The organism is Acinetobacter sp. Ac_3412 (assembly GCF_013072675.1).
GTDB lineage: Bacteria > Pseudomonadota > Gammaproteobacteria > Pseudomonadales > Moraxellaceae > Acinetobacter > Acinetobacter higginsii.
Genome location: NZ_LXUJ01000009.1, coordinates 173,015 through 230,685 on the forward strand (window position 1 = coordinate 173,015; position 57,671 = coordinate 230,685).

Annotated in this window: 52 protein-coding genes (2 of these 52 running past the window's edge); 27 read left to right on the top strand and 25 right to left on the bottom strand. The window is 41.9% G+C overall.

The genetic code is table 11. The annotated features are described in order from the left end of the window. Both A7P54_RS09270 and A7P54_RS09275 read left to right on the top strand, forming a co-directional pair. Window positions 1-585, top strand: partial view of a DUF6160 family protein gene (locus A7P54_RS09270; protein WP_171549399.1) — the 3' end only. It extends 2,019 nt beyond the left edge of the window; 585 of the gene's 2,604 nt are visible here — the last part of the coding sequence; its start codon lies beyond the left edge, outside the window; it ends in the stop codon at window positions 583-585. A gap of 8 nt (window positions 586-593) precedes the next feature. Beyond that, window positions 594-1,625 (top strand): DUF6160 family protein, encoded by a 1,032-nt coding sequence (locus tag A7P54_RS09275; RefSeq protein WP_171549400.1) that lies wholly within the window; start codon window positions 594-596, stop codon window positions 1,623-1,625. An 82-nt stretch (window positions 1,626-1,707) separates the two neighbouring features. Here A7P54_RS09275 and A7P54_RS09280 read toward each other — a convergent pair whose 3' ends face one another. Both A7P54_RS09280 and ccsA read right to left on the bottom strand, forming a co-directional pair. Continuing rightward, the gene (locus tag A7P54_RS09280) at window positions 1,708-2,637 is read right to left on the bottom strand and encodes a tRNA-dihydrouridine synthase (RefSeq protein ID WP_354667335.1); all 930 of its coding nucleotides are present in this window, start codon (window positions 2,635-2,637) and stop codon (window positions 1,708-1,710) included. A 78-nt stretch (window positions 2,638-2,715) separates the two neighbouring features. Continuing rightward, the gene (gene ccsA / locus A7P54_RS09285; protein ID WP_005205568.1) at window positions 2,716-3,525 is read right to left on the bottom strand and encodes a cytochrome c biogenesis protein CcsA; all 810 of its coding nucleotides are present in this window, start codon (window positions 3,523-3,525) and stop codon (window positions 2,716-2,718) included. A gap of 147 nt (window positions 3,526-3,672) precedes the next feature. Between ccsA and ffh the strand changes: the two genes are divergently transcribed. Both ffh and A7P54_RS09295 read left to right on the top strand, forming a co-directional pair. Beyond that, window positions 3,673-5,085 (top strand): signal recognition particle protein, encoded by a 1,413-nt coding sequence (gene ffh, locus A7P54_RS09290; protein WP_005205566.1) that lies wholly within the window; start codon window positions 3,673-3,675, stop codon window positions 5,083-5,085. A gap of 150 nt (window positions 5,086-5,235) precedes the next feature. Beyond that, entirely contained in the window at window positions 5,236-5,823 is a 588-nt protein-coding gene (locus A7P54_RS09295) for an alpha/beta hydrolase (RefSeq protein ID WP_171549401.1), read from the top strand. Here A7P54_RS09295 and A7P54_RS09300 read toward each other — a convergent pair. Next, window positions 5,793-6,536, bottom strand: coding sequence for a pantothenate kinase (locus A7P54_RS09300; RefSeq protein WP_171549402.1), 744 nt, complete (start codon window positions 6,534-6,536; stop codon window positions 5,793-5,795). The genes A7P54_RS09295 and A7P54_RS09300 overlap by 31 nt on opposite strands. Before the next feature lie 15 nt (window positions 6,537-6,551). After that, window positions 6,552-7,328, bottom strand: a complete 777-nt coding sequence (locus A7P54_RS09305; protein ID WP_171549403.1) for a biotin--[acetyl-CoA-carboxylase] ligase — start codon at window positions 7,326-7,328, stop codon at window positions 6,552-6,554. Between the two features lie 6 nt (window positions 7,329-7,334). Between A7P54_RS09305 and A7P54_RS09310 the strand changes: the two genes are divergently transcribed. Beyond that, window positions 7,335-8,135, top strand: a complete 801-nt coding sequence (locus A7P54_RS09310; RefSeq protein ID WP_004804875.1) for a sulfite exporter TauE/SafE family protein — start codon at window positions 7,335-7,337, stop codon at window positions 8,133-8,135. Between the two features lie 6 nt (window positions 8,136-8,141). Here the strand turns inward: A7P54_RS09310 and A7P54_RS09315 are convergent, their stop codons facing one another. Both A7P54_RS09315 and A7P54_RS09320 read right to left on the bottom strand, forming a co-directional pair. Continuing rightward, window positions 8,142-8,684, bottom strand: coding sequence for an ATP/GTP-binding protein (locus A7P54_RS09315; RefSeq protein WP_171549404.1), 543 nt, complete (start codon window positions 8,682-8,684; stop codon window positions 8,142-8,144). Between the two features lie 14 nt (window positions 8,685-8,698). Then, a complete protein-coding gene (locus A7P54_RS09320) occupies window positions 8,699-9,664 on the bottom strand; it encodes a hypothetical protein (RefSeq protein WP_171549405.1) in 966 nt (321 codons plus the stop codon). 352 nt (window positions 9,665-10,016) lie between these two features. On the opposite strand from A7P54_RS09320, the gene A7P54_RS09325 reads away from it, so the two are divergent. From A7P54_RS09325 to ligA, 4 genes are all read left to right on the top strand, one after another. Next, window positions 10,017-10,712: a GntR family transcriptional regulator gene (locus A7P54_RS09325; RefSeq protein WP_004804879.1), complete on the top strand. Its 696-nt coding sequence runs from the start codon at window positions 10,017-10,019 to the stop codon at window positions 10,710-10,712. 10 nt (window positions 10,713-10,722) lie between these two features. Then, on the top strand, window positions 10,723-14,241 hold the full coding sequence (gene smc, locus A7P54_RS09330; protein ID WP_171549406.1) for a chromosome segregation protein SMC: 3,519 nt from the start codon (window positions 10,723-10,725) through the stop codon (window positions 14,239-14,241). A gap of 1 nt (window position 14,242) precedes the next feature. Continuing rightward, on the top strand, window positions 14,243-15,247 hold the full coding sequence (locus A7P54_RS09335) for a cell division protein ZipA C-terminal FtsZ-binding domain-containing protein (RefSeq protein ID WP_171549407.1): 1,005 nt from the start codon (window positions 14,243-14,245) through the stop codon (window positions 15,245-15,247). 335 nt (window positions 15,248-15,582) lie between these two features. Further along, a complete protein-coding gene (ligA, locus tag A7P54_RS09340; RefSeq protein ID WP_171549408.1) occupies window positions 15,583-17,610 on the top strand; it encodes an NAD-dependent DNA ligase LigA in 2,028 nt (675 codons plus the stop codon). 71 nt (window positions 17,611-17,681) lie between these two features. Here the strand turns inward: ligA and A7P54_RS09345 are convergent, their stop codons facing one another. Continuing rightward, window positions 17,682-18,737 carry an aldehyde reductase gene (locus A7P54_RS09345; protein ID WP_171549409.1) on the bottom strand — a complete coding sequence of 352 codons (1,056 nt, stop codon included), beginning with the start codon at window positions 18,735-18,737 and terminating at the stop codon, window positions 17,682-17,684. A gap of 353 nt (window positions 18,738-19,090) precedes the next feature. Between A7P54_RS09345 and bfr the strand changes: the two genes are divergently transcribed. Further along, complete coding sequence (bfr, locus tag A7P54_RS09350; RefSeq protein ID WP_005191131.1) at window positions 19,091-19,555, top strand: bacterioferritin; 465 nt, start codon at window positions 19,091-19,093, stop codon at window positions 19,553-19,555. A gap of 101 nt (window positions 19,556-19,656) precedes the next feature. On the opposite strand, the gene A7P54_RS09355 is transcribed toward bfr, so the two are convergent. The 7 genes from A7P54_RS09355 to benA all read right to left on the bottom strand — a co-directional run bounded on the left by A7P54_RS09355 (window position 19,657) and on the right by benA (window position 27,839). Further along, on the bottom strand, window positions 19,657-20,928 hold the full coding sequence (locus A7P54_RS09355; RefSeq protein ID WP_171549410.1) for an OprD family outer membrane porin: 1,272 nt from the start codon (window positions 20,926-20,928) through the stop codon (window positions 19,657-19,659). Between the two features lie 45 nt (window positions 20,929-20,973). Next, entirely contained in the window at window positions 20,974-22,332 is a 1,359-nt protein-coding gene (locus A7P54_RS09360) for an aromatic acid/H+ symport family MFS transporter (protein ID WP_171549411.1), read from the bottom strand. 480 nt (window positions 22,333-22,812) lie between these two features. After that, window positions 22,813-24,006 carry a benzoate/H(+) symporter BenE gene (benE, locus tag A7P54_RS09365; protein ID WP_171549412.1) on the bottom strand — a complete coding sequence of 398 codons (1,194 nt, stop codon included), beginning with the start codon at window positions 24,004-24,006 and terminating at the stop codon, window positions 22,813-22,815. A gap of 57 nt (window positions 24,007-24,063) precedes the next feature. Beyond that, the gene (gene benD / locus A7P54_RS09370) at window positions 24,064-24,849 is read right to left on the bottom strand and encodes a benzoate diol dehydrogenase BenD (protein WP_171549413.1); all 786 of its coding nucleotides are present in this window, start codon (window positions 24,847-24,849) and stop codon (window positions 24,064-24,066) included. 21 nt (window positions 24,850-24,870) lie between these two features. After that, a complete protein-coding gene (benC, locus tag A7P54_RS09375) occupies window positions 24,871-25,887 on the bottom strand; it encodes a benzoate 1,2-dioxygenase electron transfer component BenC (protein ID WP_171549414.1) in 1,017 nt (338 codons plus the stop codon). Window positions 25,888-25,959: 72 nt separating this feature from the next. Continuing rightward, complete coding sequence (benB, locus tag A7P54_RS09380; protein ID WP_005312593.1) at window positions 25,960-26,460, bottom strand: benzoate 1,2-dioxygenase small subunit; 501 nt, start codon at window positions 26,458-26,460, stop codon at window positions 25,960-25,962. Further along, window positions 26,457-27,839 carry a benzoate 1,2-dioxygenase large subunit gene (gene benA / locus A7P54_RS09385; RefSeq protein ID WP_005191113.1) on the bottom strand — a complete coding sequence of 461 codons (1,383 nt, stop codon included), beginning with the start codon at window positions 27,837-27,839 and terminating at the stop codon, window positions 26,457-26,459. Before benA ends, benB begins: the two co-directional genes overlap by 4 nt. Window positions 27,840-28,088: 249 nt before the next feature. Here benA and A7P54_RS09390 point away from each other — a divergent pair, with 249 nt between their 5' ends. Continuing rightward, window positions 28,089-29,048, top strand: a complete 960-nt coding sequence (locus A7P54_RS09390) for a LysR family transcriptional regulator (RefSeq protein WP_005205529.1) — start codon at window positions 28,089-28,091, stop codon at window positions 29,046-29,048. Between the two features lie 78 nt (window positions 29,049-29,126). Here the strand turns inward: A7P54_RS09390 and A7P54_RS09395 are convergent, their stop codons facing one another. Then, window positions 29,127-29,702, bottom strand: a complete 576-nt coding sequence (locus A7P54_RS09395) for a peroxiredoxin (protein ID WP_005191107.1) — start codon at window positions 29,700-29,702, stop codon at window positions 29,127-29,129. 134 nt (window positions 29,703-29,836) lie between these two features. Between A7P54_RS09395 and A7P54_RS09400 the strand changes: the two genes are divergently transcribed. The 7 genes from A7P54_RS09400 to A7P54_RS09430 all read left to right on the top strand — a co-directional run bounded on the left by A7P54_RS09400 (window position 29,837) and on the right by A7P54_RS09430 (window position 35,971). Beyond that, window positions 29,837-30,166 (top strand): DUF6176 family protein, encoded by a 330-nt coding sequence (locus A7P54_RS09400; protein ID WP_171549415.1) that lies wholly within the window; start codon window positions 29,837-29,839, stop codon window positions 30,164-30,166. 42 nt (window positions 30,167-30,208) lie between these two features. After that, on the top strand, window positions 30,209-30,919 hold the full coding sequence (locus A7P54_RS09405) for a hydrolase (protein WP_171549416.1): 711 nt from the start codon (window positions 30,209-30,211) through the stop codon (window positions 30,917-30,919). 340 nt (window positions 30,920-31,259) lie between these two features. Further along, window positions 31,260-32,555 (top strand): adenosylmethionine--8-amino-7-oxononanoate transaminase, encoded by a 1,296-nt coding sequence (bioA, locus tag A7P54_RS09410; protein WP_171549417.1) that lies wholly within the window; start codon window positions 31,260-31,262, stop codon window positions 32,553-32,555. Continuing rightward, window positions 32,542-33,696: an 8-amino-7-oxononanoate synthase gene (locus A7P54_RS09415; protein ID WP_171549418.1), complete on the top strand. Its 1,155-nt coding sequence runs from the start codon at window positions 32,542-32,544 to the stop codon at window positions 33,694-33,696. The genes bioA and A7P54_RS09415 overlap by 14 nt, the downstream gene beginning before the upstream one ends. Beyond that, window positions 33,693-34,445, top strand: a complete 753-nt coding sequence (gene bioC / locus A7P54_RS09420; RefSeq protein ID WP_171549419.1) for a malonyl-ACP O-methyltransferase BioC — start codon at window positions 33,693-33,695, stop codon at window positions 34,443-34,445. The genes A7P54_RS09415 and bioC overlap by 4 nt, the downstream gene beginning before the upstream one ends. Beyond that, window positions 34,442-35,086 carry a dethiobiotin synthase gene (bioD, locus tag A7P54_RS09425; protein ID WP_171549420.1) on the top strand — a complete coding sequence of 215 codons (645 nt, stop codon included), beginning with the start codon at window positions 34,442-34,444 and terminating at the stop codon, window positions 35,084-35,086. The genes bioC and bioD overlap by 4 nt, the downstream gene beginning before the upstream one ends. A 219-nt stretch (window positions 35,087-35,305) precedes the next feature. Further along, window positions 35,306-35,971 carry a hypothetical protein gene (locus A7P54_RS09430; RefSeq protein ID WP_171549421.1) on the top strand — a complete coding sequence of 222 codons (666 nt, stop codon included), beginning with the start codon at window positions 35,306-35,308 and terminating at the stop codon, window positions 35,969-35,971. Window positions 35,972-36,044: 73 nt separating this feature from the next. On the opposite strand, the gene A7P54_RS09435 is transcribed toward A7P54_RS09430, so the two are convergent. The 5 genes from A7P54_RS09435 to A7P54_RS09455 form a co-directional block, all read right to left on the bottom strand. Next, a complete protein-coding gene (locus tag A7P54_RS09435; RefSeq protein WP_171549422.1) occupies window positions 36,045-36,464 on the bottom strand; it encodes a biopolymer transporter ExbD in 420 nt (139 codons plus the stop codon). Window positions 36,465-36,478: 14 nt separating this feature from the next. Continuing rightward, window positions 36,479-36,907, bottom strand: a complete 429-nt coding sequence (locus tag A7P54_RS09440; RefSeq protein WP_004804911.1) for a biopolymer transporter ExbD — start codon at window positions 36,905-36,907, stop codon at window positions 36,479-36,481. A gap of 11 nt (window positions 36,908-36,918) precedes the next feature. Continuing rightward, on the bottom strand, window positions 36,919-37,794 hold the full coding sequence (locus A7P54_RS09445; RefSeq protein ID WP_171549423.1) for a MotA/TolQ/ExbB proton channel family protein: 876 nt from the start codon (window positions 37,792-37,794) through the stop codon (window positions 36,919-36,921). Window positions 37,795-37,834: 40 nt separating this feature from the next. After that, complete coding sequence (locus A7P54_RS09450) at window positions 37,835-38,548, bottom strand: TonB family protein (RefSeq protein ID WP_171549424.1); 714 nt, start codon at window positions 38,546-38,548, stop codon at window positions 37,835-37,837. Between the two features lie 152 nt (window positions 38,549-38,700). Beyond that, window positions 38,701-41,385, bottom strand: coding sequence for a TonB-dependent receptor (locus tag A7P54_RS09455; RefSeq protein WP_017402065.1), 2,685 nt, complete (start codon window positions 41,383-41,385; stop codon window positions 38,701-38,703). 658 nt (window positions 41,386-42,043) lie between these two features. On the opposite strand from A7P54_RS09455, the gene A7P54_RS09460 reads away from it, so the two are divergent. The 6 genes from A7P54_RS09460 to A7P54_RS09485 are packed head-to-tail and all read left to right on the top strand — an operon-like array spanning window position 42,044 to window position 51,552. Then, window positions 42,044-43,828 (top strand): ABC transporter substrate-binding protein, encoded by a 1,785-nt coding sequence (locus A7P54_RS09460; protein WP_171549425.1) that lies wholly within the window; start codon window positions 42,044-42,046, stop codon window positions 43,826-43,828. A 14-nt stretch (window positions 43,829-43,842) separates the two neighbouring features. After that, window positions 43,843-45,657 (top strand): ABC transporter substrate-binding protein, encoded by a 1,815-nt coding sequence (locus A7P54_RS09465; protein WP_171549682.1) that lies wholly within the window; start codon window positions 43,843-43,845, stop codon window positions 45,655-45,657. A gap of 26 nt (window positions 45,658-45,683) precedes the next feature. Beyond that, the gene (locus A7P54_RS09470; protein ID WP_171549426.1) at window positions 45,684-47,702 is read left to right on the top strand and encodes a M3 family metallopeptidase; all 2,019 of its coding nucleotides are present in this window, start codon (window positions 45,684-45,686) and stop codon (window positions 47,700-47,702) included. A gap of 12 nt (window positions 47,703-47,714) precedes the next feature. After that, a complete protein-coding gene (locus tag A7P54_RS09475) occupies window positions 47,715-48,653 on the top strand; it encodes an ABC transporter permease (RefSeq protein WP_171549427.1) in 939 nt (312 codons plus the stop codon). 10 nt (window positions 48,654-48,663) lie between these two features. Beyond that, entirely contained in the window at window positions 48,664-49,806 is a 1,143-nt protein-coding gene (locus A7P54_RS09480; RefSeq protein ID WP_005205504.1) for an ABC transporter permease, read from the top strand. A gap of 12 nt (window positions 49,807-49,818) precedes the next feature. Continuing rightward, window positions 49,819-51,552 carry an ABC transporter ATP-binding protein gene (locus A7P54_RS09485; protein WP_171549428.1) on the top strand — a complete coding sequence of 578 codons (1,734 nt, stop codon included), beginning with the start codon at window positions 49,819-49,821 and terminating at the stop codon, window positions 51,550-51,552. A 51-nt stretch (window positions 51,553-51,603) separates the two neighbouring features. Here the strand turns inward: A7P54_RS09485 and rluB are convergent, their stop codons facing one another. The 3 genes from rluB to A7P54_RS09500 are packed head-to-tail and all read right to left on the bottom strand — an operon-like array spanning window position 51,604 to window position 53,984. Further along, on the bottom strand, window positions 51,604-52,551 hold the full coding sequence (gene rluB, locus A7P54_RS09490) for a 23S rRNA pseudouridine(2605) synthase RluB (protein WP_004804930.1): 948 nt from the start codon (window positions 52,549-52,551) through the stop codon (window positions 51,604-51,606). 42 nt (window positions 52,552-52,593) lie between these two features. Next, the gene (scpB, locus tag A7P54_RS09495; protein ID WP_005205502.1) at window positions 52,594-53,193 is read right to left on the bottom strand and encodes an SMC-Scp complex subunit ScpB; all 600 of its coding nucleotides are present in this window, start codon (window positions 53,191-53,193) and stop codon (window positions 52,594-52,596) included. Then, window positions 53,190-53,984: a segregation/condensation protein A gene (locus A7P54_RS09500; protein ID WP_004804932.1), complete on the bottom strand. Its 795-nt coding sequence runs from the start codon at window positions 53,982-53,984 to the stop codon at window positions 53,190-53,192. Before A7P54_RS09500 ends, scpB begins: the two co-directional genes overlap by 4 nt. A gap of 246 nt (window positions 53,985-54,230) precedes the next feature. Here A7P54_RS09500 and A7P54_RS09505 point away from each other — a divergent pair, with 246 nt between their 5' ends. Both A7P54_RS09505 and A7P54_RS09510 read left to right on the top strand, forming a co-directional pair. Beyond that, window positions 54,231-54,947 (top strand): GNAT family protein, encoded by a 717-nt coding sequence (locus A7P54_RS09505; protein ID WP_005205501.1) that lies wholly within the window; start codon window positions 54,231-54,233, stop codon window positions 54,945-54,947. A gap of 191 nt (window positions 54,948-55,138) precedes the next feature. Next, complete coding sequence (locus A7P54_RS09510) at window positions 55,139-55,645, top strand: hypothetical protein (protein ID WP_005205500.1); 507 nt, start codon at window positions 55,139-55,141, stop codon at window positions 55,643-55,645. 105 nt (window positions 55,646-55,750) lie between these two features. Here A7P54_RS09510 and A7P54_RS09515 read toward each other — a convergent pair whose 3' ends face one another. Both A7P54_RS09515 and A7P54_RS09520 read right to left on the bottom strand, forming a co-directional pair. After that, entirely contained in the window at window positions 55,751-56,368 is a 618-nt protein-coding gene (locus tag A7P54_RS09515; RefSeq protein WP_004804938.1) for an L-threonylcarbamoyladenylate synthase, read from the bottom strand. Between the two features lie 88 nt (window positions 56,369-56,456). Beyond that, window positions 56,457-57,119: an elongation factor P hydroxylase gene (locus A7P54_RS09520; protein ID WP_005205499.1), complete on the bottom strand. Its 663-nt coding sequence runs from the start codon at window positions 57,117-57,119 to the stop codon at window positions 56,457-56,459. Between the two features lie 95 nt (window positions 57,120-57,214). On the opposite strand from A7P54_RS09520, the gene A7P54_RS09525 reads away from it, so the two are divergent. Next, window positions 57,215-57,671, top strand: the 5' portion of a protein-coding gene (locus A7P54_RS09525; protein ID WP_004804944.1) for a YceD family protein. 104 nt of this gene lie beyond the right edge of the window; only the first 457 of its 561 coding nucleotides appear in the window; it begins with the start codon at window positions 57,215-57,217; the stop codon falls past the right edge of the window.

Sequence of the window (57,671 nt, forward strand, 5' to 3'; positions counted from 1 at the left end):
GCACAAATTGCTGGTGGATATTTACCTGGAGCAAGATATGCAGGGACATCGACAGCTGCACTAGCATCATCTGCTGACTTTTCAAATAATAATGACGTATTACTTTCAACCAAGCTTCGCCTAGATGGTAAAAAAATTGATCTTTCTCTGATCCCAAATAGTGAGTATACCAGCACAGATGGTAGTCGTTTAAGTGTTGTTGGTGAGTTAGAGTTAAAAGCGGTAAAAGATGGTGGTAAAAGCGCCATTCAATTGAGTGATCCGCTGGATGGTTCAACCATTGGTTTCGATAATATTGATGGTAAGGTTGCATTTAATAATGCGATTATTATCGCACCTGATACAAGAGGTACGTGTCCTACAGCTGGATGCGATGGTATGGTGTCATTTAAAGCAGGTTTAACTTTTAACCCCGCTGGAACCACTGGAACGGGAACAGCCCAAGATAAAATTGACGGTGTATTACGAATTCGGGATATTAATTTTTACCCACCATCTGCAACAAGTGCACCTCAACGTTTAGGTGAAGCTGTTCTCACTGGTGGGCGCATAACAGGGCAGCTTGGAATTATTCCTCGAAACTAAGGATAGGCATGATGAATAAAATAATTGGATGTTTGTCTCTGCTGTTGTCACCATTTGCAATGGCGATGCAACCACTTGATGACCAAAGCCTATCTACTGCAACGGGGCAAGATGGTTTGAATATTGGTGTTAACGTTTCAAAAATTGAATTTAAACAAATTTCAGTGGTAGATAGTGATGGTTGGGGGACTAAAAATGCAGCGGCTACCGAATATGGTGGTCGTGCTGGTTTAGTATTTGCACAAAGTCCAAATGCTACAGTATCTAATCCAAACATAATATTCAAAGCAGGTGGAGTTGCAACTGACTTGGGGTTAAAAGCAGTTATTGATACCGATAAGGGCAGTGGGACTACTGGAGCATTTGCAAATATTGCTTTGTCATTTGGGAATGTAGATGAATTTGTAATTTCGCCATTATCTGTTTATGCGGCAAGTGATAGTACTGGTGTTTTATCCAGTTTAGTTGGGTCAAATTATATCAGAGGTTCTATTTTTGACACTAATCCAAGTACACTAAAAAGCGGTGTAAAAGAGATATTACGACTTCAAAATGGTTTGAATGTTAAATTTTTATCGACTAATAAACCGAAGATGAATATTCAACTAGGATCGGCACCACAGGGTAAGATGGTTCGTTTTGGTGGTGCTGTTGACTCAATTTGTGGAACTGGATCAGGTTGTAATATGATGCTTGTTTCTGGTTATGATGCAAGTAATAATCCAATCGGTGCGAGTTTTAATTTTCAGCTAAAAGCATCAAATTCGACTACTGGATTTAATTTAGATAAATTCTATGCTGGGATTATTGGTGAGTCTAATGCAGGTCAAGCTGACGGGGCTTTGGTTTTTGGAAATGAAGGAAAGTCAGATAATGTTGATTTAAAATTGAATAACATTCAATTCGGTAATACGGCTACTATTCCTGCTACATCTGATGCTGCATATCGCTTTAATGGCTTACAAAATAGCTCAATTGGGAATATTGGTTTTACCAATGCGTCCGTGACAGATTTAAAAATCCGAGTTAATGGGATGTAAAATAAAAAACTCACCATCTATTAATTTAAGTATTCCAAAGCGGCTTTTGCCGCTTTTTTATTGCATAAGAATAATTCTAAATTTAGCTTTGTTTTAAATATTGAATGATTTCTTCGAGCTGTTTGATTTTTTTCACCTGTCCCCACAAGGCTTGTGCTTCAGGATAAGCTTTGGTCATCATGCCTAGCCATTGTTTATACCGTCCTACCATGCCAATTTCCGTTTTATATTGGCCGCTTAAAAAACGCTGTTGAAGTATAACAAGGTCCTGCCAAGACAATAGTGCATGATCCATATCTTGACGAATACATAGGGTTAAATCTGGTGTGGTCACAGCACCACGACCAATCATCAAATCTTGGCAATGCGATTGCTCTAAACAGGCCTTAGCATCGGCATTGTTCCAGATCTCGCCGTTGGCAATCACATTAATATTTAATGCTTCTGTAATGGGCTGAATTTTTTCCCAATAGGCAGGTGGGGTATAGCCATCAGCTTTGGTTCGTGCATGTACCGTCAGCCAGCTTGCGCCTGCATCTTCAATCGCATGAGCATTATCTAGCGTATGATTCTCATCCAGATAGCCCAAACGCATTTTGGCTGAAACAGGAATATGTGCAGGCACAGCATCGCGTACTGCTTTTACCAGCAGATGTACTGTTTCAGGCTCATCTAACAAAACAGAACCGCCGCGATGGCGATTCACTGTTTTGGCTGGACAACCGAAATTCAGATCAATAGCGGGTGCGCCGAGTTCCACGACTTTGGCGGCATTGGCGGCCAGCATATCCGGGTTATTTCCCAGAAATTGTACATGTACAGGTGTACCTGCTGCGGTTTTGCCTCCATTTTTTAATTCAGGGCAAAAACTATCGTAGATATGATCTGGCAGGATGCTATCGGTAATGCGGATAAACTCAGTCACGCACCAATCAAAACTGCCAACATGGGTGAGCACGTCACGCATGATCGGATCAGTCAGACCTTCCATTGGAGCGAGTACAAGTTTCACGATTTTTTACCTAGATAAGCGAAAACAGCGTTATACGCATTTTCAGATAGGCTGTCTAGTTTTTATTAAAATGTAAAACTAGCGCCCTAAAATCATTTCTAAAACAAATTTACTGCCCATAAAACCAATGGCAAGCAGGACAAAACCAGTAATGGTAAAGCGGATAGCTTTACGGCCGCGCCAGCCAAATTTGTAATGTCCAATCAGCAAGGCACCATATAGGAACCATGAAATGATACTAAAGGCGGTCTTATGTGCCAGATGCTGCGCAAAGAAGTTATCAATGGTAAAGAAACCAAATAACAATGCTGCGGTCAATAAACCGAAACCAGTAATAATCAGGTCAAATAACAGGGATTCCATGACTTGGAAAGGGGGTAATAAATTGACCCAGATCCGTCGTTTCTGTTTCTTTTTTAGTTCCCGATCTTGGAACCAGAGCAACACAGCATGAATGGTTGCCATGAGCAAAACTGCATAGGCCGATAATGACAGAATAATATGTAAATCTAAGCCTAAGCTATGTTGTTCAATAATTTGATTCGGTTGGCTAAAGGCAAAACCTAAGATTAAACCAAAAGCGGCAACAGGTGTACCGATCAGGTTGAGTGGCAGAATTGGGCGGATCAGGCTCAAAATCAAACTCAGCGCTAACATCAGTCCTGAAGTAAATGACATCAGGTTAAAGACATCATAATTCACCCCAATCGGTGTCATCATGTCTTGGTAGAGCACAGTACTATGCAGTACTAACCCTAGTCCAACCATAAGACCATAACACCAAAGATTTGGACTACGTTTTGACATCAATCGAATAAACAAATACCAAAATGAACTGGTATAGGCGATGAGTGCCAAAATTGTGTAAACCAAGGGGAGACTGATCATGTCAAACCTTTTGCAGGAGGATGAATAATATTCACCATATAAGATATAAATTCGCTTCGAACTACAGTATCCTATAGCATCTTACGCATAAATTTTCTATTTTAAGAAAGATTTTTTTGCAACTAGCCATTTTAAGCGGATTTCGCAATGTTTGATACCTTAACAGAACGACTCACACAGAGTTTAAGAAATGTTACTGGCTCAGGGCAGCTGACCGAAGACAATATTAAAGATACCTTACGTGAAGTACGTATGGCACTTCTTGAAGCCGATGTGGCGTTACCTGTAACTCGTGAATTTATCGCGAAGGTTAAGGAAGAAGCGCTCGGTCAAGAGGTGATGACTCAGCTTTCCCCTGGTCAGGCATTTGTAAAGATTGTCTATGATGAACTCACCAAGATGATGGGTGAGGCCAATGAAACACTAGATTTAAGTGCAAAACCACCTGTTGTTGTTCTGCTTGCAGGTTTGCAAGGTGCGGGTAAAACCACAACGGCTGCAAAATTAGCGCGCTTCCTAAAAGAACGCCAAAAGAAAAAAGTCATGACCGTTTCTGCCGACGTGTATCGTCCAGCAGCGATCAAGCAGTTAGAAACTGTTTCCAATGAAGTGGGTGTGGGTTTCATTGCTTCAGAAGCAACTGAAAAGCCAATTGATATTGTGAATCGTGCCATTGAGCAAGCAAAAATCCAGTTTGCTGATGTCTTGATTGTCGATACTGCAGGCCGTCTGCATGTCGATGAAGACATGATGGACGAGATCAAAGAATTACATGCTGCGGTCAAACCAACCGAGACCTTATTCGTTGTCGATGCGATGACGGGTCAGGATGCTGCCAATACAGCGAAGGCTTTTAATGATGCTTTGGCTTTAACCGGCGTGATCCTGACTAAAACGGATGGTGATGCACGCGGTGGTGCAGCACTTTCTGTTCGCGCCATCACAGGCAAGCCAATCAAGTTCTTGGGGATTGGTGAAAAACTAGATGCACTTGAGCCATTCCATCCAGATCGTGTAGCACAACGTATCTTGGGCATGGGTGACGTCCTTTCTTTGGTCGAAGAAGTTGAACGCAAAATCGACAAAGAAAAAGCCGAAAAAATGGCGAAAAAATTGCAGAAAGGCGGTACCTTCAACTTTGAAGATATGCTGATGCAATTTGAGCAAATGAGCAAAATGGGCGGCATGATGGGCTTCTTGGACAAGTTGCCTGGTATGAGCAATGCAGGTATTCAGGATGCGATTGAAAAAGCCAATCCTGAAAAGCAAGTTAAGCGTATGGAAGCCATTATTCAGTCGATGACGATCAAAGAACGTCGTAACCCTGACTTAATGAATCCAAGCCGTAAAAAACGTATTGCTGCGGGTTGTGGTATGGATGTGGCTGAGGTCAATAAGTTAATCAAGCAACAGGCGCAAATGGCGAAAATGATGAAGAAATTTGCCAATCCATCGGGTATGAGCAAAATGCTGAAATCATTGGGCAATATGCAAAAGCAATTTGGTGGTGGTGGCGGTAATATGGGGCCTTTGTTTGGCAGTAATGACCAGAAAAAGTAAGCTCTATACATCCTAAAAAGGCGCTTGATGCGCCTTTTTTAATGCGAGCGTGCTGTATAAATTTAATACAAAACATCAACATTCAAGCTGCTTTAAAAGGAAGAAAATTAAAAATAAGTCTATGTTTTACATTGAAAAGTAGTGTTAAGTATGTCACATAATTCAAAGAATAGCGTATTTATTCTGCATTGTGAAAATGCTGATCCAGAACAGCATTGGTATGCATGGTTAGAACAACAGCTGAAAAGCGAAGAAGTTAGGGTTGAGCGTGTTTTTCTTGCTGATGCCAATCATCCAGAAGCTGAGATTTGGCAAACTTGCTTAGAAGCGCAGCTCAAGGGATTGAATGAGCAGAGTATTGTGGTAGCGCATGGTTTATCTTGTGTTGCCGTAGCCCGATTTCTAGCAAAGAAACTGAAGCAAATGACATTGAAAGCAGGGGTGTTTATCGCAGCTTTTAATGATCCGATTTCACGAGATTCTGAGTTCAATACCTTTATTGAACATTCAACTTTTGAGAGTGGTGTATTGCGTGCCAATATTCAAAGACGTTTGGTTTTCTTTTCCAGTAATGATCCTGTTATCCCTGTGCCACTGACTTTTAAATTTTCTAATTTACTCAATGCCCAACTGATTGAGGTGGCTCAAGCTGGGCATTTTCGGGCAGAAGATGGTTTTAGTGAGTTTCCACAATTATTGCAGGTGCTTCAAACTTTGCTTAAAGCTGAGTTCAGTTGAACATAGTGACGTAAGCCCTTGAGCAATAAATCGGATTCAACTTGGGGTTGATAATGGCTGAGGAATTTGGCGAATAAAGCAGCATCACCGCCAGTCAAAATCAGCTTTTTAGGGGATTGCTGCATAATTTGATCAATAGTACTGATCAAGCCCAGCAAAATACCGTGGTGTACCGCATCCACAGTATTATGCCCCGGTTTTAAATTATCAAAGGCAGAGTCCGGAATCTTAATGCCTTTGGTATTTTGAATTAGGGAGTCTCGTTGCAGGTACAAGTTGGGCAGAATATAACCACCCAGATGTTGCAATCCTTCGACTAGATCAATGGTCAGGGCAGTGCCACAGCCAATCACACAAAAGTTTGCATCTGGCTTTGCCATGGCCAAGACTTGTAACCAGCGGTCAATCCCCAGTTGACTTGGAACATCATAGCCACACTTTAAACCTGCATATTCAGCATGGACTTTGGCAAAAATAATCGGAATATCCAAAATATCCAGAATCATGTGAATACGTTGGTTATTTTCCGAATCCAGAACCGAAGAAATCCCGACACGACTTAAATTTTGATGGCGGAAGTGCTGAATCAAGCCGAGCAATAAATCTGCAGGGGATTGCAGGTGTAATTCAGCGGCATGTTCAATGACTTGATCATGTGCAGTGATCCAATATTTTAAGCGGGTATTGCCGATATCCAGCCATAAACTTTTCATAGAATCATCATTTCCTCAAATCGAAGCGAGACGTAAACGACCTTGATAGAATTGTTGGGTTTGATCCGTTTTGATCAGTACCGCACCATCATTGGAAATTCCTTGAAAAAGTCCCTGAACTTTACCTTGGGTATATTCAAATTCAACTTGTTGATTCAGCCAAATCGCATGATGATTAAAACGTTCAGCTAAATTATAACTACCGTGTTCAAACCACTGTGCTGCCTGCTGGATTGCGGTATACAGTTCAGCAATCAGGGTTAAACGATCAATGTTGGCTAAACCGAGCATCTCCAAAGAGCTAATCGGTTGATCTGCATTTTCCACAGGGGGCGTGTTTAGGTTAATGCCGACACCGACAATTGCTTGATGAGGGGAAAGCGGTTCAACCAGAATTCCGCCCCATTTTCCTTGTGGGCTATATAAATCATTTGGCCATTTGACTTGTAATGTTAAGCCATGCAAGCTTGGCATCTGTAAAATATTCAGAGCAACTTCAAGGGCAAGGCGACCATCCAGTGTAGTTTTGCTTTGAATCAGTGTGCTTAAATAAATATTGCCTTCAGGAGAGGCCCATTGTCGTTGGTGTTGACCTCGACCTTGTGTTTGTAGTGCACTGCAGACCAATCCTGTCGTTATGCCTTTTTGCGCAATTTCACGCATATCATCATTGGTCGAGGTTGTGGTTGTTTTGAGTAGCACCACTTCTGGATATTGATTTTTTGCGTTCAATAATTGCTGAAGCTGGCGGGTTGCGAAATCATCCATCATTTTTACAAGTAGAGTGGTCATGTGTTTATGGAGTTAATCATATATTTGCTGATTGGCGCAATTGCTGGATTTGCTGCGGGGCTATTCGGTGTGGGTGGTGGCTTAATTATTGTGCCAATTTTATATATTGTCTTTACCCAAATGAATTATGACCCGAATGTGATTATGCATATTGCAGTTGGAACTTCATTGGCAACCATTATTGTGACCTCGATCAGTTCGGTGATGGCACATCATAAAAAAGGGGCAGTGTTATGGCCTGTGTTCCGCAATTTAGCACCAGGCTTGGTGCTCGGTTCGTTTCTGGGGGCGGGTGTGGCTGATCTGATGTCTGGGCAGCATTTACAGTTGGTGATTGGTGTCTTCGCCGTCTGGATGGCTTACAAGATGTTTAGAGGTGCAAATGCAGTGGTTGATCCAAATCGTCATTTACCGTCAGCGCCTTTACAACTTGCTGCGGGTGGTGGCATTGGGGTGGCATCCGCGATTTTTGGCATTGGTGGTGGCAGTCTCACCGTACCTTATCTCAATCGTCATGGCGTGGTGATGCAAAAGGCAGTGGCGACTTCAGCAGCCTGTGGCTTACCCATCGCAGTTGCGGGAGCAATTGGCTTTATGTGGTTTGGTGCCAAAGAGCAGATTGAAGTGCCGAACACGATTGGTTATGTGCATATCTATGCTTTCTTGGGGATCAGTGTGATGAGTTTTATCACCGCAAAATTTGGCGCCAAAGTTGCACATCGCTTGTCACCAGCCATGCTGAAAAAATGTTTTGCAGGTCTATTGGTGGTGGTTGGCAGCTATTTTATTTATAAAGGATTGATCTGATTTGTTTTAGTTACTAAGACCATAATGTACTTCAATGGTGGCAATCAAGGTTTCGACCAGAAGAAGTACATCATCTTGCTGACGTGCGTCGATAAAGAACATTGGGTAATTCAGTTCTTTGGCTTTCAGCCAGTCACGATAAATCGATAAAGTTCGTTCTGGCATACGGTCGATATGGGTAATTGCAATCACAATATTATGACCAAAGGGCTGAAATGCTTGAAGATATTGCTCTAAATCCAGCAAAGGATTTTCAGCTGAATGGTCAATCATCACAATAGTACCAATTGCACCTTTGCAAATCACTGCCCAAATAAAATCAAAGCGGTCTTGTCCAGGCGTGCCGTATAAACCGACTTTAACTCCATCATCCAAAGTCAATTCACCATAATCTATTCCAACGGTGGTAAGTAACTTTTCATGTGACTCGGTATCGGTATTGAGTGCTTCAGTACTCAGCACTTCAATTTCAGACAAGGCTTTGATCGCCGTGGATTTACCTGAACCCATGGTGCCACCGAAGACAATTTTATATTGATGTAAAATCATAGAAGCATCCTCGATTAAAAGCCTAAACGATGTCGTAAGCGACCAAATAGTTTTTTCATAAAATGCTGTTCTGTTTCACTTTGCTGAGTTTGCGGTCGATATTTTGCCTGTTGATCTTTAATCAGCGTTCCACACTGTGCACCCAAGCATGCTGCAACAAAGTGTCTGACTTTCTGTTCGGGGAGGTTAAGTTGTTGGGCAACCAGACTGATCTGTGCACCTTGTGCAAAACAGGCTGCCATCCGCAAGATATCTTGGCGATCATGTTTGTTTTTGGGTTGTGGCCAGAATTGCAGATAAAAACTTGAGGCAGAAGCTGGACAGAGTTCCTCAAAATCCATAGAGGTCCAAAGTAAATGCCAAAGCCATTGTTTTAAGTCTTGCTGAGCTGCATCTGCAATCCAATGCAAATCATTCTGTGTGGCATAGGTATAGTTCAGGCTTGGGTCGGTTTGAAAAGAATAAAATTCAGGATGTTGCCACAGCCATTGATTGCGTGGGTCGGCAATGGCGAGCAGTCCTTGGTTATCAAACAGCTGAATCTTACCATTCTTAGGATTTTGAATTTCTTGCAACACGTCTTTAATTTGTTTGCGATGAAAGATTGGCACATCTTCAGTTTCGATATTCTCTGATGCTTGATTTAAGTGTTCATCCAAATGAAGGCTCAGCCAGTGATGCAAGGAATGAAGATGGTTCAAGGGCAGGAATAAGGTGTCATCTTCGATGGCGCTATTTTTATCAGCATCATTGGCAATTTTCAGTACATTGATTTTATTGTTTTGCAGTAGGCTCTTGATATTGGGTGAGTCAAAAAATACTTGGTTAATCATGAGGATATCGAGCTGTGGCTCGGCAATATTGCTCCAATTGATTTGGACATGCTGTGGCACAGCCGTTTGAACCTGTTGTTTTAACTCATTCAAGGTTCTGAGACTGAGTCCAAAAATGGCAATATTGACGGCTTGATGAACACCCATGTTATGACTCATCTATGTATGTACTGAGCAATTCAGTAGGAGATTTAAAATGCGATACCATTAATGAAAATATTATTTTTTGTGACATGTATCAATTAAAAAGCGATAAGAGAATGTCTTTTCAGATGTGTGGTTAAATATCAGGCGCAAGCATAAATATTTGATATTCAATATAGAAAAACTGAGTGTTTAGTACATATTGAGAATCATATTGCGATTTTTTAGCGCAATTGGCTTAAAAAGCAATAAAATTGTCAGACAATGATATAGAATTTATGGGGCGAGATCAGTTAAAACAAAAAAGCGCAAACAGCATTGAATCAATGCGTATAACAAAGATAGCGAGGGGCTCATGAATCTCGAAGAGGCTGATAGTCTTTCTGAACAGATTGCAAAGTATATTAGTGAACAAATTATTAGTGGTGAGCTAGTTGAAGGCGAACGCATTCAAGAGTTGCGCATTGCCAAAGAATTAGATGTCAGTCGAGGCTCGGTTCGTGAAGCACTGTTGTTACTGGAACGGACTTATTTAATTGAAATTTTTCCGCGTCGTGGCGCGATCGTCTCTGAAATGTCAGCGCAACAGGTCAAAGCGCTATTTGATACCAATGTGATGGTACTCGGGCATATTGTGCAGCGGATTAGTGAAACCTGGCGAGTCAATGAAGCAGAGCAACTGCAAGCGTTATTGGATCAACTGGTCGAGTTTGTTCGTGCGGGCGATATCGAAAAATTTTATGATGCAATCTTTAAATATCTGGCGGACCAGCATGAAATGGTGGCGAATCCCTATTTGATGCAATTCTATAAAGAACTACTGCCGTCGTTACGCCGTAGCTATTTTTTGACCTTGAATACCTCACGTCGAGAGCTACAAGAATCGTTTACCCTGTTTAAGTTGGTGATTGATGCTATTTTGATCCGAAAATCACAACAAGCTGCTTTATTTATGGAAGATTTTTGTCGACACTTGCGCAACCTTGTGTTGGAATCTCTGACACGTATGAAACAGATTGAATTGGCTTGGGCTAGACGCTCACGCCGCTAGTTAGGGCAGTATGCGTTTAAGCAGTTTAAAACTTTCAGGCTTTAAATCTTTCGCCGATAGTACAACATTACATTTTAAGGCCAACCGTACTGCAGTGGTTGGGCCGAACGGTTGTGGTAAATCAAATGTCATCGATGCAATTCGCTGGGTTATGGGCGAGTCCAACGCACGTCAATTGCGTGGCGGCAGTATGCAGGATGTCATTTTTACCGGGACAGCCAAACGCAAACCTGTCGGGGTTGCCAGTGTTGAACTTCGTTTTGACAATACCTATGGCAAATTAGGTGGCGCTTATAATGCCTATAGCGAGCTGGCTGTCCGTCGCCAAGTCACGCGTGAAGGTAAATCTGAATATTTCTTAAATGGCACACGTTGCCGTCGTCGTGATATCACTGATATTTTCTTGGGTACAGGTTTAGGGCCGCGTTCTTATGCCGTGATTGAACAGGGCATGATTAACCGTCTGGTCGATGCCAAGCCTGAAGAAATGCGTGTGTTTATTGAAGAAGCCGCAGGAGTGTCTCGTTATCAGGCGCGTCGTCGTGAAACCTTGCAGCACTTAGAGCATACTGAGCAAAATCTGGCGCGTTTAGATGATATTGCCGCTGAACTAAAATCCCAACTTAGAAGTTTAAAACGCCAGTCTGAAGCCGCAATTCAATATAAGACCTTAGAAGGGCAGATTCGAACTTTAAAAATTGAAATCCTTTCGTTTCAAGCCAATCAAAGTCAAAAGCTACAACAAGAATATACGGTTGAAATGACCGCGTTGGGTGAAAACTTTAAGTTGGTTCGTTCAGAATCGCAGACCATTGAACATGACCTTGAAGCTACTAGTGCTTTATTCCAACGCTTAATTCAGCAATCTTCACCTTTGCAGCATGAATGGCAACAGGCCGAGAAAAAGCTGTCTGAATTAAAAATGACCTTGGAACAAAAACAGAGTTTATACCAGCAAAACAGTACCAGCTTGCTACAACTTGAGCAGCAGAAAGTACAAACCAAAGAGCGTCTGCAACTCTCTGAATTACAGGTTGAAACCTTAAGCACTCAATTTGATGAGCAAAATGAAAGCTTGCTTGCCTTAGAGCAGCAGACACAAACGGCTGAACAAAATTTTACTGATGTTCAGGCACAGCACAAGCAAGCACAACAGCAATTTGATCAACTGAAAACCCAAGTCGATCAGCAACAACAAAAAAAGTTGCAGATGGCAGCACAAATTGAACAGCTCGGTAAGAATGTACTGCGGATTGAGCAGCAAAAGCAGATCTTGCAAACGCAAACTACTCAGATTCGTGCTCAGGTTCAGGATGATGAACAAGCGCAGTTAGAACAATTGCAACAACAACTTCAACTAGATATTGTTGAGTTGGAAACCGCGATTGAGCAATTACAGCAGGATGTTCAGACACAGCAAGATCAACAACAGTTGCAGAAGGCTGATGTGCAGAGCCTGAAAACTGAGATTCAGGTTTTATTGGCTGAACAAAAGAACTTAAATCAGCTCGTCGCAAAGCAAAGTCCGAAGCATGATCAAAATGCAATTCGATTGATGCAAAGCCTACGTTTAAGCGCTCAGGCTAAAGCGCATGCAAGCATTATTGAGAAGTTTTTGGCCAAGTGGCTGCAAGCGCAGTTGCTTGAGAATGGGCAAGCCTTCCAAGAGGGGATTGCACGACAGTTAAAGAATCCCTCTTGCGGAACTACAACCGTTCCTCATCCCTTTGATAAAGGACTTGCGAAGCAAGGCTTCTCATCCCCTCTTTTTCAAAGAGGGGTTAGGGGAGATTTAAAATATCTATCAGATTGGATCGAAGCTCCGCAATCTTCACTCTGGGCCAATGTAGCCGTTGCAGAGAATTTAGCGATTGCGTTGGAACGTCAAGCGGATCTCCAGCATGCACAATCCATTTTAACGCTTGATGGTTATCATGTTGGTGCCGATTGGGTGATTGCGCTGCATTATGATGAAGACAGTCAAACTGCGCAGGGCATGCTCAGTCATCGAGTCCGTTTAGAAGAAATTGAACAGGAACTGGCACAGCAACAACCGCAGTTGCTTGATTTGGAACATCAGTTTTCTCAACAGCAGCAAACGTTGCAACAGCAGCAACAGCGTTTGCAGCAACAACAGCAGAGTTTGAAACAAAAGCAAAAAGAGTTACAACAGCTGGATGTGCAAATTGCCAAACTGCAAAGTACGGCACAGGCCTTTGTGTTGCAGCAACAGCAATTGGCAGATCAACTGAAACAACTTGATGCGCAGCTTGAAGAAGATGCCATGCAGCGTGATGATCTAGAAATTGATCTGCATGCATTAGCAATCAAATTAGAAGCTGTATTGCCGAATTATAAAACTTTGCAATTTCAGGTTGAAAACTTGAATGAACAGTTGGATGAGCAACAACAGCAGTTGAGTCAGCAACAGCAGCAACGTGAAGCTTTACGTCGTCAAACCTCGCAAGCCAATCAACAAATTGAATTGTTAGAGAAAGATATCTCGTTCCTGAAAACGCAATATCGTCAAATCATTGAACAAATCGAGCAGGCCAAGAAGTTTGTTGATCCGATTCAGCTTGAGCTACCAAACTTGGAATCGCAATTCCAACAGCAATTCCAGCAAACCGAAAAGCTGCAAAAAACCTGGAATGAATGGCAACTTGAACTCAATCAAGTGCAAGAGAAACAGCAGCAACTGACGGAACAACGCCATCTAGCCCAACAAAAAGATGAGCAGGTGCGCGAGCAGCTGGAACAAAAGCGCTTGGCTTGGCAGGCGGCGAAATCAGATCGTGAACATTATCTGGAACAGTTGAAAGAACTTAATGCGGAAGCTTTATCTGATCTGTCAATTGAAATTAAAGATCATCAGCAGAAACTGGAAAAAGCCCAGCAGCAATTCGAGAAAATCGGTGCAGTCAATTTGGCGGCTTCATTGGAATATGAGGAAGTGTCGCAACGTTTTGATGAGTTGAGTCATCAGATGCAGGATCTACAAAATACGGTTGATCAGCTCAAAGATGCGATGAAAAGCATTGATCAGGAAACCCGTAAACTGTTTATGACGACTTTTGATCAGGTCAATCAAGAGTTACAACTGCTATTTCCAAAGGTGTTTGGTGGTGGTGAAGCGACTCTAAGCCTTGAAGATGATTGGCAGTCTGGGGTCAAACTGATGGCACGTCCACCTGGCAAGCGTAACAGTTCCTTGGCCTTGCTTTCAGGTGGTGAAAAGACCTTAACCGCTTTGGCTTTGGTGTTTGCAATCTTTAGATTGAACCCTGCACCGTTCTGCGTACTGGACGAAGTTGATGCGCCACTTGATGATGCCAATGTACAACGGTATTGTAATTTGGTAAAAGAGCTTTCTGAACAAGTGCAATTCATTTACATTACACATAATAAATTGGCGATGACAATGGCAACTGATTTACTTGGAGTCACCATGCCAGAGCCAGGTACATCAAAATTAGTGACTGTCGATTTAGAACAGGCAAAAGAATACGGGTTAGTTGCGGAGTCTTAGTATGGAAATGAATACAATAATAGGCATTGTTGCCGCCGTTGCGATTATGCTCGTTGGTTTAATCATGATTTTAAGAAAACCAAAACCAGTTGAGCCGTCATTAGAAGCAGATTTATATATTAATCCTGAGAGTCAGCAGCCTGTGATTCCACGTCATGTACGTGACCAGCTTTTACAAAATGAAGTAGTGACTACAACTGAGCGTGTTGAGCCAAGTTTAAATACCGAAGCAATTGTAGTCGAGCCTGTAGCAGAGCAAGTAGCTGAGGCGACTAGTGTTGAAACAAAAACGACGGAAATCGAACAAACTGCTAAAACAGATGAGATTGTTGAAGCTGTAGCAGAGGTTGAAGCGGCTCGAAAAGATGAGACAGTAGCAGCCGAAGCAGAAACAACAGTGGTCTCTGAAAATGTAGAAGCTACAGAGAAAGCAGAGGAAAGCAAAGCGGAAGCTGAGCTGAGCTTAAATCCAAATATTGAAACTGTCGCGATTGAAGAGTTTGATGGCGAAAGTAATATTCTGGATGTGCATTTACATGAACAGCAACGCTATGATGATGAAAGTGCTTTAGCAACCGCAGAGCAAATCATTGCCCTGAATGTTTATCCAAATCCACGTCGTGCCTTATCTGGCGATAAAGCACTCAAAGTATTATTGAAGTACGGTCTGCGTTTCGGTGAAATGTCGTGTTTCCATCGTTATGAAAATACCGATGAGCCAAGTGCCTTGATGTTCTCTGTGTTGCGTATGACAGATAATGGTCCTGCAGGTTTTGATTTGGAAACTTTATCGGGCGAACAGGTGCAAGGTCTTGCATTCTTCTTGGCCTTACCAAATAGCAAAGCGGTTACAGGTTATGACATGATGACCAGTATTGCAGGCTTAATTGCGCGTGAAGTCGATGGTAAGGTCTATGATGAAAACAATTTAGAGTTTACGCCGCAGTTGAAAGAGCATTGGCGTCATCATGTGATTGATTATCGTCCAAATCAGGCAGCAGTTTAATTAGTTGTTTCTTCATAAACTGATTAACATGTTTTTAAATTTGAAAATAAAGAACTTAACGGAGTCATGTTAGGTTCTCATCCTATTTTAGGTTAAACCTTCGGTTCGACTTACTTTTGTTTCGGCAAAAGTAAGCAAAACCATTGTCATCTGCAAAACCTGTTCACTACTTTCATTAAAGTGATTCTATTGCAAAAACATTATCTTGTTTAAATCACGCAGGTTGCAGATGACATTTCTGAGTATCATATTTCATGTCTAACTCAGGTTCGATATACTAAATTTAGTAAAAATTATAGGGCGGTTTTTCCGCCCTTTTATATGGTGAAATTTAAATGGAACACAACTCAGTCATTGAGCAAATGCGTCAGTTGATTCAACTGATTGCAAAACACAATCATGCTTACTATGTGATGGACCAGCCCTCCATTTCTGATAGTGAATATGACCATTTATTTCATCAACTGAAAGCCTTAGAACAACAATATCCAGAGTGCATTCAGGCGGATACACCGACCAATAAAGTCGGTGGTCAAGCGCTATCAAAATTTGAAAGTGTGACGCATGCCGTGCCGATGCTGTCATTGGGCAATGTCTTTAATCAGGAAGACCTGTTCGCTTTCGCCCGCCGTATTGATGAACGTTTACCGAATCAACAAGTCCAGTATGACGTCGAACTGAAACTCGATGGTTTAGCGATTTCACTGTGGTATGAAAATGGTGTCTTGGTTCGTGGTGTCACTCGTGGTGACGGTGAGACAGGCGAGGATATTACCCAGAATGTTAAAACCATTCGGAATTTGCCGAAAGTCCTATCCAGTCAGCATCAAGCGATTCCAGAATTTCTGGAAGTTCGTGGTGAAGTATTGATGCCAAAGCAAGGCTTTGAAAAGCTCAATGCCGATCAAGAAGCCAAAGGGGATAAGACCTTTGCCAATCCGCGTAACGCTGCAGCAGGAAGCTTGCGTCAGCTTGATCCAAATATTGCAGCTTCACGTCCATTGGCGTTCTATGCTTATGGAATTGCGCAATGTCAGCCCAATCATGGCCTTGAAACCATGCATGATAGCCTGCACTGGTTAACCCGATTTGGTTTTGAAATTGCTGAGCGTCAATTCCTGTGTGCTTCGATTGAAGAAGTGCAACAACGTTATGAACAGATTCAACAAGAACGACCAGATCTCAAGGTTGAAATTGATGGCATGGTCATTAAGGTGGACAGCCTTAAACAGCAACAACAGCTCGGCTTTCTGAGTCGTGAACCGCGTTGGGCAACGGCCTATAAATTCCCAGCTCAGGCTGCACTCACCAAAGTTGAAAATATTGATTGGCAAGTGGGGCGTACAGGCACACTAACACCTGTCGCGCGTTTAGCACCCGTCTTTGTTGGTGGGGTAACCGTATCAAATGTGACCTTGCATAATATTGGTGAAATCCATCGTTTAGATGTGCGTGTTGGCGATACTGTGAGTGTCTACCGTACCGGTGATGTGATTCCAAAAGTTGAGAAAGTTTGGGCTGAGTTCCGACCTGCCGATGCGGAGATGGTTCATCTTCCGACCAATTGTCCAGTTTGTGATTCACCCGTGGTGATGCCAGAAGGTGAGGCCTTAGCACGTTGTTCAGGTGGCCTGTATTGTGCAGCACAACGGATCGAAGCCATTCGTCACTTTGTTTCACGTAAAGCGCTGGATATTGAGGGCTTGGGTGATCGTTGGGTCGAGTCACTTTTGCATCTCGACTTGCTCAAAGATGTGGCTGATATTTATCATTTGCATGAGCATCGTGACACCTTATTGACCATCGAAAAAATGGGTGAGAAATCAGTTCAGAACTTGATTGATGCGATTGAAGCGAGCAAGAAAACCACTTTGGCGCGTTTTATCTATGCCTTGGGAATTCGCGGTGTCGGTGAAACCACAGCACGTATGCTCGCCAATACTTTCCAGACGCTTGAAGCGTTGAAAGCTGCGGATATTGAAGCACTGAAGAAAACCCCTGATGTCGGTGATATTACCGCAGAATGGATTGCCGACTTTTTCCAAGCACCACATAACGTCGAAGTCTTAGATCGTTTAATGGCAGCAGGCATTCATTGGGATGCACCGACTGCACCGACACGCCAGCCCTTAAATGGCGAAAGTTGGGTGGTGACAGGTACATTGGAAAGTATGGGGCGTGACGAAGCAACGCAGAAACTTCAAGCCTTGGGTGCCCGTGTCAGTGGTAGTGTGTCTAGTAAAACCAAATGTGTGGTTGCTGGTGAGAAAGCAGGTAGTAAGCTGGATAAAGCGCAAAAACTTGAAATTCGAGTGTTGAATGAGCAAGAGTTTTTAGAGTTTTTGCAGCAGTATGAAGTCTGATTCTTTATTTAAATTTAGAGTCAGTACGAACTGATAAAAAAGGCGGCATTTATGCCGCCTTTTTTCTGATATTAAATATATTTTTTCACAATGCCATCATCCAGCAATTGCTGGAAATGCTCACAGACACTCTCACGCACATCGCGATATTCAATGCCGAGTTCTTTGACGCTACGTTGCGCATTAAAATAAATTGGATAGCCCATATTCAATTTTACAAACTCACGTGAATGACCGAGAACAGGTGCTACAAAAGCAAAAGCAGTCTTTGGCACAGTAAAGTGTGGGAAGGGGAATTTATAACCAAACTTTTGTGTGAGTGCTTTGCCCATATCTAACAAGCTGAGTGTACCACCACAAATGATATAACGGCCTTGTGCCTGTGGGTTCAATGCCGCAGCCACATGCGCATCGGCAACATCACGGACATCGACAATACCATTCCACATTGGCGGTACGCCAAACAAGGTAGTGCCATTACCAAACTGTTGTAATACTTCAATACTACCTGACTGACTGGCGTCAGTAAGGGAAGGCCCCATCACTAAGGCGGGGTTAATACAGACTAAATCCCAGCGGTTCTGTTGTTCAGCCATTTCCCATGCTTTGCGCTCGGCAGCAACTTTTGAATAAGGATAGGGTTGATGGGTTTCGCTACTGGTATTGTTCCAGTGGCTCTCATCAAACTCATTATTGGCGGTATTTTGAATCTCAACTGCATCACCATAGGTTGAAGCAATGCTTGATGTCAGCACCACACGTTTGACCGATTCAGTGCGATTGACGCTGTCTAATACGTTTTCTGTGCCTTTCACCGCAGGTTCAATAATGTCTTTGACTGCATCTTTATAATTGGTCACCACAAATGGAGATGCGGTATGAATCACGATTTCACAATCTTGCATTGCATCATCAAATGAACGCGGTTCAAGCAAATCTGCTTTAAAAAATTTAATCTTCCCAGAAGATTGATCTGCCAGATCATATAAATGCTGAATCTTATTTTTCTTTGATGGGTCACGCACTGTGGCATGAACTGTATAGCCTTGATTCAACAGACGTTCAATAATCCAGCCTGCAATATAACCCGTCGCACCAGTGACCAAAATTGGTTTGCTTTTATCCATTGTGGTTTCCACATTATGTTTTTGTGATTGCTGTTATTTACCGAATTTTGCTCAAACAAACAACAGCTGAGCAGTCATTTTTTATGATTTTTTGATCAAAACATCAGCGGAATAAGAAGCATTGCTAATGGTTACAAAAAATCAAACAAATGATTTTCAATAGGATTATCTCTTTTTAAAGTGATAAATGATATGCAAAGGCTTATTTTATTTAGATAAATTGGGCTAATTAGAACTGTAAATGCGTATGTTTCTCATTTTAATTTTATAAAAATCATAAACTTACACACTTTTGTTTTTGCAATTCTATTGTAACTTGGCCATAATATTGTCATTCGATAGGAGTAAGTATTATGCGTGGCAATCCAGAAGTCATCGACTATTTAAATATGCTCATTGGCGGTGAATTGGCTGCTCGTGATCAATATTTAATTCATTCAAGAATGTACGAAGATTGGGGCTTGAGCAAAATCTACGAGCGTATTGACCATGAAATGCAAGAAGAAGCTTCTCATGCGGATTCAATCATTCGTCGTGTGTTGTTCTTAGGTGCTCAACCAAATATGAATCGTGAAGACATCAATGTGGGTAACGATGTTGTCAGTTGCTTAAAAGCGGATTTGGCACTTGAATACCATGTGCGTGAAAAATTGGCAGTGGGTATTAAACTGTGTGAAGAAAAAGGCGATTTTATTAGCCGTGATATGTTGCGTCAGCAGCTTTCTGACACAGAAGAAGATCATACCTATTGGTTAGAAAAACAATTACGTTTAATTGAATTGATTGGTTTGCAGAATTATATTCAATCACAAATTTAATCTATTTGATTGAACGTGTGAGACATAAAAAGAGAACTTCAAATGAAGTTCTCTTTTTATTCTAGGGGGAAAAATTGTTTAGTTAACTGACAGACTAAGACTTAGAATTTTTTACTATAGTTCACGAATAAACGGTCTTCGCCAAAGTCATTGCCGTGTTTCACATCATAGTCAATGCGGATGTATTGCAGTGCAAAGCCTTTGAGATAAGGTTGTTGAAAAGCATAGTTCACAATAATATTGGACTCGGTTTCATGATTTTTGTCACCATTGGCTGCCTTAAAATCATGACCATAGACATATTTCACCATCGCATTCAGCCCAGGCACATAGTCCTTAAAATCATAGCCATACATCAGGTGATATGACTTTTCATTCTTTTTAAAGAAGCCTGTGGCATTCCAGTTGATAAAATAGGTTTCAGGCAGGAAACCATCAGGTAAAGGATAGGCCGATTCCCCGATAATCTGTTGATAGCCCAAACCAAAAGACTGATTATTCACTTTCAGCATTTCCAAGATTCCAATATTTTGCGCATCAATATCAAAGTTGCTACCGTCATTTTTGGCATTGAAATATTTAAACTTAGAATTCAGTGAGAAGTTGGCTGGTTTCCATGTATGGTCTAGCCCAAGGTAATGTTTATTGTAGAGGTCTTCTAAATTACCAAAGTAATATTCGGCCTTCAGCGATGGCGTCAGTTGATAGCGTAGATCCAGATAATTCAAACCATCAGAATATTCAGTTTTGCCATTGGCAGTAAAAGAAAATTTCTTAAAATCTTCTTCGTTGCGCGGTGACACTTTGGTGACTCGGCCTATTTCGGCATAGAGCTGATCAGAAAGTTGTAACTTTAAATTGGTGCCCCAATACGATGCCAATAACTGGCGACTGGCATCTACCGCCGTCACAGGAAGATCCAGCCAGAGTTCACCGACACTGAGCAGTGTTTTGTCATAACCCAGTTTGAGGGTCGCACCATATTTTAAATAGTCAGACGCTTGTGATTGGGTTTGGGGATCAAAGGGCAACACCGTATCTGCGACATGCTTGTCTTTGCTTAAACGTACCGCATATTGCACCGAAGCATCCGCCCCGATGGTGATTGCTTTATCCGCGATTTGTAGGGGGGTATCCTGCATATTTGATTTGTAGAATAAAGAGGCTGCCTGTGACCAACTGCCTGTATCTTTCAGGTTTGGATTGTCATAGTCACGATTAATATAGGCATTTTTAAGTGTGAATTTCCATTGATCTTGAGTTGACTGAGCTGTCTCCGCAGCCAAAGCAACCGAGCTAGACCAGTTGCCTATTGTCAATAATAGGGTTGCAACCGTTAAACGCGTAAGGGAAAAGCGCTGTAATAATTTCATAATCCATATCCGAAGTCAGTGCGCCAGTCCTCGGCGCACATGGTTTTATTGCTGAGTCAGTGAAGATTGTGGGTTAAAGCTCGTCGCAGGTTGAGCTGCAACCGAGACTTTTAAATTCACCAAGAAGATGGCGAGAGCCGCAATAATGCCGGGAATCGCGATGGCGAGAAAATTCATTTGATGAGGCAATTCAAAGGTCAGCAGAGCACCAGTGAGCACAGGGCCGATGATGGCACCGATTCGGCCAATACCCGAAGCCCATCCCATACCGGTTGAACGTACTGCGGTTGGGTAGAATTGCGCCACAAAGGTATAGAGCAGAATCTGTGAGCCAATCGTGGCTGCGCCTGCGATTGCAATCAGGCTGTATAAAATAAATTGTGGGCTATTAAAACCAAGTAAGATTAGGGCAGCAGCACCGATCACAAACATGCTGGTAATCACGGGTTTTAAGTGGAATTTATCCGCTAATGCACCACCGCCAATCGCGCCAACCATACCTCCAATATTCAGTGCAAACAGGAATAGCATACTGGCACCTAAAGAATAACCCGCCTGTAGCATCAGTTTTGGTAACCAGCTACCCAATGCATAGACCATCAATAGACACATAAAGAAGGCCACCCAAAACATAAAGGTGCTAAAACTACGACCTTGTTGGAATAGGGCACGAACAGGTGCATCGGTCGTGGTACTTTCATTTAGAACCAGTTCTGAATGATTGCTTAATTCTGTTTCAGGTGCGATTTTACTGACAATCATTTTGGCTTGATCGTGATGATTCGATTTCACTAAGAAAGCCAGTGATTCAGGCAGAAATTTCCAGATCACAGGTAGTAGTAACAGCGGGATACCTGCAATTAAAAACATGATTTGCCAGCCCATGTCTTTGACTAACCATGCGCCCAGTAAGGCAGAACTCATCCCGCCAATGGCATAGCCACTAAACATCAGTGCGACTAAGGTACTGCGGATTTTTTTCGGTGCATATTCGGTCATCAGAGCCACGACATTCGGCATCACACCACCAATGCCAAGCCCTGCGATAAAACGTAAAATGGCAAATTCAGTGGGGCTTTTTGCAAAAGCACCTAAGAAGGTGAAGCCACTGAATAAAGTGACACAGATCATAATGGTTTTTTTACGCCCCAGTTTGTCTGAGAGCGTGCCAAAAATCATGGCACCGAACATCATCCCAAACAAAGCTGCACTGGCAAGCAATCCCGCTTGCACGGCAGTCAGTGACCATTGCTGCATCAACAAAGGTAAGGCGACCCCATAAATCACCAGATCGTAACCGTCAAAAATAATAATGATGAGACACCAGATTAATACTTTCCAGTGAAATGCCGTAAAACGGGCTTTATCAATAATGTCATTAATATTGACCTTATGTGTATCCATTGCTTCACCTCCAATTTGTGAAGTACCGAGTTATTTTTTATTAAGCTATTTTGTTATTGGGTGAGAGTCAAAAACCTAATTGATATATCTTTATGTCTTTAAGGTATTGTGATTTTATTTACTTAATACATTGAAATTTATGTGTTTATTATTTTTGATTTAATTTCTTTTTAAATATGGTTGAAATATTAAATGGTGAGAATTTTAACTATTTTATGATGTTTTAATCTTATTTTTTATAATTTAAAAATCACTAAATAAACTTATGGTGTGATTAAAATAAGTCTGGATATTTTATTTTACCTATTGGTTAAAATAATAAAAATAATGATGAGCATTTAATTAAGTTGAATGAGGGGGAGACTTTAGAGTGAAGTTTAAAAAATTGCCTTACTGAATTTTGATTGCTCAGCTTTAGTGGGCAAAGCAGTCTGTTATTCGACAGCAAGGCGGAGAGTCTGGGGAGTTGTTCTCTTTTTATTAAGCGGATTGTGTTGCTGTGCGTTGAGTGAGAATGAAATGAGCAATCACCCCAATACAAATGCCCCAAAACACCGAACTTAATCCTAAAAAATGCATGCCTGAAGCGGTCGCCAGAAAGGTAATCAGTGCGGCATCACGCTGTTGGTCATTTTTCATAGCAACGGCAATATTGGTGGAAATTGCACCGAGCAAGGCCAAACCCGCTAAAGCCGCAACCAATTCTTTCGGTAGTAAGCTAAATAGCATCACAATACTGCCCGCAAACAGTCCGCCGAGAATATAAAAAATCCCGTTGGCAATCCCTGCGATATAACGTTTTTCTTTCAGTTCATGTGCATCTTTACCCATACATAACGCTGCTGTAATGGACGCGAGCACGATGGTAATACCGCCAACACAAGCCACAGTGAGAGAGGCAATACTGGTAGCACTGATAATCGGTTTGGCAGGCGTGTCATAGCCACTCAGTTTCATAATCGCCATACCCGGCAAGAACTGACCTGTCAGACTCACGAGGATTAAGGGCAGCGCCAGATTTAAGGTCGAACTCCATGTCCATTCAGGGCTGATCCATTGTGGAATAGCAAGGTTAAAACTGATCTCTACAGGATTCATTTTACCCAGAATCAAGCTCAAGAAAATTCCAGCAGCCAATACCCAAATCATGGTGTAGCGCGGCATCAGTCGTTTCGCGATCAGAAACACAATCAACATGCTAAATACAATCAGCGGCATGCGATCTGTGGCTGTAAATAGATTAATGCCAAATTGAAACAAGATGCCTGCCATCATGCCTGCGGCAACATCTTGAGGAATCCATTTCAGTAGTTTGTCAAAACAGCCTGTGATTCCAATCAGAAAAATTACAATCGCAGAAGTGATATAGGCGGCGACGGCTTCATTTAGCGAAATATCAGGAAATAGCGTGACCAATAAGGCCGTTCCGGGTGCAGACCAAGCGGTAATCACGGGGGTTTTATATTTAATTGAAAGATAAATCCCAGCGACCGCAGCACCAATTGAAATTCCCCAAATCCATGACACCATCATCTCTGTCGAGACATGGGCACGTTGCGCTGCCTGAAAGAAAATAATCAGTGGTCCTGAATAGGAAATCAGAACCGCAAGAAAACCCGCAACTGTGGCTGAAATGGACCAATCTTGTTTTAATGTTTTGAGTAAAGTTGTCATTGGGTGATGGCCTCCATGCACATCCTGTACTTTATCTAAAATGCAAAAAGATCAGGGCTAACCCTGATCTCCACCTCCCACGGGAATGACGCTGCCCGTGATATAGGAGGCATCATCGGATGCAACAAAGACAATCGCTTTGACCTGTTCCTCAATATTGCCATAGCGTCCCATAAAGGTACGGTCTATGGTTTGATCGACGACCTGCTGCATCCAGTCTTTTTCATTTTGACTGAGTGGGTTGCTATTACGCGGTATTTTGCGAGGTGGGGCTTCGGTGCCGCCTGTGGCAATGGCATTGACGCGAATTCCATCTTTGGCATGTTCAAAGGCCAGCGATGCCGTCAGTGCATTAACGCCACCTTTGGCGGCAGAGTAGGGAATACGGTTAATCCCGCGAGTCGCAATCGATGAAACATTGACGATCACACCTGCCTGTTGCTGAATCATTGCAGGCAAGACCGCTCGGCAGCACCATAAAGTTGGAAACAACGAGCGATTCACTTCCTTGATAATTTCCTGTTCAGAGAATTCCTGAAAAGGTTTCATCCAGATTGCGCCGCCAACATTGTTGATCAGCACATCGACTCGACCAAAATGTTCAATGGCTTTGGCAACCACAGTTTGTGCACCTGCAAAGCTTTCCAGATCGGCTTGAATGGTCATGGCATCAGCCCCCCAGGCTTTGACTTCGGCTAGTACCTCCTGCACATAATCAGAACGATCGGCCAAGACCAGTTGCGCACCTTCTGCCGCCAGTTGTAGTGCAACCCCACGGCCAATGCCCTGAGCACTGCCTGTGACAATCACCACTTTATGCTTAAATCTTTGAACTTGAGACATGGCTTGATTTTCCTGTAGCTATTAATTCGCAGAGAACTTTTCGAACAGGAAATTGGCAGGCTTGATCTGTTCAGCATCTAACCAGCTACGGACTGCTTCGACCATTGGGACAGGACCACACAGATACACATCAACATCGCCACTGTTTAGCCATTCAGATTCGATATGACCCGTGACGTAGCCTTTACGTGCATGCTGGCTGTCTGGATGGGCAACCACAGTCCGATATTCAAACCAAGGGAATCGCGTCTGTAATTCTGCCAGTTTCTCCAAAGCCACCAAATCAAAATCGTTGGTCACGCCAAAGACTAAGCGTACAGGTTGGGTTGAACCTTTTTCTTCAAGCACCTGCAACATCGACATAAAAGGAGCAATGCCTGTTCCACCTGCCAGCATCAGCACAGGACGAGTGACATTACGCAGATAGAAACTGCCGAATGGGCCTGTGAAGCTCATCTTATCGCCTGCCTGCGCGGCCTTGCTTAAGAAATCGCTCATTTTGCCATTTGGGACATTACGCACCACGAAGCCTGTTAAGCGATTGCCCGGCTTTGAGCTAAATGAATATGAACGGGTTTCACCTGTTTCAGGAATAGCGACATTGACATACTGTCCTGCAAGGAAGTGAATATCGGGCTGACCTTCATCCAGTTGAATATCGAAGGTAATGGTTGAGTCAGAAAGATTTTCGACCCGAGCCAATGTGCCTTGGAAAGAATGAATTTCGGTTTTACATACATCAGATGAGGCCTGAATTTGGAATACAGCATCTGAGTTTGGACGGCATTGGCATGCCAAAATATAACCTTGCTCAGCTTCTTCAGGGGTGAGGGCATCTTCGATATAGCTTTCTTCTGGCATGTCATAACTGCCAGATTCGCAGAATGCACGGCAAGTACCACAGGCACCATCACGACAGTCTAACGGGATATTAATTTTTTGGCGATAAGCTGCATCAGACAGGGTTTCGCCTTGAGTAACACTGATAAAACGTGTCACACCATCTTCAAATTGAAGTGCTACATTGTGGTTTGACATGAGACGTATCCTACAAAATAATTTAAATTTGGACCCCAACCAACAGTCCATTTGGCTGAGGAGACCTATTTTTTACAGGTGGTAGATATCAATCACTTGATTGATATAGTCATTTTTAAGCACCACATATTTGCTCAGGATTTTCGGTTCATCACTCGAACAATCAATGACATAACGTGACATGCCAAAGTAGCTATAGGTGGTTTTATAGCGGAAGCTCAAGGTATTCCAATTGAAGCGAACCGTGAGTTTATCTCCGTCGCGCGCTACGATTTCAACATTGGCAATATTGTGGCAAGTACGGGTATCAGGCATGGTGGCAGAAGAGCGTTCGGTCTTGATGCGGAATACACGGTCTTCCAGTCCTTGGCGATCTGGGTAATAAATCAGCGAGATTTCAGCTTGCGGATCTTCAGTCAATTGATCATTGTCGTCCCACGCTGGCATCCAAAAACTGGCTTCAGGCGCATAGCAATTGAGCCAATCATCCCATTGTTCATCATCTAAAAAGCGTGCTTCGCGATAGAGAAATTGGGCAATATTTTCCAAGCTGCTTTGATCTTGAATACTCATGCGTTTTCTCCTTGAGCCGCGATTTGCTTCTCAGCGACAATGGCGTGTTTCATGGTATGCAACCAGTATTGATGTTGTGCCAGATAGAGGCCTTCATCTTCGGTTTTAATGCCGCTTAACATCGGTTTAAGTCCAATTTCATTGGCTGCATCATCGGGGCCATAAATCCAGTGCTTAGAACCACGGCACATATCATTCCATTCCAGTGCGATACCTGCATAACCAGCCTGACAGGCACGGAATTCCTCTAGGTCATCAGGTGTGGCCATGCCTGAGGCATTAAAGAAATCTTCGTATTGACGAATACGACGTGCACGCGCCTCTGGGGCTTCACCTTTCGGTGCAATACAATAAATCGTCACTTCAGTTCGATCGACTGAGATAGGGCGTAATACCCGAATTTGCGAACCGAACTGATCCATTAAATATACGTTTGGATAGAGACACAGATTACGCGAGCGTTCGATCATCCATTTCGACATGGCTGCACCATATTTTTCGGTATATTCATCTGCTTTCGGGAAGTTTGGGCGATCTTCTGGATTGGCCCATTGCGTCCATAGCAGCATATGACCATTTTCAAAACCATAAGAACCACCCCCTTGCTTGCCCCAAGAACCTGCGCTCATGGCACGAATATTATCGGCAGCTTGGGTCTCTTTACGGTGTTGTGTGGTTGCGGCATAGTTCCAGTGCACGGCTGAAACGTGATAACCATCGGCACCATTTTCCGCCGTCAGTTTCCAGTTTCCTTCATAGGTATAAGAGGAGGTACCGCGCAGAACTTCTAGACCATGCTCGGATTGGTCAACAATCATGTCGATGATTTTGCTGGTTTCACCCAAGAATTCTTCAAGTGAAGGCACATCTGGATTGAGACTGCCAAACAAGAAACCTTTGTAGTTCTCAAAACGTGCAACTTTTTTCAGGTCATGTGAACCGTCTTGGTTAAAGCAATCTGAATAACCTGCTTCACTTGGGTCTTTAACTTTGAGGAGTTTGCCTGAGTTGTTAAAGGTCCAACCATGGAAAGGGCAAGTGTAAGTGGCCTTGTTACCGCGTTTATGACGGCAGAGTTGGGCACCACGATGCGAACAGGCATTGATCATGGCATTCAGCTCGCCGTTACGGTTACGGGCGATAATGACAGGTTGACGACCAATATGAGTGGTGTAGAAATCGTTGTTATTGGGGATTTGGCTTTCGTGCGCAAGATAAACCCAATTGCCTTCGAAAATGTATTTCATTTCAAGGTCAAATAGGGCTTGATCGGTAAATACTGAACGATGAAGTTTAAATTCACCTGTGTCGATATTATCGACCAGTAATTCATCAATGCGGTCAAGATGGCTGGTATTGATTACAGGAATACGTGGCATGTCCGTTCTCCGACTTTCCAAAACTGTGGAAGTCATCGAGTTGCGCTAAAAGCGTCTCGATATCCTAATAAGTTGAATGTGGCGAGTGTTGTGGTTTGAACCGATAAGGATGAATATGGGCAGCTGGAATCTAGCGGAAGCGATTCATAACTTCATCGGTTTATCTCTTGTCTATACCTTAAAAGAATGAGTAAACTCTGTCTAAGACCGAATTTATATTTTTATATATCTTAAAGGTATTGAAACCTCATGGAATTACGTCATTTACGGTATTTTGTTGCAGTTGTTGAAGAACAGAGCTTCACCAAGGCCGCAGAAAAACTATTTATTGCTCAACCCCCTTTGAGTCGACAGATTCAAAACTTGGAAAGTGAGTTGGGTATTCAACTGTTTGAGCGGGGTAGTCGACCTCTACAAACCACACCTGCGGGACATTTCTTTTATCAGCACGCGATTAAACTTTTGTCTAATGCTGAAGAAATTAAAAGTATGGCAAAACGGATTGGGCTGATTGAACGCAGTGTCACCATCGGTTTTGTCGGGTCGCTGCTTTATGGTCTTTTGCCACGGATCATCTATTTATTCAGACAACAGCAGCCACATCTCAATATTCAACTGGTTGAAATGAGCACCACAGAACAACTGCAAGCTTTAAAGGAAGGACGCATTGATGTGGGCTTTGGACGCTTGAGGATTAGTGATCCTGCGGTCAGACGGATTTTATTGCGGAAGGAGCGATTGGTTGTGGCGGCGCATACCAGTCATCCCATTGCACAGCGGACGGAAGGGGTTTATCTGGCAGATCTAATTGATGAAAAGATGTTTATGTATCCCACTTCGCCGAAGCCTAATTTTTCGACGCAGCTTTTGAATATCTTTGCCGAGCATAGCCTCGTGCCAAAAAATATGCATGAAGTACGGGAAATTCAACTGGCCTTAGGGTTGGTAGCCGCAGGTGAAGGCTTGTGTGTGATTCCTGCCAGTGCCGATACCATTCGCTTTCCTCATTTGAACTATATTCCGATTTTAGACAATGGCGCCGTCAGCCCAATTTTTCTGACTGCACGGGCAATGGATCGCAGTGAAGACCTACAGCTGTTATTTGATTGTGTTTATCAGGTCTATGATCTGGAAGGTATTCCGTATCAACGTACCGTGTTTACACTGGATCAGAACCCGATTGATGATTCCAATGGCATTGATTATTAAACATGTATAAAAATGCCTAGACTTCAAACAGCTAGGCATATTATTACTCGATAACTTGACTCAGAATCTTCAAAGCGATTATTTGCTTTGTAAGGTTTTTAAATCTTTCAATACTTGATCGGCATGAGTTTGAGTATTCACGCTGGTGTAGTGATACATCACCGCGCCTTGAGGATTAATCAAAAAACTCTCACGTTTGGCAATTTTAGTAATACCCAAGTTTCGTACGATGCCAAATTTAGTGGCCAGTTCGCCCTGATCATCTGCAAGAATTGGGAACGGTAGGCCAAGTTTCTCTGAGAATTTTTGATGTGATGCAACATCATCCAGACTGACACCCAGTACCACAGCATTTGATTTGGTAAATTGTGGATACAATGATTTAAATTGATTGGCTTCTTGAGTACAACCTGCAGTATTGTCTTTAGGATAAAAATATAGCACCACCCATTTGCCTTTATATTGATTTAAGGTGTGCCATTTGCCAGTTTGATCTTGCAGTTTAAAGTCTGGCGCAGATTGCCCAACCCATTCTTTTTGAGCGGTATCTTGCTTTGAAAATAAGGTAGTTTGTGCGCTACTGAGCGTTGGTGCACTGAGTAAAAAAAGTGAACTACATAAAACGAGAACTTTGGACTTTATCGTATTCATCATGTTGATCTCAAAGTGTAATAGCAGCTACTTTAGCAAATTTAGAGATTGGATGTGGTAGAAAATTCTTTACAGGGTTTTGCTCTGCTTTATATATTTCAATTGAATAGCGATTTAGAAAAAGAAAAGGAAAATCAATGGATGTTGGTGCAGTTCTCATTAAATTAAAAGCCAATACGCAGGCAGAGGTCGAGGCTTGGCAGCAAGAAATTCAACAACGTAAAGCCGAAGCCATTCAAACACTTCAAGCTGAAGGGGTAATCGTTGAATCTTGGTTTCAACTTGAATTGAATGGCGATCATTATTTACTCGCCTATATGCGTGCCAAAGATATTGCTCATGCTCAGCAGGTGGCGAGAAATAGTTGCTTTGATATTGATCAAGTTCATCGACAGTTCAAGCAACATTGGGAGCAAGTGATTCCAGCCCAGCTTTTGGTAGATTTGGAAAATAATGAGGAGTGTTAATCAGGGTATACTGCATTGAAGTTTTTGGAAATGAGCAAGCACGTGACCTATAAGATTTTACTCATCACGGGATGGGGCGGTGGTGCCGAATTATTAAAACCTTTACATAAGGCTTTAGAACAAAAGGGACATCGCGTTGAGCGGATGAATATCTTTAATGCGTTGGATAATGACATTTTGCAACAGCATGTCGAACTTGCAGTAAAGTTTGATGTGATCATTGGATGGTCGCTTGGTGGACAACTGGCAACCTTACTGGTCGATCAAATTCAGCAACAATATACTGAACAGAAAGTTTTAATCACGTTAGCGTCGAATCCATGTTTTGTGGCACAAGCAGATTGGTCGACTGCAATGCCTGTTGAAACCTTTATCCAGTTTAAACAATCATTTGAACAGGATGCGATTACGACTTTAAAGCGTTTTGGTTTATTGGTCTGTCAGGGTGCAAGTTCGGCAAAGAAAGATTTCGTAGTTATGCAGAAATTGATTCGTCCACAACCGATTGCATTGCTTAGAGATGGGTTAGAATTGCTGGAGCAATTAAACTTGGTTGAGTTGTATAAAAATTATCAAGGTAGGCAGTTGCATGTCTTTGCCGAGTATGATGCTTTAGTTCCTTACCAAATTGTGCGAAAAACTGAAGATTTAGCTGCAAAGAATTTATCTTTCATTTCGGTTGAAGGCGCTTCGCATGGTTTTCCATGTTTTATGGTGTGGCGGACTGTGCAAATAATTGAAGATTTTATTTAATAGACGGTTTAATCTTGCTTGAATTGAAAGTTCTCGCAATATATTTTAGATTTTGACAAGTTTAAGATAAAACCTATTTTATAGATCTAACGGAATCGTGCCGAGTACTCATCCATTTTCAGGATATGCCTTCGGCGACCTACTTTTCTTTCGGGAAAAGTAGGCAAAACCATTTGTCATCTGCAAAACCTGTTCACTTCTTTCATTTTTTTCTTTTGATCAAGTGTACGAAGCCTTGTATTTTATTTATACCACGCAGGTTGCAGATGACATTTCCGAGTATCGAAAAGTGTGATCAGGCAAATGGTAAATTTTGAAATAGCAGCAAATGAGGTAAAGGATGACCGATTTATTTGATTTAGAACATATATGGCATCCCTATACTTCGATGTTGAATCCACTACCAACCTTTAAAGTCAAACGTGCCTACGGTGCAACGATTGAATTAGAAGATGGTCGAACTTTGGTTGATGGCATGTCGTCATGGTGGTGTGCAATTCATGGCTATAACCATCCTGAACTCAACCAAGCGGTTACAGATCAATTACAAAACATGGCACATATCATGTTTGGCGGTCTGACCCATGAACCTGCAATTGAATTAGGCAAATTATTATTAAAAATCACGCCGCCGAATTTAGATAAGATTTTCTACGCAGACTCAGGTTCGGTTGCCGTAGAAGTTGCGTTAAAAATGGCAGTTCAATATTGGGCTGCATTAAACAAACCAGAGAAAACCAATTTTATCACCACCCGTTCTGGCTATCATGGCGATACATGGAATGCGATGTCTGTCTGTGATCCGGTCACGGGGATGCATCAGATTTTTGGTACAAGTTTACCGAATCGAATGTTTGTACCCGCCCCACAAAGTCGCTTTGATGGTCAATGGGATTCACAAGACATTCAGCAGCTCAAACAGCAGATCGAACAGCATCATCACACTATTGCCGCACTGATAATTGAACCGATTGTGCAGGGTGCAGGCGGAATGCGTTTTTATCATCCTGAATATTTACGTCAAGCCAAAGCATTGTGTGAACAATATAATTTATTGTTGATCTTTGATGAGATTGCAACAGGTTTTGGGCGTACAGGCAAAATGTTTGCGTGGGAACATGCCCAAGTTGAACCCGATATTATGTGTATCGGCAAAGGTTTAACGGGCGGTTATATGACACTGTCTGCGACTTTAACTACTAAACAAGTGGCTGAAAGCATAAGTCGTGGTGAAGCGGGTGTGTTTATGCATGGCCCAACCTTTATGGCGAATCCACTGGCCTGTGCGGTTGCTTTAAGAAGCACCCAATTATTGGTGGAACAGGATTGGCAAGCCAATATTCAACGAATTGAAAAGATTCTGGCTGAACTGTTAACGGATTTAGCACAGCTCGATCATGTTGCGGATGTAAGGGTTTTAGGGGCGATTGGTGTGGTTGAATTAACATCTAATGTCGACATGAAAACCTTACAGCAACAGTTTGTGGAGTGTGGCATTTGGGTGCGGCCATTTGGGAAATTGGTCTATGTAATGCCGCCGTATGTGATTAGCGATGATGAACTCCATTATTTATTGGCACAGATGAGTGAAGTAGTAAAAAATATGCAAGGAGTAAATGCCAATGTCCTTGCTTGATCATTATGCCGAGCAGCTTGACCAGCTTAAGCAACAGGGTAATTTCCGCCAATTTACTTCAAATCAACAGCAGGGACGATGGATTACGATTCAAGATCGAACCATGTTGAATCTAGCATCCAATGATTATTTAGGGTTGGCAGCTGATTTAAGTTTAAGAGAAGAATTTCTTGATACGCTGAAAATCGAAAGAGCGCTCTTTAGTTCATCTTCTTCACGTTTGCTTACGGGTAATTTTGAAGAATATGAACAATTTGAAAATAGCCTAAGCAAAGCCTTTGGTCGCGCTGCCTTACTCTTTAATAGTGGCTACCACATGAATATCGGTATTTTGCCAGCCTTGTGTGATAGCAAAACCGTAATTCTGGCCGATAAACTGGTACATGCCAGTATGATTGATGGCATTCGACTTTCGACTGCTCAATATGTACGTTATCGCCATAATGATTTGCAGCATCTGGAACAGTTATTGCAAAAGTATCATCAAGATGAGCAAGTTGAACGCATTATTGTGGTGACCGAAAGTATTTTTAGTATGGATGGGGACGAGACGGATTTAGCTGCATTGGCGCAGTTAAAGCAACGTTTTGCCAAAACCATGTTGTATGTCGATGAAGCCCATGCGATTGGTGTCAGAGGTGAGCAAGGGCTGGGTTGTGCTGAACAATATGGTGTATTGGATCAGATTGATTTCTTAGTGGGAACCTTTGGTAAAGCAATTGCCTCGGTAGGCGGCTATATCATTTGTGATTCAATCATCCGTGATTATCTGATCAATAAAATGCGCCCACTGATTTTTAGTACAGCTTTGCCTCCAATCTCGATGGCATGGTCAGATTTTATTTTTCATAAAGTATTGAGCATGCAGCAACAACGCCAGCACTTGGCTGAGATCAGTCAGTATTTACAGCAAGCGGTGATTGCAAAAGGCTTCTCAAGCCCATCGAGTAGTCATATCATTCCGATTATCGTGGGTGAAAGCCAAGCTGCAATTGAAAAAGCACGCTATGTACAACAACAAGGTTTTTATGCCATGCCGGTACGCCCACCAACAGTGCCACAGAATAGTTCACGCCTGCGTATTTCATTAACCTCTTTGGTGCAAAAAACTGAATTGGAACAATTGGTGGAGTGTTTGTGAGCATCAATAAAGCACTGGTAGCCCAACGTTTTGCCAAAGCAGGGCAAAGCTATGTCGAGCATGCTGTGGTACAAAAACAGATTAGTGCGCAGTTATTTGAATATCTTAAAGTGTATTGTTCGCAAAGCTTGAATTCAGTCCTTGAGATTGGCTGTGGTTCAGGCAATCTCACCCATTTATGTGAGTCTTATTTTCAGGTTGAGCAACTGTTCTTAAATGATTTATATGCAGATGTCGATCAGCATTTTTTTAATTTTAAACATGTAAATTGGTTGATCGGTGATATTGAACAGCTGACTTTACCGCAATCTTTAGATGCAGTGATTTCCAGTTCGGCATTACAGTGGATGCTTGATCTACCAGCTTTATTGCAGCAGATTCATGCTGCATTAAAACCCAATGCATATTTCGGTTTTTCTACTTTTGGGCCAGATAATCTAACGGAAATTAAACAGCTAACAGGGCAAGGCTTAAATTATATCAATTTGGATGTTCTACAACAGTTACTTGAACAGCAAGGCTTTGAAATTCTATTGATACAGCAAGATCATAAGCAGGTTTATTTTGATCATCCAAAATCGGTATTGCAGCATTTGAAAGCAACTGGCGTGACTGCAACAGCTCAATCGCATCGCTGGACTAAGCAATCTTTGCAGCAATTTTATTCAGATTATCAACAGTTTTATGATGAGCAGGGTTTTCGTCTGACTTATCATCCAATTTATGTGATTGCACGGAGAACAGCATGAGTGCAGCAATTTATTTTGTCAGTGGTATTGATACTGAAATTGGCAAAACTTATGCCACAGGTTATCTCGCCAAGCTTTGGACCGAACAGGGACAGCGTGTCATTACCCAGAAGTTGGTGCAAACGGGGAATGTAGATATCTCCGAAGATATCGAAAAGCATCGTGAAATTATGGGCAGTGGCTGGTTTCAGGAAGATCATGAAAAGCTGACCATGCCTGAAATTTTTACTTATCCTGCCTCGCCGCATTTAGCCACGCGTTTGGATGGACGAGATTTAGATTTTGCCAAGATCGAAGCTGCAACCAAAGAATTGGCGCAGCGCTTTGAGGTGGTGTTATTAGAAGGTGCTGGTGGATTGATGGTGCCTTTAACTACAGAGTTGTTGACGATTGATTATATCGTTCAGCATCAATTTCCTGTGATTTTAGTGACTTCTGGGCGTTTAGGAAGTATTAATCATACTTTGTTGAGTTTAGAGGCTTTAAAGCAGCGTGGTTTGAGTTTGCATGCTTTGGTGTATAACTTAAAGGATGAGTCGAAAGATCCTCTTATTTCGAAAGATACCGCAGATTATTTAAAAGCTTATTTGGCAAAGCATTTTCCAGAAGCAGAATGGATTGAGTTGGAAAAGTTTAAATAACTTTAGGTATGTATGGTCTAGTAAATATCTGTGATCGTTGAGGGCGGCAAGGATGCCGCCAAGTTAGACTGCGGTAGCAAGGACGTACCGTCAGTCTAACAAAAGATTTTTGTTACTTTTCATCTTTGAAAAGTAAGAAGGTTTTCCTATGATCGGATGAGAGCTGGGAGAGACTCCGTCAAGACCGCTTTCAGATTTAATCACTAAAGAGAAATCATAATGAATAAAAAGAATTTTATTTTTATAACCCTCTGCCTGTCAGGTCTAATCTCGACTACTCATGCTGCTGTACCTCCAGATAAAACCATTATCAGTTGGATCACCAACTTACAAGATTCAAATGCCAATCCACCCCAAGCCATTCAGATCGATTCTACCGAAGCAGTAAAACTGATCTCAGGAGAAGAAGCCTATTTATCGGGTGTGAGTTTTGAAAATGCAGGACGTAATTTTTGGGCTGGCTATGTGTTAACCCGTCCAAAATTAAAGCAGGCGCGAATCCTAAAAGAATTTGGTGGTCAATCAAATAGCTTTAAAGTGCATCCAACTGTTTATAAAGGTAAACCGATTCAACTGATCGAAATTGAGAGCGCAGGTTCAGGACAGGGCACAGTCGAGTCGAGTAAAAGCCTAGTTTATTTCACTCAGTGGACCAGCAAACTGATTGCAGAGGTAGAGGAGTCTTCATATGATGGCCGCTATGATGACAAATTAGGGGCAGAAGATTGTCGTACTGGCCGAGATAATTCAGGCTATTTAAATGTGATGCCTTATTCCCCTTATGTCATTCGAACCACCGTGACAGGTGATGCTTGTAGTAACAAACCACAAGGCTATAAAGTGAGCAGCAAACTTATTCCGATCGTGATCAGTGAAATAAAATAAAAAAAGCTAACAAGCGAACTTGTTAGCGCAGGAGTAATGTTTAGTTATTTTATTAATTTTTTGTTTTTATTATTTAGTTATTACTGACGATACCGATTTTGGTGACATTGCTCTGTTGAGCGAGTGCCATCACCATCGCGATATTCTTATATTCAGCCTGAGCATCAGGCTTAAACTTAATCTGATCCTGATCAGCTTTTTGAGCAACCGAATCAAACAGGGCTTTTAAGGCTGAACGATCAGCAACCGCTTGATCATTCCAAAAAATATGCCCTTGCGCATCAACCCGTAAATTGATGGTTTGAGGTGGCTTCTGATCTGTTGGCGGTGGTGGTGTACCATTTGGCAAATTAATGTTAATGGCGTTGTTTGGAATTGGGATGGTGATAATAAACATAATCAGCAGCACTAACATGACATCAATCAGCGGTGTCATGTTGACGTCGAGCATCACATCTTCTTCATCATTTTTTGAACCCACATTCATACCCATGTGTGATTCTCCTGTTATGGTGTAGAAGCAGGGGGAGTCGTAACAAAAGCGATTTTGCCAATCCCTGCTTGCTGTGTTGTGCTGATCACCTGATCTATCGCTTCATAATGAGTCTGCTGATCGCCACGAATATGAACCTCAGGCTGCGGACGTTTTTGCGCTTCAGCTTGTAAACGGGCAAGTAAAGTTTCTTTATTTGCAACGTGTTGTTCATTCCAGAAAATATCCCCCGTTTTATTGACGGAAAGCTGGATATTTTGTGGTGTGGTGGCATAAGGTGTATTTTTTTCTTCAGGTAGTTTTACCGGAACAGTGTGTGTGACCACTGGAACTGTGATTAAAAAGATAATCAGCAGCACCAGCATGATGTCGACCAGCGGGGTCGTGTTAATCGTCCCGATGACATCATCGTCACTTTGATCTGAATTAATCATCATGCCCATAATGGTGTTCCTTATTTAGAATCACGGTTTGGGTGATTACTGTTTAGGTCGCCGCTGAGGAGTACGGCATGTAGGTCTGAGCCAAATGAACGGACATTGTCCATGACCGCTTTATTGCGGCGTGTTAACCAGTTATAACCAAGTACAGCAGGAACCGCGACTGCAAGACCAATTGCGGTCATAATCAGTGCTTCACCCACAGGTCCAGCAACTTTATCAATTGATGCTTGGCCTGAAATACCGATTGCAGTAAGCGCGTGATAAATCCCCCAAACTGTTCCAAATAAGCCGACAAATGGTGCGGTTGAACCCACAGTGGCAAGGAAGGCTAGGCCATTACTGAGATGACTTTGCACTTTTTCGATTGCACGTTGAATTGAGATTGTTACCCATGTGTTGAAATCAATACGTTCTAATAAGGTGCCATCGTGATGTTTGGTTGAGCGAATGCCTTTTTCAGCAATATAACGGTAGCTACTATTGCTATTTAAACTTTCTGCAGCACTATTTAAAGACTCTGCTTCCCAAAAATGACGTTCAGCCTCTGTGCCATGGCGTTTGATTTTACTTTGTTGAAAAACTTTAGACAGAATGATGTACCACGTTCCAATCGACATTAGTACCAAGATAAATAATGTTGATTTTGCGACTAAGTCACCTTCGCGCCAAAGGGCTTCTAAACCATATGGGTTATGTACTTTTTCAACAGTTGCAGGTAAGGGTGGCGGGGTTGGTGCGGCTTGTGCTGCGGCATCAGTCGCTACCGTCGTTACGGCTGTGGTTTGCGTGGTTTCATCCGCCCATACGGTTGCAACTGGAAGTAAGGTCGTTCCTGCGATGAGGCCAATTGCTGCGATTCGAGAGAGACGTTTTGCTGTATTTTTCATGGTTAAATTCTCCAAAAACTTGTTTGTTCAATGTATTTAATTAGGAAATCGTGAATGGATATTCGATTTCGTACCATTCTTGTTGTGGTACACCGTCTTTCATTGCAGGTTTAAATGTGCACAGGCTATAGGCTTTGACAGCTGCTTTATCTAGGCTTTTACTGCCACTCGATTTTTTAACTTTTGAGTCGATTACTTTGCCTGAACCATCAACCAGCACACGAATACGTACCGTACCTTCTTCTTCATTCATCAAGGCTTCACGAGGGTATTCTGGTTTTTGACATCCCGCTTCTCCTTCAGAAACGCCGCGTGAAATTCCTGCGGGTTTTGCTGCAGTCGCAGGTGCGGCTGGCGCTGTTGGAGCAGCAACAGGGCTCGGACTTGCTGCAGCAGGCGTAGGTGTTGGTGTCGCAACAGCCGTTTTGGTCGGTTGAGCAGGTGCTGGTTTTTGCACAGGTGTGACTTTCTCCACCTGTTTAGGTGGGTCAGGCATCTTGGCCACTTTTTCGACCATTTTTGGTGGCTCGGGCGGCTTTTCTTTAGGTTTTGGTTCCTCTGGTTTTGGAGGCGGTGGTGGTTTGATGTCCTGAATAATCTGTAGTTCTACAGGCTTATCGACAGGCTTGCTAAAGTCGGTCGCTAAACTTGTCATCAGAATATAGGCGATAATGAGATGTAGAAATAACACCAGACCAATACCGACAAGGCGTTTGGCAGGTTGATTTTCACTCTCAGAAAAGGGGATGCCCATAATTACTCCTGAAATTGCAATCATGAATTCATCATTGTTTGTAAGGTGAAATCAATTGGAAATTGAGAATATTCACTTTAAATCTGATAAATCAGAGGATTACGGTGAACCACTACGACAGAAGGAACATCATGTCGTAGTGGCGAAACACATTAAAATTTATAGGTGCCGCGAACGAAATAGCTACGACCAACAGCATCTGCATAACGCGGGTCATAACCCATTTGGAAGTTATCGACGACATTTGAAGCCGGTGGTTCAGCATCAAACATATTTTTAAGACCAAGTGTGAGTTCTAGGTTCTTGAAACCTTTATAAGTGCCTGAAAGGTTATAAGTGGTATAGTCGCCTACAGAATGGTCTTGCCCATTAGAGTTTTGGTCTTTATAACCTTTAGAGAAGTTTTGCTGTAAGTTGAGTGCCCAGTTCTCATAGCGCCAATCTAAATTAGCTGTATGTTTCCAGCGTAAAACGATTGCCTGATAATCCAAGCCTGCATAGCTTCCAGCAACACCAACCCATGGCATGCCTTTGTTTTCTTGGTATTGGTAATCTGTTACATAAGTACCATCAATACTGAGACCAAATTGGCCTGTGCTGGTCATTGGAGAGCGCCAAGCTGCACCGACATCAAATCCTGAGGTTTTGATACCACCTAAATTTTGATTGGTTGTATTGATATAGTTCAGCGAGCCATCTGCATTACGGATGAATTTATCTGCATACTTCACAGGGTCAGCAAAAATGGCAGTCTCTGAAATGGTGGTAATCTGATTTTTGACTTTGATATCGAAATAATCGAGCGTGAAGACCAAGTTTTTGATAGGCTCAAATACCATACCAGCGGTAAATGAATCTGATTTTTCAGGCTCTAGGTTTTGGTTACCACCATTTTGTCGATCAAATTGCATACCACAGTCACGTGCAGGTAATGCACCCGCTGCTGGAACACCACCAGGGCAAAGTAGCGGATCATTATACGTTGCAGCTGTATTGGTGACGGATTTAGGTGAATGCATTTCTTGTAATGTCGGTGCTCTAAAACCTTTGGTATAGCTTGTTCTAAACATTAACTGTTTGATTGGTTCCCAACGAAGGGAGAATTTGGGATTAAAGGTATCACCAAAATCACTGTAATCATCATATCGAGCTGCAAGCTGAGCTTCTAAAGTTTTATGCAAAGGGATATGTAATTCTGTGAAAACAGCTTTGATATTGCGTGAACCTTCATTTACGGGTTCATTTGGATCGACTCCTGTACTTGGTGCAACACTTGCAATTTCAGCCAGTGTCTTCGATTGCCAATCATCACGGCGATAACTTGCACCAACAGCAAAACCGACATCACCAGCTGGTAATGTATAGATCGGGCGGCTTGCAGTGAAATCGACTGTAGTTGAGTCTAATTTGGCATCTAGATATTTACCTTTAACGCTTAAGCCATTCCATACATCACTATCGGCTGAGCTTTGTGCACCAAAGGGATTGAGAGTGCCATCTAATAATGCTGCAGCGGTTTTATTGTAATTAAGGTAACCATTTAAAACGTTATCTGCAGCATTACTACGGGCATAGGTTAGGCCAGTATTAATATCCCAACCATACGCATCACCTTCAAGACCAGCAAAAATCCGGTGTGAATCATTCACGCTATTGCTGATACGATTACCTGCTTGTGAACGTAAATATAATTCTAGTGGGCCACTGACATTATCCATGGCAGGTGTAATACCATTCCCAGGATAATATTTGCTTGATGGGTTCATCGGTAAGTCAAAAAATACGTCAGGCGCAACGGATGTAGTCACTTCACTACGTGCGTAAACGTACTCACCAATCGCATTGAAATGATCATTAATTTTTGCGGTTACACGACCCATGACAGAAACGTCTTCTGTTTTAGGAATAATGCCAATCACAGCTTGACTGTTATAACGGCAGGTCACTCCATCATTACTGAAGAATAGCGGATTATCGCCACATCCTGTTTTGGCATAAGGACTGCCGAATGTACCTGTCTCTGTATCGTATAAATTTGCCGGGAAAGAACCACTACTGGTTCGATTGACACCTAATTCGGGTAATACACCCCCACGACGGCTGACCTTGCGGTCTTTTGCCATGACTTCGTCACCACGTCGATAATCAACAACCCCGAAAACATTGAATCCATTTTCTTCTAAATCACCATAACCACCAAAAATGGAATAGTTTTGTTGCTCGCCACCTGTTTGTTCTGGTTTTTGATAGTCGGCACTGAAATTTAAACCGCTAAATTGTTTTTTAGTAATAAAGTTGACTACACCGCCAATCGCATCGGTACCATAGATCGCTGATGCACCATCTTTCAGCACTTCAATACGATCAAGCATAGCCAGTGGAATGATATTTAAATTGGTCACACCGCTGTCATAGGCATTGGCTGCCAAACGACGACCATTGAGCAAAACCAAGGTCTTGTTGGCACCAATTCCCCTTAAATTTGCAGCAGATCCCTGTGTTTTACTGGTTCCTACATTTGAAGCCGTGACAAAATTTGATTGATTGGCTGTAATTTTTGAGAGTGCTTCTTCGGTTGTTGTGACCCCTTGTTTTAGAATTTCATCCACTTTGACAATGGTAATCGGTGAAGCACTCTGTGCTGCAACGCCTTTGATGGATGAACCTGTAACCGCAACTTTTACGACTTTGGCTGCTTTTTCCTCGGAAGGCGATTCGGCCTCAGCAGCATGAGCCATGGTTAAACACAGCATACTTAAACTGAGCGTACTGAGTTTAAGCATCGTTTTGCTCGCTTTTGGCAGAGCACTTGGTTGAGCGAAGTTGGCTTTTTTCATTGATTATTTAACCCCTAATGGATTGCCACTCTAAAAATTCAATAAATCCGTTTTAGCAAGAGCTGTGCCAAACCCTATTTTTAGATTTCGCTTAATGTAGAATAAAATGTGTAAAAGTGTTTTAGTTTTTATATATAAGCTTTTCATATTTTTACTAAATATTAAAAATATTGAAATAATTTTAAATGTGGATTGGTTAACATAAAGTTCCAAATAAGGTATGTTTTTGTAATGCATTAAAATGAATCATAAAGTTTTATTTTTGCTTTTTTGTGGTGCAAATCATCTTTTGTTGTTATAAAACATATGGTTTATTATTTTTATTTCATTGAAATGGAAAATAATATATAAAAATATGATTTGGCATAAAGTTACTTTTATTTAAGATGCGTGAAAACTAGATCTGCTAAGAATACGTTTTGATTAAAAAATAAACATAATTTTTTTATTTGAAAAGTGGCATGAAATTAGCAAGGTAATTTTCGATCTTTAAGGGGTTTTTCTTTTAACTTAATTTTTCCAACTGGTAAAACATCATTAAATAAATGATTTTTTAATAAAAAGTTGGAATGAGACACGCTGAAAGGGAAACGGTTGTAGTGTTGAATGCTATGCAAAAGTCTAGTATTTATTAAAAAACGATGATGTGAGCACTGATTTGAAGTCAACTTTTTTTACGGTCACTGTATTATCAACCGTTATTGCATTTATGCCGATGGGGTATGCAAAAACACCTGCTCAGGCAGATAAAGTACTCCGTGTTGCTTTTGAAGCCCCAGATGATGGTTTTGATATGGTTAAAACTTTTAATTTTTACAGCGGAAATGTCGCCGATGTAATTTTTGAAAGATTGCTTCAATACGATTATCTCGCTAACCCAGTAAAATTGGTTCCATCAACAGCAGAAAGCCTACCTGTGATTGAAAAAAATGGTCAGATTTATATATTTAAAATAAAACCAGGGATTTATTTTACCGATGATCCTGCGTTTAAAGGTAAACGCAGAGAGCTGGTTGCAGAGGATTATGTCTATTCCATTAAGCGGATATTAGATCCTAAAAATCATGCCTCAGCATTTTCTTTTATTGATAATAAAATTGTGGGTGCAAATGCACTGGTGGACCAAGCCAAAAAAACGGGCACATTTAACTATGATGCCAAGATTGACGGCGTTAAAGCACTGGATAAATATACGATTCAATTTACCCTGACGCAACCTGATTATAATTTCCCTTATATTTTGGCCTATAGCACCTTTGGTGCGACTGCACGGGAAGTGGTTGAATACTATAAAGATCGATTAGCCATGCATCCTGTGGGAACAGGGCCTTATATGCTGAGCAAATATGTACCCCGCAGCAAGATCGAATTAGTTGCAAATCCTGATTATCGCGGTTTTGTCTGGAATTTTAAATCGACAGGTACGGCGTGGGATAACCAGCTGGTTAAAGAAATGAGTGGCAAGCAAATGCCGCAAATTGGCAAAGTCAATATCAGCATTATCGAAGAAGAACAATCACGTTGGCTCGCTTTTCAGTCCAAACAACTGGATTTTGATAAGGTCACTTCAAGTGCAATTCCTAAAGTACTTGATCAAAATAATCAGTTAAAAGCAGAAATGCAAAAGCAGGGTATACGTTTGTATGCCAATAAAGAGGCAGAGATCACCTATTCAATGTTGAATATGCGTGATCCTGTTGTTGGTGGGAATAGCCTCGATAAAATTGCGTTAAGACGTGCCATCGCTATGTCTTTTAATGTCAATGAATATATTCGTATCTTAAGAAAAGGTCAGGCGGTTAAGGCTGAAATGCTGGTACCTGCAGGCATTAATGGTCATAACCCGAATTATCGCAGTAGCATTGGTTACAATCCTGTTTTAGCCAATAAATTATTGGATCATTTCGGCTATAAAAAAGGTCCAGATGGCTATCGTAATCTGCCCAATGGCAAGCCTTTAACCTTAAAAATAAATACCGAGAGTGGTACAGCTTCCGTGATGTATTCTGAATTGTGGAAGAAAAATCTAGATGCAATCGGGGTTCGGGCAGACTTTAAAGTCAGTAATTTTGCCGATAACTTAAAAGCCGCAACCCAGTGTCAATACATGATGTGGAGTGGCGCATGGCATGCGGATTATCCAGAGGGTGAAAATTTCACGCAATTGCTTTATGGTCCGAATGTGGGTCGTGGTAATCAATCCTGTTATCAGTCAGCTGCTTATGACAATTTATATAAACAGGCGATGCAGCAAGCCCCTGAAAAACGTATGCCATTCTATGAAAAAATGAGTCGCCAAATTGAAGCAGATGGAACGTGGATTTTACAAGATACACGGATTCGGAACTGGTTGATTCAACCTGAGGTGCAGGGATTTAAAGCTCATCCAATTATGAATACCAACTGGCAATACTTAGATATTGTTTCACCAAATCAAAAATAAGTGATGTGTTTATGATGAAGCAAAATTTTAAACTTTCGATGCAACGGACTAGTCTGGCGCTGTTATTGGGGACAACATTAAGTCTAGGGGTAACGATTACAGAAGCGAAAAGCCCTGCCGATCCAAAAAAAGTCTTACGTTATGCCTTTCCAGTGGCGGAAACGGGATTTGATCCCGTAGCGACACAAGACCTGTATTCGGCTCATGTCTTATATTCTATTTTTGAAACGCTCTATACCTACGATTATTTAGCTTCGCCTGCCAAGTTGGTGCCAAAAACGGCAGTGGCATTACCTGAAGTGAGTGCGGATGGGTTGACCTATACCATTCGGATTCAGAAAGGGATTTATTTCACACCTGATCCTGCATTTAAAGGCAAGCCACGTGAACTCACCGCTGCTGATTATGCGTATTCATTTAAACGCTTACTTGATCCAAATCTGCATTCTCCTAACAGCTGGTTATTTGAAGATAAAATTGTGGGCATTGAACCGCTTATTCAACAAGCCAGTAAAGCAGGAAAGTTTAATTATGATCAGCCGATCGCGGGACTACAAACGCCTGATCGTTATACTTTGGTGATTCGTTTAAAAGAACCGAATCATAATTTTCCGATGCTATTGGCGCATCAACCCACGGGTGCAGTGGCACGTGAAGTGATTGAAAAATATCGTGATAAGGCGGGCTATGTAATGGGACGTCCTGTGGGAACAGGTCCTTATATGCTGTCACATTGGACACCAGGTTCACGGATTATATTGAAGGCAAATCCAGATTATCGTGGTTTTACATGGGACTTTAAGGCCAGCACTCCTGAAGATCAAAAAATCGTACAACAGATGCAAGGCAAAAAAATGCCACAAATCGGTGTGGTCGATATTCAAGTCATTGAAGAATCACAATCGGGTTGGCTGTCATTCCAAAAAGATGGTTTGGACTTATTTACACTTGATGGTGAATTACCTGCACAGGCTTTGCAATCCGATGGTTCATTAAAACCTGAACTTGCTCAGAAGGGCATCCAACTGTCTCGTATCTCAGATCCTTCGATTGATTATTTGTATTGGAATATCCAGAACCCGATTGTAGGTGGTTTTAGTAAAGACAAGATTGCATTGCGCCGCGCGATGTCCATGGCAGTTTCTAAAGAAAAATTTATCACGGTCTTGGCCAAAGGCAATGCCCAAAAATTAGAATCACCGATTCCATATGGTGTAGCAGGGCATGATCCAAATTATAAAAGCAGTATTCCTTATTCTGTAAAGGCAGCCAATTTACTATTGGATCGCTACAACTACAAAGTAGGTAAGGATGGTTGGCGAACTTTACCTGACGGAAAGCCTTTAGTGATTGAGTTTATGCCATCGACCAGCAGTGCACGAAGTATGCAAATGGCCGAGTTACTCAAGAAAGATTTAACCAATATTAAAATTAATATGGTGTCGAAGCCTGTTCCTTTCGCAGAAGGTTTAAAAGCGGAGAAACAATGTAAAACCATGTTTAAGGCTTCGGCTTGGATTGCAGATTATCCTGACGCAGATAATTTTGTGCAGTTGTTCTATGGCAAAAATATTCATGCAACCAATCATACCTGCTTCAAATTACCTGAATATGATCGTCTCTATGAGCAATCACAAAAGCTTGAGGATGGCCCTGAGCGCGATATGCTGTATCGCAAAATGTCACGGTTGTTAGAGTTTTATTCGCCCGTACAATTTATGTCGACGCGTTACCGTACTGTGGTCGCTCAACCTCGTGTGATTGGTTATAAAAAACATCCTGTTCTGCCAGCAGAGTGGATGTATATCGATATTCAAGACAAGAAATAACAAACAGATTAAATTGGAGAAAGCGCATGGCGAAAAGAATATTGAAGTTGTCGACACTGGGACTGTTATCGATGGCAGTCACGGGGATGAGTCAAGGCATTTGGGCTGAAAGCACACGAACCACGTTACCGATTTTAAAAAGCAGTGAAAGCGCACAATGGTGCGATGCTAATTTACAGACTTTAAAGCAGCGTATTTCTCAACTGGAAAAACAAAGCATTAAACCGCAATCCGATGCTGCACCTGTGTTGGCAGAGTGGGATCAATTAATGGCAACTTTCGAGAATTTTGCTGGGCCGATTAGCCTGTATAGCAATGTTGATCCAGATGCTAAATTACGCCAAGCCGCTGAAGATTGTGAAGTTAAGTTGAATCAACTACAAACCGAAATTTATCAGAATCCGAAGTTATACCAACGTTTTAAAAACACCAAAGCCAACGATGCAATCGATACGAAGTACCGCCAAGATATTCTTGATGCCTTTGAAGATACAGGGGTACAACTTCCACCCGAAAAAAGAGCACGGGTCAAAACAATTTTTGATGAATTGACCAAACTTTCGCAAGAATTCTCCCGCAATATTCGTGATAACCCAGAAAAATTAGAATTTACGCCTGCCGAGCTAAAAGGCTTGCCAGATAGTTATATTTCAGGCCTAAAGAAAAATGACAAAGGCAATTATTTATTAGGGTTTGAATATCCAGAGTACCAACCGTTTATGGAGTTGGCCGACAGTGATGATGCACGCAAACGTTATCAAACTGCATTTACACGTCGTGGTACAGAAAAGAACTTAGTCTTGCTTAAACAGATTATCGACTTACGTTATGAACTTGCGCAGCTGTTTGGTCAGCCAAGCTATGCCGATTGGGCGCTAAAAAAACGTATGGCGAAAACGCCAAAAACGGTTAACACCTTCTTGGCCGATGTACACAACGTTGTTGCACCACTTGAGCAAAAAGAAGTGGAGGAGCTACGAGCCTTTAAAGCCAAAACCTTGAACACAACTTTAGAAAAAGCTGAAATTAACCGTTGGAATGTGAACTATTGGAGTGAAAAACTCCGTAAAGACAAATACCAGATAGACCAAGAAAAACTGCGTGATTATTTCCCGACCTTAGCGGCACAAAAGTGGTTATTTGCGATTTCATCTGATCTTTATGGGATTGAATTTAAGCCAGCCAAAGTCGATGCATGGCAAGATGAAGTTGAATATTATGATGTCACTGACAAAAAAACAGGTGAAGTTCTTGGTGGTCTATACATGGATAAATTTCCACGTGAAGGCAAGTATGGGCATGCAGCGGTCTGGGGAGTATATGGTGGCAGTACGCTGAGCAAGCGTAAACCAATTTCAGTGTTGGTCACCAACTTTAACCGCAAAGGTTTAAATAGTGACGAGCTGGAAACCTTTGTACATGAGTTTGGTCATGCCCTACATGGCATTTTATCGAAAACCCGTTATTCGGGACAGTCGGGTACATCGGTAGAGCGCGACTTTGTCGAAGCACCATCACAAATGTATGAAGAGTGGGCGCGTCGTAAAGAAACCTTGTCTAAAGTGGCCGATTATTGTAATCCAGCTTGTCCACGTGTAGACGATGCCCTAATTGCACGCCTTAAATCGGTACATAACTATGGACGTGGTTTGCGTTATGCACGTCAAACCCTATATGCACAATATGACATGGCTTTACACGGTGCGGATGCGCTGAAAGTACAGCCGATGGATGTCTGGAAAAAAATGGAATCGGCAACCGCATTAGGCTATGTACCGAACACCGAGTTCCCTGGACAGTTTGGCCATCTGATGGGTTATCAAGCGGGCTATTATGGCTATATGTGGTCTGAAGTCTTAGCCTTAGATATGTTGTCGGCTTTTGGCGATAACCTGAATAATCCAGAAGTAGGACAACGCTACCGTCAGGCGATTTTGTCACAAGGCAGTCAAAAGAATGCAGCACAACTGGTTAAAGACTTCTTAGGCAGAGAACCAGATAACAAAGCCTTCTTTAATGAAATTACAGGTCAACGGGTCAAATAAGGATTTGCCATTATGCTTGCTTATGTCGTGCGTAGACTATGGCAAATGATCCCGACCATGTTGGGTGTCATTTTGCTGATTTTCTTCTTGTTTAACTGGGTGGGGGGCGATCCTGCATATATCTTGGCAGGAAAAATGTCCAACCCTGAGCAAATTGAAAACATCCGTAAACAGTTGGGGGTTGATCAACCTTATTATGTGCAGTTGTGGATTTTTATCAAACAGATTCTGACTTTTGATTATGGTGCCAGTTGGAGTACAGGCGAATCTGTCTCACAGATTATTCTGACCCGATTAGGCCCATCATTGACCTTATTGATTCCATTGACCATTTTACAAACCGTGATTTCAATCATCTTGGCATTGGCGGTTGCATCAGTGCGTGGTTCATTGACCGATCGCATGGTGATGATGCTGTGTACCATTGGCATGTCGATCAGTATCTTGGTGTATATCATCATCTTCCAATATGTTTTGGCCTATCAATTAAGTTGGTTCCCCGTACAGGGTTGGAGTGATAACTTCAGTCAAAATTTATTCCATTATGCTTTGTTGCCGATCTTAATCATGTTGGTGGTGAGTATTGCTCCAACACTACGTTTATATCGAAGCTTCGTCCTAGATGAAATTAACCAAGATTATGTGCGGACTGCGCGTGCCAAAGGTGTGGGAGAGTCTCGGGTACTCGGTGTGCATGTATTGCGTAATGCCTCGATTCCGATTGTCACTGAAGTGATGGCTAGTCTGCCTGCCTTATTGATTGGTGCTTTCCTGATTGAACGTTTCTTTGGTATTCCGGGCATAGGTCGGGAAATTATTATTGCGGTTGAACGCAGTGATTTTCCTGTGATTAAAGCCATCACCGTATATATCGCTGCAGTCACCATGATTTTTAACTTGATCGCCGATCTGATTTATAAGCTCCTCGATCCTCGTGTGCAGTTGAAATAGGAGGATGACGATGCTCAGTACAATTTTTAAAAGCAAAGCTGCCTCGAATGAATCTTCTGCGTCAACAGGATTGTGGCATTTGGCCTTGAATCGATTGAAGTCAGATCGAATCGCCGTGGTGTCTTTTTTGGTGGTGTTATTTTATTTCATCCTGCTCGCTTTATCGATGACAGGGGTAATAGCCTCAAACTGGAATAAAGAAGTTGCCGTCAGCTATGCACCGCCCACTTTCTTGGGTGCGGATACAGAGTCAGATCAAATTAAGGCAACTACAGAAAACACAGCAACTTTGCCTGAAAATCCTGTTGATCCTCTGAAAGACGTGATTCAGCAGCTGAATGCGGAAATTCAAGCTGAACAGCAAGGTGGCTCAGTCATTGATAATTATGGCGTGGTTGATCCTTTGGCTGAGGATATGCAGCAGATTGATCAGCAACTCGGTGGGCATTTACTCGATCAAAAGCAAGAGCTCAAAACTACTTTGCCTTTTGGGGCGGATAAGTGGGGACAAGATGTGTTGCTAAAAACCATCAAAGGTGCTGAAACTTCAATTCTGGTCGGTTTATTGTCTGCGCTATTGGCGGTGGTGATTGGTACTTTTTTGGGTGCAATTGCAGGTTATTTTGGTGGCTGGGTTGATGATGTTTTGAACTGGTTCTATAACATTTTTACCTCGATTCCTTATCTGTTGTTGGTGTTGGCCATTGCGGCTGTCCTGCAACAAAAAGGCATTCTGTCGATTGTGTTGATCTTGGGTTTAACTGGTTGGACGGGGGTGTTCCGTCTGATTCGTGCCGAATATATGAAACATAAATCGCGCGAATATGTTCTGGCAGCCAAAGCCATTGGAGTGAGTCATCTACGTCGTATGTTTGTACATATCTTCCCAAACGTGAGTCATATTGCCTTGGTACAGATTTCGATTTTGGTGGTGTCATTCATTAAATCTGAAGTCATTCTGAGCTTCCTTGGTTTTGGTGTACCTGTTGGCGTGGTGTCTTGGGGCAGTATGTTGAATGAAGCGCAAAGTGAGCTGATCTTAGGTAAATGGTGGCAATTGGCTGCGGCATCTATCGCAATGGCGGTGTTAGTCACTGCATTCTCGATGTTTACAGATGCCTTACGTGATGCTTTAGATCCTAAGTTGAAATAGCGGAGAGATAAAATGCAATATCAGAATGAAACAACGCTATTACGTGTCGATGATCTCCGTGTCAGCTTTAAGGGTGAAAATAAGCAGTGGATTGAAACAGTCAAAGGGATTTCATTTTCAATTCCTAAAAATAAAACTGTAGCACTGGTTGGGGAGTCGGGCAGTGGTAAATCGGTCACTTCCCTAGCGGTGATGGGGCTGTTGCCAAAAGGGCAAAGTCAAATTGCCGAACAGAGTCAAATTTGCTTTGAAGGTAAAGACTTACTCAATTTATCGGCCAAAGAGATTCGCAAAATTTGTGGTAAAGACATTGCCATGATTTTTCAGGAACCGATGTCCTCGTTGAATCCTGTCTTTACCGTGGGGGATCAAATTGCTGAGGTATTATGTATTCATTTAGGCATGGGACGTAAGCAGGCCAGAGCACGGGTACTTGAGTTGCTGAAAGAAGTTGGTATTCCTGCACCAGAAACCAAGATCGATGCTTATCCGAGTCAGCTTTCAGGTGGTCAGCAGCAACGGGTGATGATTGCGATGGCAATTGCCTGTGAGCCAAAGCTTCTGATTGCGGATGAACCAACAACGGCCTTAGATGTCACCATTCAAAAGCAGATCATTGATTTGTTGGAATCATTACGACAACGCCATGAAATGTCGATGCTATTCATCACCCATGATTTAGCACTGGTTGGTGAAATCGCAGATGAAGTGATCGTTATGCGTCATGGTGAAATTCGCGAAAGTGGCTCTGTTGAACAGGTGCTGGAACAACCACAAGATGTGTATACCCGTGCTTTGCTGCATTGTCGTCCACAGTTGGCGACGCGTCCATACCGTTTGCCTGTGACCAGTGATTTTATGCAGCAGGACGAAAATGGACAACTGATCGAAGCCACCAATTTGTCTGATTTAAACTTGAAACAACGTGTCCGTGGTCTGACTGGCGATGAGCCGATTGTGCTCGATGTAAAAGATTTGAAAAAGTCATTTTATAGTCGTAAGGGTTTGTGGGGACAAGAAGAATTTCAAGCGGTTAAAGGTGTCTCTTTTCAATTAGCGAAAGGTAAAACCTTGGGACTAGTTGGCGAGTCGGGTTCAGGTAAAACCACGATTGGTTTGTTATTAATGCGCTTACATGAAGCCACAGGCGGGCAAGCCTTAATTGGTGGAAAAGATATTCTGGCCATGAGTGAGAAAGAGTTTTGTCAGTACCAACGCAAAATTCAAATCATTTTCCAGAACCCTTATGCTTCACTCAATCCACGCTTTACCATCGGGCAGATTTTATTGGAACCAATGCGGATTCATGGCATAGGTCAAAATGATGCTGAGCGTAAAAAGATGGCCTTGGAATTGTTAGAACGGGTGAGTTTGCCTGTACAAGCCTATGATCGTTATCCACATGAGTTTTCTGGTGGTCAACGACAGAGGATTGCGATCGCACGTTGTTTAACCTTGAAACCTGAGATTTTAATCTGCGATGAGTCTGTTTCTGCACTGGATGTTTCGGTACAGGCGCAGGTGTTGAATTTGTTGCAGGATTTACAGGACGAGTTTGGTCTGAGTTATATCTTTATTTCACATGATTTATCTGTCGTGAAATACATTTCTGATCAAGTCATGGTCATGAATCATGGCGAATTAGTTGAAATTGCCAACTCGGATGAACTGTATTTACATCCACAGCATGAATATACCAAAAAGCTGCTGAATGCGATCCCGCAAGGTATGGTTCAGCATAGTTAAAGCCAATAAAAAACGCTCTTATTAGAGCGTTTTTTATTTCAGGATTAAGAATTAGAACTTCTTAAAGCCTTTATTGAAACCAATGGTTTTACGACCATTGTTATTATTGGCATTGCCACTAGGACGTTGTTGCTGTGACTGATCTTGTTCATCATCACGACGTTGTTGACGCAAGTAACCACCACGACGTGCTGCCATCGGCTTTTCAGACATACGTTCAGTACGACGTTTTGCCATACCAAATAGACCTGTACCTTGACGTGGTTTTAATTCCACTGATTTTGCCAAGTTATCGATATCGCTTTTATCCAATTCCATCCAACGACCTGTCCGTAACTCGCGTGGCAAAATGACAGTGCCGTAACGAGTACGCAATAAGCGGCTGACTTTTAAGCTTTGTGATTCAAAGATACGACGGACTTCACGGTTACGACCTTCTTTAACCACCACTTGATACCAACGGTTAATACCATCGCCACCAATTTCTGAGAATGATTCAAACTTGGCTGGACCATCTTCAAGCTCAACACCTTTCAGCATATTATTGCGAATTTGTGGGGTTACTTCGCCCATCACGCGAACAGCATATTCACGCTCAACTTCGTTTGAAGGGTGCATTAAACGGTTGGCAAGTTCACCATCATTGGTGAATAACAATAAGCCAGTACTGTTAATATCCAGACGACCCACCATGACCCAACGGTCGTTGGCAATTTGAGGCAAATGATCAAATACCGTAGGACGCTTTTCAGGGTCATTACGTGAACAGATTTCACCTTCTGGTTTATAGTAAATTAATACGCGGCGGCGAATTTCATCTTCAATTTGGAATTGTACTTTACGACCATCGATACGAAGTTCATCACCTGGTTCGATACGTTCGCCAACTTGGGCAATCTGACCATTGATACTGACACGACCAGCAGCAATGACTTCCTCCATATAGCGACGCGAGCCTAACCCGACTCTCGCTAAAACCTTTTGTAATTTTTCACTCATGACAGCACAACCTTAGACATAATGATCAACAGTTCACCTTTCTCAGGACTTCGGCGCATGTGCGTCGAGTGTCATGAATGCTTCCTTGGCGTTCTGCAGGGGAGGCAATTGACCTAGCGAAGCTAAACCAAATGCATTTAAAAATTGGGGCGTTGTGACTAACAACGCAGGTCTTCCGGGTAAATCTCTGAAACCAGATTCTTTAATCCAGTTCCAGTCAAAAAGCGTTCTTAAATTCTGGCTATTGTTGGATACACCACGAATCTGTTCAATATCGGCACGTGTGACGGGTTGATGGTAAGCAATCACTGCAACAGTTTCGAGTAATGAGGGTGACAACTTGGTTGGGCGCTCTGGCCAAACCTGTGCAATAACATTTCGATATTTGGCACGTACTTGAAATCGAAAACCTTGCGCAGTTTCAATTAATTCGATTGAACGGCCATGCTGTAACATCGCCAGTTGCTGTAAAAATGTGCGTAATTGCTGCTTATTATATTGGTTTTGAAAAGCTTCTTTTAGACGTGCAAGAGAGACTGGTGAGTCACTGGCGAATAAAATCGCTTCAAGTTGCAATAAAACCTCATGATGAATGTCCTCAAACGACATACCTTCATTTTGCTCAAATTGATCTAAACTCATGCAGCAACTCCTTGAATGGTTAAAGGAGCTTCAATACCTGTATGGATAATCTGAATTCTTTGCTGACGTGTCAGTTCAAGCACCGCCATAAAAGTGACCACCATCCCCATACGACCTTGCATGGGATTTAATAATTCAATAAAACTCAATGCCTCACCTGACGCAAGTTGGCTTTCAATAAAGGCAATACGTTCTTCCAATAAAACAGGCTCTTGTGCCACAACATGAGTGATGGGCTCAGGGCGGTTGAATACGCAAAATAAAGCATCATGCAAGGCTTCAACATCATAGCCTTCATAAATAGGGGCAATGTGACCAATACTCACGTTAGCACTAAACGTATCGCGTTCGAAGATTGGCATCTGTCCCAATCGTTCCGCAGCTTGCTTTATACGTAGATAGGTTTCTAAACGGTCAATTAACTCTTGTTTTGGATCTTTCTCGAATTGATCAACCGCGACTGGTTTCGGGAGCAGTAAACGCGATTTCAAATCTGCGAGTAATGCTGCCATGACCATATAATCAGCCGTGAGCTCAATATTCAGGGATTTCATACTATCCATATAGGACAGATATTGAGTGGCAATCGGAGAAATATCGACCTGTAATAAATCAAAGCCATTTTTTTGAATCAAGTAAATCAGAAAGTCTAACGGACCTTCAAATTGTTCCAGTAAAATTTCAAACGCGGCGGGCGGTATATATAAATCTTCAGGTATGACTTCCTGCCACTCGTCAAGCACGCGAATGGAAGGAGTGGACTCCAAAGTTTGGGGGAGAATTTGGTTCATTACCGTTATAAGCCACGCGAATTTTCAAAAGCATGAAAGATATAATTTTTTGTGCAAAGAGAGGCACATGCTACCAAGAGCAGCTCTATTCTAATCGAAATTGCCAATTTAATAAATTACCTACTTACAAAAACCTTAAAGTTCTCAGGGTATTTTCTGTATTTATGCAAGATTCCATAGGTCATAGAAAAAACTTATGCTTAAATTAGCAACGGAAATCATTCTTTCTTTCAATTATAAATCATCATGAAACATTATTTAAAAACACAACAGAACCAGTTTGGGCAAACCGTAGGCTTTGCCATTGATCATCAACCCAATCAACCGATTAAGCATAATTTAGATGGGCAATCTGTCAAATTGATTCATATTGCTGGTGAAATTTCTGATCAGGCTGCGAATCAAATTTGGGATGCTGTTGCAACGGAAAAGGATGCGGCTTGCTGGACGTATTTGCCTTATGCCGCGCCGCAAAGCCAATTTTTGTTAAAACAGGATTTGCAAAATTTATTTGGTTTTAAAGGCTCAACTCATTTTTTAATTGAAATTGATGGCGAGGTCCAAGGTTGGATTGCTTTGTTAAATCCAAGGCTGGAACAGGGCGCGATCGAAATAGGCAATGTTTACTTTTCCCATCGAATGAAAAAGTCCAAAGCCTCAACGGAGGTAATCTTCTTACTGTTACAACGATGCTTTGCCCATGGCTTTAGGCGTGTAGAGTGGAAATGTGATGATTGTAATGCACCGTCTAAAGCCGCAGCCTTACGTTTTGGTTTTCAGTATGAAGGTTTATTTCGTCAAGATCGGATGACTAAAGGGCATAACCGTAATACAGCATGGTTTTCAATCATTGATGAAGAATGGCCTGATTTAGAAAAAATCTATCAACAATGGCTTAGTCCAGATAATTTTGATGCACAGGGTTTTCAGAAGCAGCGATTGTCTGACTTTTTTGAAGGCTAATGAGCGATTATTAAAATTCGCTTATGCCTTTTTTAAATAATTCATTATAAAGCAACCATTGATTTTCTAGTCATCGGAAAGTAAGGTTTTTTGATTTATTTTGTTGAATTTAATAAATATTTATAAATAATAGCTCGATTATTAAATGAGTGAGAACTCATAGACTATAAAATTAAATAATGAGGGCTAATATGAATATTAAATTTGTTGCAACGGGCCTAATAATTATTGGTGCTCTATTTTGGGGGACTGAGATATATTGGGCTAAGCAGTTTGAACAGCAGGCCAGAGACCATTTCAAAAGTATGGCTTTTGTACAGCAAATGAATGAGGCTATGCGTCGAGCGGGCTACCCGATTAAAGTGGATGCACTCAATCAATACCCTCATATTTTAGTTTATGTCACTTTAACTGAACCAATGACAGAAAACGTAAATAGAGATGATCTAAGAGGGGAAATGGAAAAAGCACATCATCAAATGACATGCGGTTATTTTGATTATATTCAGGAAAAAGAAGCCAGCGACAAATATAAAGATATTGGCAAAGGGGTTGTGAAAGTTATAGAAGAGGATCAGCCAGCCACAACTTATTTTTTTAAAACTTATGATGGCAATGTGTTGTATGAAAAAAAACAGATACTTTCAGAGTGTTCAGCGTTTTTTAAACTAAAGCAAAGTATCGGATATATCTCTTGATTTAAATACCTTGATCATAATTAAAAGACCATACCTAGCCTTTTTGTTGAAGGCATTTAGCAGCTTACGATTCTTTCTGAATCTAAGCTGCATTTTATACAACATTTACTCAAAAGCACTGACATCACCGACACCACGACGTACGACTTCAGGGTTTTCTCCAGATAAATCCACGATACTGGTGGTGGATAAGGTTCCGAATCCACTATCGATAAACACATCAATACGTTTACCCAACTGGTTTTCAATATCAAATGGATCATCCAACGGATCTTTTTGATCAGGCAAAATCAAGGTACTGGTTAACAATGGTTCACCAAGTTCTTTTAATAAAGCCTGTGCAACGGGATTACTTGGAATACGTAGACCAATGGTTTTTTTCTTCGGATGCATTAAACGTTTTGGTACTTCGCTGGTCGCGGGTAAAATAAAAGTCGTAACCGCTGGTGTATTATTTTTTAATAGACGATACATCGCGTTATCGACTTTGGCATAGGTCGCAATATCAGATAAATCACAACACATAATCGCATACTGGTGCTTTGGTCCCAGACCACGAATTTGTGCAATCCGTTCCATTGCGCTTTTATTTCCGATTTGACAACCGATCGCGTACGCAGCATCTGTTGGATAGACCACAACATCACCAGCACGAATACGTTCTACTGCTTGTGTAATTAAGCGAGCCTGTGGATTTTCAGGATGAATATGTAAATGCAACATTATTTTAACTCCCTGATTTATACGGCTAAATTCAGTATGAAACTTGTTAGGGGCATGTTGCAAGTCTTAGATGTGATAATTTTGTCATTTAATCAAGGTATTCACGTTTAAATTCATCGAGTTGTAATGGTGTTCCATTGCGGGTAGACACGCAGATGTAATGAATGAAATGTGCTGCATCACGTGGTAATTTTGCTTCCCCAGAAAAATAACGTTGTACTTGCGCAAAAACATGATCTTTAAATTGATCTCCATTACCGCCATCGCCTGTTAAGTTATCCAGTGACACACGAAATTTCCGACCAAAGGCAGTCGCAAATAGCCATTCTATGGCTTGAGGTTTAATTTCAACTTGCTCAAACAGGGCCTGTTGTTCTGAACTTCGTCCATCAGGCGCATACCAATAGCCAAGGTCGGAAAGTAGGCGGCGTTGCTCGCCAGCAATACTCCAATGGCTGATTTCATGTAGGGCACTATTGAAAAAACCATGGGCAAATTGGATCTTTGCGGGCTGCTCAGAAGTGGCTGGGAAATATTCTGGTTCAAAATCACCTTTAACAAGTGTGACATTATGGTGGGAAAACCAGTGATTAAAGTGTAAAATAAGCCAATCGACCTGTTCTGGTTCTGTTGTTAACTTTTGCCAAGATGAACGTTGCACTTGATCTAGCGCTAACACAGGAACAGAGGTTGAATGGGTGCTAACAAGTAATGAAGATGTTACTTCAAGTTGCGGCTGCAACAGGTACATTGCTTAATTTACCCCGAGTTCTGTCTAAAGAAGTACAAAATTGTATCTTAATCTTTGACAGAGTACCGATGAATTTGTAGAATTGCCGCCTTAATATGTCAGCAAATACTTTTCCAAGCCAAATCGAGCCATTTAAATGGGCTGAACAGGGCTTTACATGGTCAGGAACACTGCCATTGTCTCGCTTTGCTCGTATTGCTCGAGAAGCTGTTGGTTCAATTGATGATCAATTGATCAACATAGACTGTAAGCTATCAATGGATATCTATCATCGTATTGTATGGTTAGATGGACATACTGAAGCAAAAGTTCCAATGGTGTGCCAACGTTGTTTGGAAGCCGTTGAAATTGAATTGGTTTCAGACTTTCATTTAGCTTTGATTGATGATGAGTCACTGATAGAGCGATTGGATGAGGATGCTGATTTCATCGTTCTAGGTGAAAGTGAATCTTCAAAAAAAGGTGATTTTGATGCACCTGCAGTGATAGATTTGCTCGCACTATTAGAAGATGAGCTGTTATTGTTGATGCCTTTATCTCCTAAGCATGATG

Bases quoted from the DNA above. Each gene is read 5' to 3' on its own strand.
- A7P54_RS09275 (WP_171549400.1), top strand. From the start codon at position 594: ATGATGAATAAAATAATTGGATGTTTGTCTCTGCTGTTGTCACCATTT.
- ccsA (WP_005205568.1), bottom strand. From the start codon at position 3,525: ATGATCAGTCTCCCCTTGGTTTACACAATTTTGGCACTCATCGCCTAT.
- ffh (WP_005205566.1), top strand. From the start codon at position 3,673: ATGTTTGATACCTTAACAGAACGACTCACACAGAGTTTAAGAAATGTT.
- A7P54_RS09295 (WP_171549401.1), top strand. From the start codon at position 5,236: ATGTCACATAATTCAAAGAATAGCGTATTTATTCTGCATTGTGAAAAT.
- A7P54_RS09300 (WP_171549402.1), bottom strand. From the start codon at position 6,536: ATGAAAAGTTTATGGCTGGATATCGGCAATACCCGCTTAAAATATTGG.
- A7P54_RS09305 (WP_171549403.1), bottom strand. From the start codon at position 7,328: ATGACCACTCTACTTGTAAAAATGATGGATGATTTCGCAACCCGCCAG.
- A7P54_RS09310 (WP_004804875.1), top strand. From the start codon at position 7,335: ATGGAGTTAATCATATATTTGCTGATTGGCGCAATTGCTGGATTTGCT.
- A7P54_RS09315 (WP_171549404.1), bottom strand. From the start codon at position 8,684: ATGATTTTACATCAATATAAAATTGTCTTCGGTGGCACCATGGGTTCA.
- A7P54_RS09320 (WP_171549405.1), bottom strand. From the start codon at position 9,664: ATGGGTGTTCATCAAGCCGTCAATATTGCCATTTTTGGACTCAGTCTC.
- A7P54_RS09325 (WP_004804879.1), top strand. From the start codon at position 10,017: ATGAATCTCGAAGAGGCTGATAGTCTTTCTGAACAGATTGCAAAGTAT.
- smc (WP_171549406.1), top strand. From the start codon at position 10,723: ATGCGTTTAAGCAGTTTAAAACTTTCAGGCTTTAAATCTTTCGCCGAT.
- A7P54_RS09335 (WP_171549407.1), top strand. From the start codon at position 14,243: ATGGAAATGAATACAATAATAGGCATTGTTGCCGCCGTTGCGATTATG.
- ligA (WP_171549408.1), top strand. From the start codon at position 15,583: ATGGAACACAACTCAGTCATTGAGCAAATGCGTCAGTTGATTCAACTG.
- A7P54_RS09345 (WP_171549409.1), bottom strand. From the start codon at position 18,737: ATGGATAAAAGCAAACCAATTTTGGTCACTGGTGCGACGGGTTATATT.
- bfr (WP_005191131.1), top strand. From the start codon at position 19,091: ATGCGTGGCAATCCAGAAGTCATCGACTATTTAAATATGCTCATTGGC.
- A7P54_RS09355 (WP_171549410.1), bottom strand. From the start codon at position 20,928: ATGAAATTATTACAGCGCTTTTCCCTTACGCGTTTAACGGTTGCAACC.
- A7P54_RS09360 (WP_171549411.1), bottom strand. From the start codon at position 22,332: ATGGATACACATAAGGTCAATATTAATGACATTATTGATAAAGCCCGT.
- benE (WP_171549412.1), bottom strand. From the start codon at position 24,006: ATGACAACTTTACTCAAAACATTAAAACAAGATTGGTCCATTTCAGCC.
- benD (WP_171549413.1), bottom strand. From the start codon at position 24,849: ATGTCTCAAGTTCAAAGATTTAAGCATAAAGTGGTGATTGTCACAGGC.
- benC (WP_171549414.1), bottom strand. From the start codon at position 25,887: ATGTCAAACCACAATGTAGCACTTCAATTTGAAGATGGTGTGACACGT.
- benB (WP_005312593.1), bottom strand. From the start codon at position 26,460: ATGAGTATTCAAGATCAAAGCAGCTTGGAAAATATTGCCCAATTTCTC.
- benA (WP_005191113.1), bottom strand. From the start codon at position 27,839: ATGCCACGTATTCCTGTAATCAATACCAGCCATCTTGACCGCATTGAT.
- A7P54_RS09390 (WP_005205529.1), top strand. From the start codon at position 28,089: ATGGAATTACGTCATTTACGGTATTTTGTTGCAGTTGTTGAAGAACAG.
- A7P54_RS09395 (WP_005191107.1), bottom strand. From the start codon at position 29,702: ATGATGAATACGATAAAGTCCAAAGTTCTCGTTTTATGTAGTTCACTT.
- A7P54_RS09400 (WP_171549415.1), top strand. From the start codon at position 29,837: ATGGATGTTGGTGCAGTTCTCATTAAATTAAAAGCCAATACGCAGGCA.
- bioA (WP_171549417.1), top strand. From the start codon at position 31,260: ATGACCGATTTATTTGATTTAGAACATATATGGCATCCCTATACTTCG.
- A7P54_RS09415 (WP_171549418.1), top strand. From the start codon at position 32,542: ATGTCCTTGCTTGATCATTATGCCGAGCAGCTTGACCAGCTTAAGCAA.
- bioD (WP_171549420.1), top strand. From the start codon at position 34,442: ATGAGTGCAGCAATTTATTTTGTCAGTGGTATTGATACTGAAATTGGC.
- A7P54_RS09430 (WP_171549421.1), top strand. From the start codon at position 35,306: ATGAATAAAAAGAATTTTATTTTTATAACCCTCTGCCTGTCAGGTCTA.
- A7P54_RS09435 (WP_171549422.1), bottom strand. From the start codon at position 36,464: ATGGGTATGAATGTGGGTTCAAAAAATGATGAAGAAGATGTGATGCTC.
- A7P54_RS09440 (WP_004804911.1), bottom strand. From the start codon at position 36,907: ATGGGCATGATGATTAATTCAGATCAAAGTGACGATGATGTCATCGGG.
- A7P54_RS09445 (WP_171549423.1), bottom strand. From the start codon at position 37,794: ATGAAAAATACAGCAAAACGTCTCTCTCGAATCGCAGCAATTGGCCTC.
- A7P54_RS09450 (WP_171549424.1), bottom strand. From the start codon at position 38,548: ATGGGCATCCCCTTTTCTGAGAGTGAAAATCAACCTGCCAAACGCCTT.
- A7P54_RS09455 (WP_017402065.1), bottom strand. From the start codon at position 41,385: ATGAAAAAAGCCAACTTCGCTCAACCAAGTGCTCTGCCAAAAGCGAGC.
- A7P54_RS09465 (WP_171549682.1), top strand. From the start codon at position 43,843: ATGAAGCAAAATTTTAAACTTTCGATGCAACGGACTAGTCTGGCGCTG.
- A7P54_RS09470 (WP_171549426.1), top strand. From the start codon at position 45,684: ATGGCGAAAAGAATATTGAAGTTGTCGACACTGGGACTGTTATCGATG.
- A7P54_RS09475 (WP_171549427.1), top strand. From the start codon at position 47,715: ATGCTTGCTTATGTCGTGCGTAGACTATGGCAAATGATCCCGACCATG.
- A7P54_RS09480 (WP_005205504.1), top strand. From the start codon at position 48,664: ATGCTCAGTACAATTTTTAAAAGCAAAGCTGCCTCGAATGAATCTTCT.
- A7P54_RS09485 (WP_171549428.1), top strand. From the start codon at position 49,819: ATGCAATATCAGAATGAAACAACGCTATTACGTGTCGATGATCTCCGT.
- rluB (WP_004804930.1), bottom strand. From the start codon at position 52,551: ATGAGTGAAAAATTACAAAAGGTTTTAGCGAGAGTCGGGTTAGGCTCG.
- scpB (WP_005205502.1), bottom strand. From the start codon at position 53,193: ATGAGTTTAGATCAATTTGAGCAAAATGAAGGTATGTCGTTTGAGGAC.
- A7P54_RS09500 (WP_004804932.1), bottom strand. From the start codon at position 53,984: ATGAACCAAATTCTCCCCCAAACTTTGGAGTCCACTCCTTCCATTCGC.
- A7P54_RS09505 (WP_005205501.1), top strand. From the start codon at position 54,231: ATGAAACATTATTTAAAAACACAACAGAACCAGTTTGGGCAAACCGTA.
- A7P54_RS09510 (WP_005205500.1), top strand. From the start codon at position 55,139: ATGAATATTAAATTTGTTGCAACGGGCCTAATAATTATTGGTGCTCTA.
- A7P54_RS09515 (WP_004804938.1), bottom strand. From the start codon at position 56,368: ATGTTGCATTTACATATTCATCCTGAAAATCCACAGGCTCGCTTAATT.
- A7P54_RS09520 (WP_005205499.1), bottom strand. From the start codon at position 57,119: ATGTACCTGTTGCAGCCGCAACTTGAAGTAACATCTTCATTACTTGTT.